General features: G+C 66.0%; 52 protein-coding genes and 4 tRNA genes. 34 read left to right on the top strand and 22 right to left on the bottom strand.

All coding sequences use genetic code 11. The features are described 5' to 3' along the window. Positions 1-36 precede the first annotated feature (36 nt). From ON20_RS38435 to ON20_RS00665, 5 genes are all read right to left on the bottom strand, one after another. Positions 37-699, bottom strand: a complete 663-nt coding sequence (locus tag ON20_RS38435; protein WP_040832854.1) for a hypothetical protein — start codon at positions 697-699, stop codon at positions 37-39. 141 nt (positions 700-840) lie between these two features. Continuing rightward, positions 841-1,752: a galactofuranosyltransferase GlfT1 gene (gene glfT1 / locus ON20_RS00650; protein WP_040832885.1), complete on the bottom strand. Its 912-nt coding sequence runs from the start codon at positions 1,750-1,752 to the stop codon at positions 841-843. Positions 1,753-2,207: 455 nt separating this feature from the next. Next, positions 2,208-3,089, bottom strand: coding sequence for a galactan export ABC transporter ATP-binding subunit Wzt/RfbE (gene wzt / locus ON20_RS00655; protein WP_051161317.1), 882 nt, complete (start codon positions 3,087-3,089; stop codon positions 2,208-2,210). A gap of 14 nt (positions 3,090-3,103) precedes the next feature. Further along, positions 3,104-4,003 (bottom strand): galactan export ABC transporter permease subunit Wzm/RfbD, encoded by a 900-nt coding sequence (gene wzm, locus ON20_RS00660; protein ID WP_040832856.1) that lies wholly within the window; start codon positions 4,001-4,003, stop codon positions 3,104-3,106. 222 nt (positions 4,004-4,225) lie between these two features. Next, positions 4,226-4,819 carry a bacterial proteasome activator family protein gene (locus ON20_RS00665; protein WP_040832887.1) on the bottom strand — a complete coding sequence of 198 codons (594 nt, stop codon included), beginning with the start codon at positions 4,817-4,819 and terminating at the stop codon, positions 4,226-4,228. Positions 4,820-4,944: 125 nt separating this feature from the next. Between ON20_RS00665 and ON20_RS00670 the strand changes: the two genes are divergently transcribed. Then, entirely contained in the window at positions 4,945-6,147 is a 1,203-nt protein-coding gene (locus ON20_RS00670) for a cysteine desulfurase-like protein (RefSeq protein ID WP_040832888.1), read from the top strand. 1 nt (position 6,148) lies between these two features. Here the strand turns inward: ON20_RS00670 and ON20_RS00675 are convergent, their stop codons facing one another. Continuing rightward, positions 6,149-7,153, bottom strand: coding sequence for an NAD(P)H-quinone oxidoreductase (locus ON20_RS00675; protein ID WP_040832858.1), 1,005 nt, complete (start codon positions 7,151-7,153; stop codon positions 6,149-6,151). A 310-nt stretch (positions 7,154-7,463) separates the two neighbouring features. On the opposite strand from ON20_RS00675, the gene ON20_RS00680 reads away from it, so the two are divergent. Together ON20_RS00680 and ON20_RS00685 are read left to right on the top strand one after the other, a co-directional pair. Continuing rightward, the gene (locus ON20_RS00680; protein ID WP_040832889.1) at positions 7,464-8,639 is read left to right on the top strand and encodes an alpha-hydroxy-acid oxidizing protein; all 1,176 of its coding nucleotides are present in this window, start codon (positions 7,464-7,466) and stop codon (positions 8,637-8,639) included. Positions 8,640-8,703: 64 nt separating this feature from the next. After that, positions 8,704-8,788: transfer RNA gene (locus ON20_RS00685), tRNA-Ser, on the top strand. A 6-nt stretch (positions 8,789-8,794) separates the two neighbouring features. On the opposite strand, the gene ON20_RS00690 is transcribed toward ON20_RS00685, so the two are convergent. Then, positions 8,795-9,289, bottom strand: coding sequence for a group II truncated hemoglobin (locus tag ON20_RS00690; protein ID WP_051161319.1), 495 nt, complete (start codon positions 9,287-9,289; stop codon positions 8,795-8,797). Positions 9,290-9,539: 250 nt separating this feature from the next. Here ON20_RS00690 and ON20_RS00695 point away from each other — a divergent pair, with 250 nt between their 5' ends. Both ON20_RS00695 and ON20_RS00700 read left to right on the top strand, forming a co-directional pair. Further along, positions 9,540-10,361, top strand: coding sequence for a class I SAM-dependent methyltransferase (locus ON20_RS00695; protein ID WP_040832860.1), 822 nt, complete (start codon positions 9,540-9,542; stop codon positions 10,359-10,361). Between the two features lie 62 nt (positions 10,362-10,423). After that, entirely contained in the window at positions 10,424-11,482 is a 1,059-nt protein-coding gene (locus ON20_RS00700) for an alpha/beta hydrolase (protein WP_040832862.1), read from the top strand. A 14-nt stretch (positions 11,483-11,496) separates the two neighbouring features. On the opposite strand, the gene hisC is transcribed toward ON20_RS00700, so the two are convergent. Then, positions 11,497-12,579 carry a histidinol-phosphate transaminase gene (gene hisC / locus ON20_RS00705; RefSeq protein WP_040832864.1) on the bottom strand — a complete coding sequence of 361 codons (1,083 nt, stop codon included), beginning with the start codon at positions 12,577-12,579 and terminating at the stop codon, positions 11,497-11,499. 95 nt (positions 12,580-12,674) lie between these two features. Between hisC and ON20_RS00710 the strand changes: the two genes are divergently transcribed. The 4 genes from ON20_RS00710 (at position 12,675) to ON20_RS32680 (ending at position 15,352) form a co-directional block, all read left to right on the top strand. After that, the gene (locus ON20_RS00710; protein ID WP_040832866.1) at positions 12,675-13,421 is read left to right on the top strand and encodes a dienelactone hydrolase family protein; all 747 of its coding nucleotides are present in this window, start codon (positions 12,675-12,677) and stop codon (positions 13,419-13,421) included. Between the two features lie 92 nt (positions 13,422-13,513). After that, positions 13,514-13,603, top strand: a tRNA-Ser gene (locus tag ON20_RS00715). Between the two features lie 35 nt (positions 13,604-13,638). Further along, a tRNA-Arg gene (locus tag ON20_RS00720) sits at positions 13,639-13,711 on the top strand. 843 nt (positions 13,712-14,554) lie between these two features. Continuing rightward, a complete protein-coding gene (locus tag ON20_RS32680; RefSeq protein ID WP_051161321.1) occupies positions 14,555-15,352 on the top strand; it encodes an SMI1/KNR4 family protein in 798 nt (265 codons plus the stop codon). A gap of 85 nt (positions 15,353-15,437) precedes the next feature. Here ON20_RS32680 and ON20_RS00735 read toward each other — a convergent pair whose 3' ends face one another. Both ON20_RS00735 and ON20_RS00740 read right to left on the bottom strand, forming a co-directional pair. Continuing rightward, positions 15,438-15,794 (bottom strand): hypothetical protein, encoded by a 357-nt coding sequence (locus tag ON20_RS00735; RefSeq protein WP_157228629.1) that lies wholly within the window; start codon positions 15,792-15,794, stop codon positions 15,438-15,440. Further along, entirely contained in the window at positions 15,791-15,985 is a 195-nt protein-coding gene (locus ON20_RS00740) for a hypothetical protein (RefSeq protein WP_040832868.1), read from the bottom strand. Before ON20_RS00740 ends, ON20_RS00735 begins: the two co-directional genes overlap by 4 nt. A 169-nt stretch (positions 15,986-16,154) precedes the next feature. On the opposite strand from ON20_RS00740, the gene ON20_RS00745 reads away from it, so the two are divergent. From ON20_RS00745 to ON20_RS32685, 6 genes are all read left to right on the top strand, one after another. Further along, positions 16,155-16,445 carry a helix-turn-helix domain-containing protein gene (locus ON20_RS00745; protein WP_040832869.1) on the top strand — a complete coding sequence of 97 codons (291 nt, stop codon included), beginning with the start codon at positions 16,155-16,157 and terminating at the stop codon, positions 16,443-16,445. Next, positions 16,408-17,355, top strand: coding sequence for a hypothetical protein (locus tag ON20_RS00750; RefSeq protein ID WP_157228630.1), 948 nt, complete (start codon positions 16,408-16,410; stop codon positions 17,353-17,355). Before ON20_RS00745 ends, ON20_RS00750 begins: the two co-directional genes overlap by 38 nt. Before the next feature lie 12 nt (positions 17,356-17,367). Next, positions 17,368-17,973, top strand: a complete 606-nt coding sequence (locus tag ON20_RS00755) for a flavoprotein (protein ID WP_051161323.1) — start codon at positions 17,368-17,370, stop codon at positions 17,971-17,973. Between the two features lie 612 nt (positions 17,974-18,585). Continuing rightward, complete coding sequence (locus ON20_RS33850) at positions 18,586-19,119, top strand: DUF4365 domain-containing protein (protein ID WP_083864424.1); 534 nt, start codon at positions 18,586-18,588, stop codon at positions 19,117-19,119. After that, positions 19,109-20,332 carry a hypothetical protein gene (locus ON20_RS35975; protein ID WP_157228631.1) on the top strand — a complete coding sequence of 408 codons (1,224 nt, stop codon included), beginning with the start codon at positions 19,109-19,111 and terminating at the stop codon, positions 20,330-20,332. Before ON20_RS33850 ends, ON20_RS35975 begins: the two co-directional genes overlap by 11 nt. 773 nt (positions 20,333-21,105) lie before the next feature. Beyond that, positions 21,106-21,318: a hypothetical protein gene (locus ON20_RS32685; RefSeq protein WP_157228632.1), complete on the top strand. Its 213-nt coding sequence runs from the start codon at positions 21,106-21,108 to the stop codon at positions 21,316-21,318. A 28-nt stretch (positions 21,319-21,346) separates the two neighbouring features. On the opposite strand, the gene ON20_RS00770 is transcribed toward ON20_RS32685, so the two are convergent. The 6 genes from ON20_RS00770 to ON20_RS00795 all read right to left on the bottom strand — a co-directional run bounded on the left by ON20_RS00770 (position 21,347) and on the right by ON20_RS00795 (position 25,951). Next, positions 21,347-21,733, bottom strand: coding sequence for a VOC family protein (locus tag ON20_RS00770; RefSeq protein WP_040832872.1), 387 nt, complete (start codon positions 21,731-21,733; stop codon positions 21,347-21,349). A gap of 10 nt (positions 21,734-21,743) precedes the next feature. Next, the gene (locus ON20_RS00775) at positions 21,744-22,421 is read right to left on the bottom strand and encodes a helix-turn-helix domain-containing protein (RefSeq protein ID WP_245546915.1); all 678 of its coding nucleotides are present in this window, start codon (positions 22,419-22,421) and stop codon (positions 21,744-21,746) included. Positions 22,422-22,648: 227 nt separating this feature from the next. After that, positions 22,649-23,254 (bottom strand): TetR/AcrR family transcriptional regulator, encoded by a 606-nt coding sequence (locus ON20_RS00780; RefSeq protein ID WP_051161343.1) that lies wholly within the window; start codon positions 23,252-23,254, stop codon positions 22,649-22,651. 87 nt (positions 23,255-23,341) lie between these two features. Then, positions 23,342-24,058 (bottom strand): maleylpyruvate isomerase family mycothiol-dependent enzyme, encoded by a 717-nt coding sequence (locus ON20_RS00785; RefSeq protein WP_051161326.1) that lies wholly within the window; start codon positions 24,056-24,058, stop codon positions 23,342-23,344. A 72-nt stretch (positions 24,059-24,130) separates the two neighbouring features. After that, entirely contained in the window at positions 24,131-24,499 is a 369-nt protein-coding gene (locus ON20_RS00790) for a very short patch repair endonuclease (RefSeq protein WP_040832896.1), read from the bottom strand. Positions 24,500-24,817: 318 nt separating this feature from the next. Further along, entirely contained in the window at positions 24,818-25,951 is a 1,134-nt protein-coding gene (locus tag ON20_RS00795; protein WP_040832897.1) for a DNA cytosine methyltransferase, read from the bottom strand. 280 nt (positions 25,952-26,231) lie between these two features. Between ON20_RS00795 and ON20_RS00800 the strand changes: the two genes are divergently transcribed. After that, positions 26,232-26,747 carry a putative glycolipid-binding domain-containing protein gene (locus ON20_RS00800; protein WP_051161345.1) on the top strand — a complete coding sequence of 172 codons (516 nt, stop codon included), beginning with the start codon at positions 26,232-26,234 and terminating at the stop codon, positions 26,745-26,747. Here the strand turns inward: ON20_RS00800 and ON20_RS00805 are convergent. Further along, complete coding sequence (locus ON20_RS00805; protein WP_040832873.1) at positions 26,720-27,700, bottom strand: prephenate dehydrogenase; 981 nt, start codon at positions 27,698-27,700, stop codon at positions 26,720-26,722. The two genes, ON20_RS00800 and ON20_RS00805, sit on opposite strands and share 28 nt — an antisense overlap. 58 nt (positions 27,701-27,758) lie before the next feature. Here ON20_RS00805 and ON20_RS00810 point away from each other — a divergent pair, with 58 nt between their 5' ends. The 3 genes from ON20_RS00810 (at position 27,759) to ON20_RS00820 (ending at position 28,888) form a co-directional block, all read left to right on the top strand. Continuing rightward, positions 27,759-28,298 carry a tRNA adenosine deaminase-associated protein gene (locus ON20_RS00810; protein ID WP_040832874.1) on the top strand — a complete coding sequence of 180 codons (540 nt, stop codon included), beginning with the start codon at positions 27,759-27,761 and terminating at the stop codon, positions 28,296-28,298. A 19-nt stretch (positions 28,299-28,317) separates the two neighbouring features. Then, positions 28,318-28,752, top strand: coding sequence for a nucleoside deaminase (locus ON20_RS00815; protein ID WP_040832899.1), 435 nt, complete (start codon positions 28,318-28,320; stop codon positions 28,750-28,752). A 45-nt stretch (positions 28,753-28,797) separates the two neighbouring features. Next, positions 28,798-28,888, top strand: a tRNA-Ser gene (locus tag ON20_RS00820). A gap of 87 nt (positions 28,889-28,975) precedes the next feature. On the opposite strand, the gene ON20_RS00825 is transcribed toward ON20_RS00820, so the two are convergent. The 3 genes from ON20_RS00825 to ON20_RS00835 form a co-directional block, all read right to left on the bottom strand. Continuing rightward, complete coding sequence (locus tag ON20_RS00825; protein ID WP_051161347.1) at positions 28,976-30,046, bottom strand: tyrosine-type recombinase/integrase; 1,071 nt, start codon at positions 30,044-30,046, stop codon at positions 28,976-28,978. Between the two features lie 70 nt (positions 30,047-30,116). After that, positions 30,117-30,719, bottom strand: a complete 603-nt coding sequence (locus ON20_RS32690) for a helix-turn-helix domain-containing protein (protein WP_306306809.1) — start codon at positions 30,717-30,719, stop codon at positions 30,117-30,119. Positions 30,720-31,056: 337 nt separating this feature from the next. Next, entirely contained in the window at positions 31,057-31,335 is a 279-nt protein-coding gene (locus tag ON20_RS00835; protein ID WP_040832875.1) for a hypothetical protein, read from the bottom strand. A gap of 16 nt (positions 31,336-31,351) precedes the next feature. Here ON20_RS00835 and ON20_RS00840 point away from each other — a divergent pair, with 16 nt between their 5' ends. The 9 genes from ON20_RS00840 (at position 31,352) to ON20_RS00880 (ending at position 36,254) form a co-directional block, all read left to right on the top strand. Further along, positions 31,352-31,540, top strand: coding sequence for a hypothetical protein (locus ON20_RS00840; protein ID WP_040832876.1), 189 nt, complete (start codon positions 31,352-31,354; stop codon positions 31,538-31,540). Further along, positions 31,537-31,860, top strand: coding sequence for a hypothetical protein (locus ON20_RS00845; RefSeq protein ID WP_040832877.1), 324 nt, complete (start codon positions 31,537-31,539; stop codon positions 31,858-31,860). Before ON20_RS00840 ends, ON20_RS00845 begins: the two co-directional genes overlap by 4 nt. Continuing rightward, positions 31,857-32,219: a hypothetical protein gene (locus tag ON20_RS00850; RefSeq protein WP_040832878.1), complete on the top strand. Its 363-nt coding sequence runs from the start codon at positions 31,857-31,859 to the stop codon at positions 32,217-32,219. The genes ON20_RS00845 and ON20_RS00850 overlap by 4 nt, the downstream gene beginning before the upstream one ends. Before the next feature lie 104 nt (positions 32,220-32,323). Beyond that, positions 32,324-32,557, top strand: a complete 234-nt coding sequence (locus ON20_RS00855) for a hypothetical protein (protein WP_051161330.1) — start codon at positions 32,324-32,326, stop codon at positions 32,555-32,557. After that, positions 32,554-34,200, top strand: a complete 1,647-nt coding sequence (locus ON20_RS32695) for an AAA family ATPase (protein WP_051161332.1) — start codon at positions 32,554-32,556, stop codon at positions 34,198-34,200. Before ON20_RS00855 ends, ON20_RS32695 begins: the two co-directional genes overlap by 4 nt. Next, entirely contained in the window at positions 34,197-34,508 is a 312-nt protein-coding gene (locus tag ON20_RS00865) for a WhiB family transcriptional regulator (protein ID WP_051161334.1), read from the top strand. Before ON20_RS32695 ends, ON20_RS00865 begins: the two co-directional genes overlap by 4 nt. A gap of 107 nt (positions 34,509-34,615) precedes the next feature. Then, entirely contained in the window at positions 34,616-34,831 is a 216-nt protein-coding gene (locus ON20_RS00870) for a hypothetical protein (RefSeq protein ID WP_040832879.1), read from the top strand. After that, positions 34,824-35,285 carry a hypothetical protein gene (locus ON20_RS00875; RefSeq protein WP_051161336.1) on the top strand — a complete coding sequence of 154 codons (462 nt, stop codon included), beginning with the start codon at positions 34,824-34,826 and terminating at the stop codon, positions 35,283-35,285. Before ON20_RS00870 ends, ON20_RS00875 begins: the two co-directional genes overlap by 8 nt. 126 nt (positions 35,286-35,411) lie before the next feature. Continuing rightward, positions 35,412-36,254: a phage major capsid protein gene (locus tag ON20_RS00880; RefSeq protein WP_040832880.1), complete on the top strand. Its 843-nt coding sequence runs from the start codon at positions 35,412-35,414 to the stop codon at positions 36,252-36,254. Between the two features lie 432 nt (positions 36,255-36,686). On the opposite strand, the gene ON20_RS00885 is transcribed toward ON20_RS00880, so the two are convergent. Beyond that, complete coding sequence (locus ON20_RS00885) at positions 36,687-37,886, bottom strand: helix-turn-helix domain-containing protein (protein WP_040832881.1); 1,200 nt, start codon at positions 37,884-37,886, stop codon at positions 36,687-36,689. Between the two features lie 168 nt (positions 37,887-38,054). Here ON20_RS00885 and ON20_RS35980 point away from each other — a divergent pair, with 168 nt between their 5' ends. The 5 genes from ON20_RS35980 to ON20_RS00900 all read left to right on the top strand — a co-directional run bounded on the left by ON20_RS35980 (position 38,055) and on the right by ON20_RS00900 (position 39,992). Then, a complete protein-coding gene (locus tag ON20_RS35980) occupies positions 38,055-38,225 on the top strand; it encodes a hypothetical protein (RefSeq protein WP_157228633.1) in 171 nt (56 codons plus the stop codon). A 24-nt stretch (positions 38,226-38,249) separates the two neighbouring features. Continuing rightward, a complete protein-coding gene (locus ON20_RS00890; RefSeq protein WP_040832882.1) occupies positions 38,250-38,588 on the top strand; it encodes a hypothetical protein in 339 nt (112 codons plus the stop codon). Positions 38,589-38,647: 59 nt separating this feature from the next. Then, complete coding sequence (locus ON20_RS35985; RefSeq protein ID WP_157228634.1) at positions 38,648-38,821, top strand: hypothetical protein; 174 nt, start codon at positions 38,648-38,650, stop codon at positions 38,819-38,821. Between the two features lie 513 nt (positions 38,822-39,334). After that, positions 39,335-39,586 carry a type II toxin-antitoxin system Phd/YefM family antitoxin gene (locus tag ON20_RS00895; RefSeq protein ID WP_040832883.1) on the top strand — a complete coding sequence of 84 codons (252 nt, stop codon included), beginning with the start codon at positions 39,335-39,337 and terminating at the stop codon, positions 39,584-39,586. Continuing rightward, positions 39,579-39,992 (top strand): type II toxin-antitoxin system VapC family toxin, encoded by a 414-nt coding sequence (locus ON20_RS00900; RefSeq protein ID WP_040832884.1) that lies wholly within the window; start codon positions 39,579-39,581, stop codon positions 39,990-39,992. Before ON20_RS00895 ends, ON20_RS00900 begins: the two co-directional genes overlap by 8 nt. 399 nt (positions 39,993-40,391) lie before the next feature. Here the strand turns inward: ON20_RS00900 and ON20_RS33860 are convergent, their stop codons facing one another. Beyond that, positions 40,392-41,168, bottom strand: coding sequence for an ADP-ribosyltransferase (locus ON20_RS33860; protein WP_083864429.1), 777 nt, complete (start codon positions 41,166-41,168; stop codon positions 40,392-40,394). Positions 41,169-41,397: 229 nt separating this feature from the next. Between ON20_RS33860 and ON20_RS40900 the strand changes: the two genes are divergently transcribed. Then, positions 41,398-42,231: IS5 family transposase (locus tag ON20_RS40900; RefSeq protein ID WP_438803360.1), on the top strand; the 834-nt coding region annotated here is incomplete at its 3' end.

Raw genomic sequence — 42,231 nt, forward strand, 5'->3', positions numbered from 1 at the left:
AGAGGGTAGGCATCGGTGGCGAGTTACGCGCGGGAATCACACGCCGCCGACGGCAGCGGCGCACATCGCGACGTTCAGCAGGATCAACAGGGCGGCAACCGCGTAGATCACGTAAACGGCAACCATGCCGGGAGTCTTCTGCGGCACCGGTCCGATGGCGCCGTCGATGAAGAAGATGGCGGGGGTCCGGTAGTAGACCTTGGTGCCCGGCCCCGGGTTGACCGGCACGGTGGTCTCGGCCGGCCCCATATCGAACAGCCACGGCGTCGAAACCCGTACGTGGTACTGGCCCGGCCCGACGGGGATATGGTTCGCGCCCCAGCGGGTGTTCGGCACCGGTTGGCCGTTGACCAGGATCTTCGGTTTCGTAATGGCCAGGATGAAGGCCAGCGGCATATACGACGCGTCGACGACCAGACTCGGAGGATCGGCCGGGTTCGGCTGTCCGAACTGCTGATCCGGCGGCGCGTAGGGAGCCCCGGGCCCACCGTACGGTGCGGGCTGACCACCGAACTGGGCCGGTTGGCCGTACGGTGCGGGTGGTGGACCACCCGGATACATACCACCGGGTGCGCCCGGGAACGGCGGCTGCCTGCCCTGGGGCGCACCGGGCGGAGCGAACCGGCCCGGTTGCCCCTGCGGCTGTCCGGGGAACGGCGCGGGCTGACCCTGAGGCGGGACGCCGCCGGGGTAACTCATGAAACTCCTCTCGAGACTGCTACTGTGCGCAAAATGTACCCGTCGCGGGCGGATCCCTCGCGTCGAGGAATGGCGGACGGTTCGCCCGAGAGCGCCGATATCGGCGAGACCGGGGCGGGCTCGCGACCCGGACGGGCCGCCCTACTCCGGCTTCTGGAACTGCTCGTTGCGGCCCAGACTGCGTAGATGGAACCATTCGCGCAGGCCCGCAGGATCGCGACGGGTAACCAGGAAGAACCAGGAGAACCGGATCCACTCCTGTGGTAGCAGTTTGCGCATGCCCGGCTGCGACATCAGATACCCGCGGTTGCGGTAGGTGAAATAGCGCTTGACGGGGTCGTCCGGATACTGCGTGTGCATCCGTCCCCCGAGGATGGGTTTGAACTCGGCCGAACCGTTGGGGTGCAGGTACGCGGTCTGCAGACAGGTGCCGAAGGGCAGACCCGAGCGCACCAGACGGCGATGCACCTCCACCTCGTCCCCGCGGACGAACAGGCGCAGATCCGGAACACCGATAACGTCCACGGCCTGGGCGGAGATGAGCGCGCCGTTGAACAGCGAGGCGATCCCGGGCAGGAAATCGTCGCCGCCGAGTTCGGAGCGCAGCCGACGCCACACCACCCCGCGACGCAGCGGGAACGCCAGCCGGTCGGGGTCATCGATATCGCAGACCACCGGCGAGACCTCCACCAGCCGGTGCCGGCGTGCGCAGGAGAACAGGGTGGCCAGCACCTCCGGCCCCTCCGGGCGGCCGTCGTCGTCGGCCAGCCACACCCAGTCGGCGCCGAGCGTCAAAGCATGCAGGATGCCGAGCGCGAAACCGCCCGCGCCGCCGAGATTGTGAGCGGAACCGAGGTAGGTGGTCTCCACCGACTGCTCACGCACCAGATCGGCCACCTCGGGCTCGTTTCCGTTGTCCACCACGATCAGGTGGTCGACCGGGCGGGTCTGGACGGCAATGGCTTTCAGCGATTCGGTGAGCAGTTCACGCCGCTTGTGCGTGACGACGACGGCGACGATCTTCGCGGTCTCCCCGAATTCGACCTCCGGCAGTACGGCTCCGGGCTCGGGCGGCACCCTCTCCGACGCCCGGAGGTCGGGGGTGGCCGCCACGGTCCCCGAGTCGGACGAATCGGCCTCGGGCTTCGACGCGGTGCTCTCGCTCTCCTCGGCGGTCGAGTCGGACGCGTGCCCGACGGACGCCGCGACCTCGCTCTCTCCGGTGGTCGAGTCGGTCGCTGGTTCGGCGGATGCCGCTGCGCCGTCGTCCTTCCCGGTGGTCGAGCCCGATGCGGGTTCGGCGGATGCCGTGTCCTCGCTCTCCCCAGCGGTCGGGCCGGACCCGGGTCCTACGGACACCGCCTCGGGCACGGCCGACCCGGAACGCGATTCGGGATCCCCGCTCCCCGGCCCAGGTGACGCGGCCCCCGCCGCCGGTCGCACCGCCCCCGCCTCGGCATCTGCCCGCGAATCCGCGGACGCCGCGGTGTTCTGGCCGGTCGGCTCACTCATACCTGGTTTTTCTCCAATTCTTTTTCCGTCGTCTCGGCCGTCTCGGCCTCCTGGACGGTCTCCGGCGCGCTCGCCCCGGCGCGTTCGGCCTCCAGTTCGCGCAGCACCGCGGCGACGTGGTTGCCGGCTTCCGGCCCCTCGTAGGCGCGCACGACTTCCTCGATCCCGCCACGCAGCCGGATCTGCCCGTGGTCGATCCACAGCGCGGTATCGCAGAGTTGGGCGAGGAATTCGTTGGAATGGCTGGCGAATACCAGGATGCCCGAGCGGGCGACCAGTTCCTGCAGCCGCAGCCGGGCCTTCTTCATGAACTCGGCGTCGACCGCGCCGATACCCTCGTCCAGCAGCAGGATCTCCGGGTCGATGGAGGTGACCACACCCATCGCCAACCGCACCCGCATACCGGTCGAATAGGTGCGCAGCGGCATCGACAGATACTCGCCGAGCTCGGTGAACTCCGCGATCTCGTCGATTTTCGACAGCATCTGCCTGCGGGTCTGGCCGAGGAACAGGCCGCGGATGATGATGTTCTCGTAGCCGGAGATCTCCGGGTCCATGCCGACGCCGAGGTCGAAGACCGGCGCCACCCGCCCTCGGATGCGGGCGCTGCCACGGGACGGCTCGTAGATCCCGGACAGCAGCCGCAGCAGCGTGGACTTACCCGCGCCGTTGTGCCCGACCAACCCGACACGGTCGCCTTCCTTCAGCGACAGGGTGATATCGCGCAATGCCTCCACGACCACCACATCGGACTGGTTGCGTCCGATCGCGCCGCCCGCCTTGCCGAGGAACGCCTTCTTCAGCGAACGTGACTTCGCGTCGAAGATCGGAAACTCCACCCACGCGCTGCGGGTTTCGATACTTACCTGATCGGTCATGATCCGCCTGCCTCCTACACCCAGTACGGCACGCGCGACCGGTACTGCTTCAAGGCGAAGACAGCGACGATCCAGCCCACCGCGGTAATGGCTCCGACGATTCCCCAGTGATACAGCTGCTGATCGTCCCCGAGCAGCGGCGCCCGGACGATTTCCAGGTAGTGGTAGGTGGGGACGATCTCGGCGAGTCGAGCCCGGTTGGCGATCTCACCACCCTGCTCGTACAGGCTCTTGGTGCTCCACATGACGGGGGTCAACACGAACAGCATCAGCGTCATACTGCCCAGGATCGGGGCGATATCGCGATAGCGGGTGCTGAAGATGCCGAACACGATCGACACCCACATGGCGTTCAGGAAGACCAGCGCCAGCGCCGGTATCGCCATGATCGCTGTCGGGTGCAGATCCCGCCATACGCCGAACACCACCAGGATGACCAGGTAGATCAGCATGTTGTGGGCGAAGAACAGCATCTGCCGCCAGACCAGCCGGTAGATGTGCACGCTCAGCGCCGACGGCAGCTGTTTGATCAGCCCCTCATTGGCGATGAACACCTCGGCGCCCTCGAGGATGCCTGCCTGGATGACGTTCCACACGATCAGGCCGACCGCGACGTAGGGCAGGTAATCGGCCAACGGCTGGCCGAGCAGCGCCGCGTACAGGATGCCGATGGCCGTGGCCTGCACCGCGGTGGCGATGGTGATCCAGAACGGGCCGATCACCGACCGTCGATAGCGCTGTTTGATGTCCTGCCAGCCCAACGACAGCCATAGCTCTCGTTGGGCGAACCCGTCGCGGACATCCCGCCAGGCGCGGGCGAAGGACTGCGAGTCGTTGACGAGCGGGACCGGTTCGTCGACCGTCTCGGGGTCGGCGGTGTCGTTCGCGGATACCGGGGTTGTTTCGGAACTCACAGGCTTCTCATCTGCAACTGGGGAGTCGTCAGGGCGCGCCGAGCTCTCGGCGGGGCGCTCTGGGTTCTCGTCGGTTACCTGGTCGGAGCGAGCGGCAGCTGCGGGCACGGTGCACGACACTACCTCGGTGTGGCCGAGGCGCACACAGATGTCGTGCTCACAGACACTTCTGTGTACTTTCCGGGTCCACGGATACCGCTGTGCTCGCCTATCCCGCGGAGCTCACAGATACTGTCCGGTGCCACCGATCGACTGGCCGTGCTGCGCGCCGCGCCCCTCGGCGGCGTGGAGACCCGGCGGCAGTGCCCCCTGGCGCATCTGTTCCAGCTGGGCCCGGGCCGCCATCTGCTGGGCGAACAGCGCGGTCTGGATACCGTGGAACAGCCCCTCCAACCAGCCCACCAACTGGGCCTGGGCCACCCGCAGTTCGGCATCCGAGGGCACGGCCTCCTCGCTGAACGGCAGCGCCAGCCGCTCCAGCTCCTCGCGCAGTTCCGGGGCCAGGCCCTGTTCCAGCTCCCGGATCGACGATTTGTGGATCTCGGCCAGGCGGGTTCGGCTGGCATCGTCGAGCGGAGCGGCGCGCACCTCCTCCAGCAGCTGTTTGATCATGGTGCCGATCCGCATGACCTTGGCCGGCTGCTCGACCATGTCCGTCAACGATTCACCCGAATCCGCGCGCTCGTCGGAATCCTCCGCGGATTTCTCGCGCTCGAGGTACGCCGCGTCCGGCTCGGGGCTCGCGGGCAGCACCAGTCGACGGCCTTCCGGTCCGATCACCACAACGGGTTCCGAGGGATCATCCGATTGCGTCATGGTCCCCATCATTCCGTGTTCGTCGCGAAGACGCTAAAGCCGGTGGTGTCGGCCCGGATTATTCGGGCGTATCCGCCGCCGACCAGGGTTACCGGGTCATGGCCGCTGGCCTTAAAGTGGCCAGCATGACTTACGACGTCGCGCGGGTTCGGGGCCTGATACCGTCCCTGGGCGACGGGTGGACCCATCTGGCCCCGCAAACGGGCATGCTGGTCCCGGAGTCGGTCTCGCGAGCGGTCTCGACCGGCTTCCGCACCACGTCCTTCTCCCACAGCGGGACGCACCCGGTGAACCGGCACAGCGCCGAGATCCTGCAGTCGGCGCGCGAGGCCGTCGCGGATCTGGTGGGCGGCGATCCGACGGGGGTGGTGCTCGGAGCGGATCGGGCGGTCCTGCTGGCCTGTCTGGCCGAGTCACTGAGCTCCCGGCTGGGGCTGGGCACCGGGATCGTGCTGTCCCGGCTGGACGACGAGGCCAATGTCGCCCCCTGGTTGCGGATCGCCAACCGCTACGGCGCCCACGTGCGCTGGGCGGAGGTGGAGATCGAAACCTGTGAGATGCCGTCCTGGCAGTTCGAGGAGTTGATCGGCCCGACCGCGCGACTGGTCGCCCTGACCGCGGCCTCCCCGATCGTCGGGTCCGCGCCCGCCGTGCGGGTCGCGGCGGACCGGGTGCACCAGGTGGGCGGGCTGCTGGTCGCGGACGCGCTCGGCGCGGCGCCGTACGCGCTGGTCGATATCGAGGAACTCAACGCCGACGTGGTGGCGTTGAGCGCGGCCGCCTGGGGCGGGCCGGCGGTGGGCGCGCTGGTCTTCCGCGATCCGGCGTTTCTGGACCGGATCCCGTCCATGTCGCTGAGCCCCTACGCCAAGGGTGCGGAGCGGCTCGAAATGGGGGTGCACCAGTACGGGCTGCTGGCCGGGTTGACCGCCTCCATCGACTATCTGGCCGCTCTGGACGAACGCGCCGCCGGTTCCCGCCGCGAACGGCTCGAGGTCTCCATCACCTCGCTGCAGGACTACCACGAGCAGCTGTTCGAATATCTGCTGGGCCTGCTGGACAAGGTCCCGGGTTTGCATGTGATCGGCCGGGCCGCCACCCGCATCCCGACCGTCAGCTTCACCATCGATGGGATGCGGGCGGAGAAGATCGCCGCCGAACTGGCCCGCGACCGGATCCTCGTACTGGCCGGCACCCACGGTGGCAGCCGGTTGCTGGACGCGCTGGGTGTCAACGACGAGGGGGGAGCGGTCACCCTCGGACTGGCCCCCTACACCACGAAGTTCGAGATCGACCAGTTCGGCAGCGCGCTCACCGCGCTCACCTGAGCTACCGGTCCGCGCCGACCCGGAGGACGACCTTGCCGAAGGTATCGGCCTCGTCGAGCATGCGATGGGCGGCGGCGGCCTCGGTGATCGGCACCTCGGCGTGTATCACCGGCACGACGGCGCCCTCCGCGAGCAGCGGCCATACATGTGTGCGGAGTTCGGCGACGATATCGGCCTTGCTGCCCCGCCCGGTGGCCGGGCGGCCGCGCAGGTTCGTGGCCCGTACCGTACCGCGTTTGCGCAAGAGAGCGCCCAGGTCCAGTTCGGCGCGGGTGCCGCCCTGCATGCCGATGACGACCAGCTGCCCGTCGAGGGCCAGCGCTTCGACGTTGCGGGGCAGATAGGCGGCGCCCATATTGTCGAGAATGATGTCGGCACCCGGTCCGCCGAGCCCCTGTTCGCCGCGGACGACGGCCACGAAGTCCTCGTCCCGGTAGTTGATCGGCACACTCGCGCCGAGTTCCCGGCAGCGTTCCAGTTTCGCCGCCGAACCCGCCGTCACCGCGACCCGGGCCCCCAGCCGGACCCCGATCTGGATCGCATGGGTACCGATACCGCTGCCGCCACCGTGGACGAGCAGCAACTGGCCGGAACGCAGCCCGGCCGTCATCACCAGGTTCGACCACACTGTGGCCGCGACCTCGGGCAGGCCGGCCGCCGCCGCCGGATCCAGCCCCTCCGGAACCGGTAGCACCTGTCCGGCGGGCACCACCACCTTCTCGGCGTATCCGCCACCGGACAGCAGGGCACACACTCGATCGCCGACCGCCCATTCGTCCACCCCCGCGCCGACCGCGGCGATCACCCCCGAACACTCCAGTCCGGGGATCTCGCTCGCACCCGGCGGCGGCCGGTAGTACCCGCGCCGTTGCAGCAGATCTGCGCGGTTCACCCCTGCCGCGGCAACGTCGATCAGCACCTCGCCCGCCGCGGGGACGGGGTCGGGCGCCTCGCCCCACTGCATCACTTCGGGCTCTCCGAACTCGGTCACGTTGATCGCGCGCATCGCCCCATAGTGCCGCAACAGGCGGGAAATACCGACAGCCTGCGTAGGAGCGTGGCGCGTGGGCAATGCGCGGCGGCCCCGGTCGCGGTTGTCGTTTGCTCGCGTGTGGCGGGAGCGGGGAGCGGAATGGACGCCGCCGCGTATCGGACCGTCGGTCGACCATGCGGCATACGAGCGGAGGGTACGGTGTGTCCGATGGTGTTTCGATCGAATTCGGCAGGTCACCACCCCCGCGCCGCGCACCGCGGTCCGGCAGGAGATTCCGTGGAGCGCCGATGCGGAGCCCGGACAGGGACTAGCGTTGCCGGATGTGAGCGGCTTCATCAATTTTCAGAACGAGATCTACCTGCGCGGGATGGGCGGGCTGGTGCCCGAACTGCCGATGACGGCCGATGGGCTGGAGGAACGGGCGCGGGAGCTGCTCGACGCGCGGGCCTACGCCTATGTCGCCGGCAGCGCGTCCGGTGAACGGACCGCCGCGGCCAACCGGGTGGCCTTCGAGCGGTACCGGATCGTACCGCGCATGCTGCGCGCGGCCAGTGGACCGGATGCCCGCGACCTGAACGTCGAGGTATTGGGCACCCGGCTCGCCGCCCCGGTGCTGACCGCGCCCGTCGGGGTACTGGAACTGCTGCATGAGCGCGGCGAGGTGGTGGTCGCCGAGGTCGCTGCGGAGCTGGGGCTCGGTACCGTGCTGTCCACGGCGTCGTCCTCGACCATCGAGGAGGTGGGGGCGGCGGCCGGTGACTGGTGGTTCCAGCTGTACTGGCCCGCCGACGACGAACTGGCCCGGTCCTTCGTGCGGCGGGCCGAAACGGCGGGCGCCAAGGCGATCATGGTCACCGTGGACACGCCCTCGCTGGGGTGGCGGCCGCGCGACCTCGAATTGGCGCATCTGCCGTTCCTGCTCGGCAAGGGCATCGCCAACTACCTCGCCGATCCGGTGTTCCGGGCGAAGCTGTCCACCCCGCCGGAGGAGAGCGAGGACGCCATGCGGCTCGCCATCCTGACCTGGGTGGGCCTGTTCGGCAATCACACACTGCGTCCGGCCGATGTGGCGCGGCTGCGGGAATGGACCGATCTGCCGATCGCGGTGAAGGGAGTGCTGCATCCCGACGACGCTCGACTGGTCGTGGACGCGGGAGCCGATGCCGTGGTGGTCAGCAATCACGGTGGCCGCCAGGTGGACAATGCGATCGCCGCGCTGGACGCGCTGCCGGCCGTGGTCGCGGCCGTCGGGGACCGTGCCGATGTGCTGTTCGATTCCGGTGTCCGCACCGGATCGGATGTGCTGGTGGCGCTGGCGCTCGGCGCCAAGGCGGTCCTCTACGGGCGCCCCTGGGCCTATGCGCTCGGGATGGCCGGTCGCGAGGGTGTGCGGCATGCCCTGCGCCTGTTGCTCGCCGATTTCGATTCGGCCATGGGCCTTTCCGGCTGCGTCGATCTCGCGGGGGTCGACCGCAATCTGCTCGCGATACAGCGGTGAGCGGGTCGGGTGGTAACCGAGTACCGCTCGAACGGCTCGGTGGATCGGTTACCATCAGGGGCCTGGAGACGTGGCAGAGCGGCCGAATGCACTCGCCTTGAAAGCGAGAGTCGTGAGAGCGACCGGGGGTTCAAATCCCTCCGTCTCCGCAGATTTCAGACGAGCCCGTCCCACCCCCAACGCGGGGTCGGGCCCGGCTCGCCGAGGTCGGTATCGGCCGGGTCGGCCGATACCTCGCGTGCGATGGCGGTGCCCCAGTCGAAGTACGCGATGACCGTGCGGCGCAGGGCGGGGTCGTCGGGAAGCTCCCGCTCCACGGCGTCGACCATCAGCTCCATCCAGCGCAGGCGCTGTTCCTCGGTGATGGCGAGACCGAGATGGACGCGAAGCAGCGCCTGGTGTCCACCGAGTTCGTCGGTGAAGCGGGTGGGGCCGCCGAAGACCTCCGCGAGCCAGACCGCGATATGTTCGATATGGGTGCGGGTGAAGTTGGCGAACACGGGGGCCAGCAGAGGGTCGGCCAGGACCGTGTCGTAGAAGGTGTCGCTGAGCCTGCGCAGGCCGTCGAGCCCGCCGACGGCCTCGTAGAGGGAAGCGGGGCGCTCGGTCGTTTCGTGGCTCGTCGGATCGGGGGTGGCAGTGGGCCCCATACGGTGCTCATTCCCTCGGCGTCGCCGTGATCGGGCCGACGTTCGTCTGCGGCTCAGGGCCGGCAATGTCCGGTGACGGTTGCGCTGAACACGTTAGCCGTAATGGCCGCGGTGTTCGTAACATGCTGCCGGAGAAAGGCTACCGGACGCTGTCACCGCTGCCGGGGAGGCTGTGCCGGCTCGGACCCTATACGCCTGGGCGCCGAAATATTCCCTGCCCGATTAGGCACGCCTAACTTACTATGGGCCGATGGGCGAAACGATATCCCTCGGCCAGGTGCAAGAGACGCTGTTGATCCCGCTGTATGGGCGCGCGTTGGACGCGCGCCGCGGACACAGCGCACTCGGCGATACCAAGGCCGTCGAGCTCGTCGACGCGATCGACTACGACTTCGGGAAGTTCCGTGGACCGTCCCTGGCGGGTTCCGTGTTGCGGGCGTCGATCTTCGACGGATATGTGCGTGCCTTCCTCGCCGACCATCCCGAGGCGACGGTGGTGGATATCGGATGCGGTCTGTCCACCCGGTTCCACCGCTTGGACAACGGTCGACTGCGCTGGTTCGACCTCGACATGCCCGACACCATCGCGCTGCGGCGCAGATTCTTCGACGACGGCGAACGCTATACCATGATCGCCGGCTCGATCTTCGAGTCGGACTGGTTCGCCCGAATCGCCGAGCACCCCGGCCCCTACTTCCTGCTCAGCGAGGCCGTACTGCTGTACTTCCCGGTCGAAGAGGTGCACGCCGCCGTGCGGCAGTTGGCCTCGGCGTTCGGAGGCGGCAGGTTCGCCGTCGATACCGGCGGCGCGGCGATGATGCGGACCCAGGACCGCAACCCGGTCTTCCAGGCGGTACAGGCCCGGATGCAGTGGACCTGCGATGACCCGCGCAGCCTCGAACAGTGCGGATTGCGTCTGCTCGAGTCTCGGGACTTCGCCTCACCGCAGCAGGCGGTCGCCCGCACCTGGCCGATGCGCTATCGCCTGGGCCCGAAGATTCTGCGCCTCCTCGTCCCGCCGCCGATCACGACCTACAAGGTGAACCTCTTCGAAATCGCCCCGGCGCGCTGATCAGGCCCTATCCGCATCGGCGGCGCGGATTTCCCGGTCGTGCGCTCTGGCAGGATAGGCGCATGCTGACTCGGCACCGCCTCCTGCCCGGTCTGGCCACCACGTTACTGAGTGCCATGTTGCTGGCCGGTGCGACCGTGGCCGCACCGCCGGTCCCCGCCGCTCCGGACAAGCCCAACACCGGTTCGTCCGACGGTCCAGGCCCCGCCGAGCAGACCCGGCCGATGACGCCCGGTGCGAAGGTCGCCCGCATCACCCAGGTCAACGATCGCCTGCTCCGGGTGCACGTCGACTCCCCCGCCATGAGCCGGACGGTCGAGGTGCTGGTGCTGTTGCCGCGCGACCGGAGCGCGCCGCGGCCCACCGTCTATATGCTCGACGGCCGCGCCACCCTGCCCTACGGCAACAACTGGCTCGACCGTGGCCGGGCCGCGGAGTTCTACGCCGACAAGAACGTCAACGTCGTGTTCACCGTCGGCGGCCCGGCCAGCTTCTACACCGACTGGCAGAGACCCGACCCCGTACTCGGCACCAATATGTGGGAAACCTTTCTCACCGAGGAACTGCCGCCCCTGATCGACGCCGAGTTCCAGGGCAACGGCCGTAACGCCGTCATGGGCGTCTCCATGGGCGCGGAAGCCGCCATGATGCTGGCCGCCCGCAAACCGCACCTGTACTCGGCCGTCGCGGCGCACAGCGGCTGCTTCTCCACCGGTACCGATCTCGGTCAGGTACAGGCCCGCGCCGTCGTCGCCACCTATGACGGCGATCCCGACAATATGTTCGGCCCGCCCGACGATCCCGCCTGGCTGGACCACGATGTCACCCTGTACGCCGAAGCCCTACGCGGCAAGGCGATCTACCTTTCGGTCGGCAGCGGACTCCCCGGTGAGCACGATGTGCTCGGCGCCCCCGAATTTCCCACGGCCGTCGGTTTCGGTGGCCCGCTGGAGGCCGCCACTGCCATCTGCACCCGTCGTATCGCCGCGCGCCTGGACACTGTCGGCATCCCCTATACGGCTCATTTCCGTCCCACCGGCACGCACGCGTGGCCGTACTGGGCGGACGAGTTGGTCCGTTCCTGGCCCACCGTCGCGGCCGGGCTGGGGATCACCGCCTGAGCAGCGGGCGGACCTCATTCCCCGGCGAACCGCTCGGCCGTTTTCGGGTCGCTCGCGAACCGCAGGAAGAGGTCGTTCTCGTGCGGATCACCGGCAGTGACCCGAACACCATCCCCGGCGAAGCCCCGCACCAACACCCCCGCTTCCGCGCTCGCCTCGGTGAACGCCGCGGCCCCGGCGCCGAGGTCGAGCCAGACGAAGTTGGCCTCACTGGGCGGCACCCGGTACCCAGCGGCGAGCAGCGCGTCGCGCATCCGCTCGCGTTCGGCGATAACGTGCTCGGTGCGGTCGAGCAGTTCGTGCCGGGCCTGCAGGGACGCGATGGCCGCCGCCTGCGCCACCCGGCTCACACTGAATGGAATATGCACCTTGAGCAGGGCGGTGATCACCTCGGGCGCGCCCACCGCGTATCCCACTCGCAGTCCGGCCAGTCCGTACGCCTTGGAGAAGGTACGCAGCACAACCACATTGGGTCGGGTGCGGGCCAGCTCGACACCGTCGAGGCGGTCCTCGGGGTCCGGTCGCAGATATTCGAAATACGCCTCGTCCAGCGCCACCAGCACATGCGCCGGCACCGAGTCGAGGAACCGGGTCAGCGCTGCTTGGCCGACCGCGGTACCGGTGGGATTGTTCGGATTGCAGACGAAGATCAGCCGGGTCCGTTCGGTCACCGCGGCGGCGAGCGCATCCAGATCGTGCACCGACCCCGATATGAGCGGCACACCGACGGCGGTGGCGTTTCCGACCTGAGCGATGATCGGGTACGCCTCGAACGAACGCCAGGAGAACAGCACCTCGTCGGTGGGCGCCGAACAGGTGATCTGCACCAGCTCCTGGCACAGCGCGACACTGCCACAACCCACCGCGACATTCGCTGTCGCGACGCCGAGGAAATCGGCGAGGGCGGCCCGCAACTCCCCGGCCTGGTTGTCCGGGTATCGGTTGATCTCCTCGACCGCCTCGGCGATGGCCTTCGCGGTACTGGGCAACGGACCCAGCGTGGTCTCGTTGCTGGCCAGCTTGATCGCGCCGGGATGGCTGCGCCCCGGAATGTACGCCGGAATGGAATCGAGGTCTCCTCGAATGTACGCGGTCACGCTTAAACCATAGTTCCGGTTCGAATTGCGTTACGTTTGGGCTGCTCACCGGGCAATTTATTCACGTCACCGTGTTCTCGCCCTAGGCTGGATCCATGTCGGGTACTTATAACGATGTGGCGGTGTTGCGTCGCGCCGAGGAGGAGGCGAACGGAACCCAACAGGAACCGACGGGGGTGCAGCACACGCCGGGGACCGGCGAGCAGATACCCATCACCGTGATCGAACCGGAGCACCACGCACGCGGTGGGATCGTACTGCTGCACGAGGCCCCCGAGTTCACCGGTTCGTTGCTCGAGCTCATGCAGGCCTTGGCCGCCGAGGGTTGGATAATCGTGGCGCCCAACCTGTTCCACCGGGCCACCGCCGAATCGGCCGGCGTCTTCGGCGACGAACTGTTCGAGGATTTCGATGCCTGTTTCGACTGGCTGACCCGCCACGGAGTGTTTCCGGACTGTATCGGCGTACTCGGTTTCGATACCGCCGGCACGGCCGCCTTCATGGTCGCCACCAACCGCCCGATCGGCGCGGCGGTGAGCGTCGCCGCCGCCGGCATCAAGGAACCGCTGACCAAGGACGTCGAGGCCCTGGTGACCGCCGCCCCGCACCTGAAGGCGCCCTGGCTGGGACTGTTCGGAGCCGAGGAGGCCACCCCGGCGGACGAGGTGGAGGAACTGCGCGAGGCGAGCGCGCGGGCGGCGGTGGCGAACCTGGTCGTCAACTATCCCGGCCTGCTGCACCGCGCCGACAAGTCCACCGAGGAGGAGAACGAGGAAGGAGTCGACGAACAGGTCGACTCCCAGACCCGTATCTTCGACTGGTTCGACAGCAATTTACGCTGAACAACCAGCCGTTTTGCGATTCGGGGACACCGTCGGGTAGCCTTTCTGCTCGGCGGTTCGAAAGGACCGGTGCCCTCGAAGAGAAGGCTCCAGGAGGCGTGCCAGAGCGGCCGAATGGGACTCACTGCTAATGAGTTGTCCCTTCACGGGGACCGGAGGTTCAAATCCTCTCGCCTCCGCCATGCCCGGGTCACCGGGTAATAATTGGATAGGTTCCGCGCCCGTAGCTCAACGGATAGAGCATCTGACTACGGATCAGAAGGTTAGGGGTTCGAATCCCTTCGGGCGCACATCAGAACGTCCTTGACCGGTGCAAACGGGTCAGGGACGTTCTCATGAGAACGGCCGCTACGACCGAATCCGTTACTTCCTTTGGCGTACCGGTCGAGCGTGCTGCGAACGTCGAGGCCGTGCGTCCGACGCTGCGAGTAGTGCTGCTCGGTGGTCGACAGCTTCGCGTGCGATAACTGCGCCTGCGCTTGCGCCGGACCGAGGTCGCCACGAACCATTGTTGCCACCGTCCGCCGGAATGGGTACGGAGTCACCCACCGCAGCTCCTCGGGCAGAGCGGCACGCAGCGAACGCCGCAGGTTCGCCGGACTCGTCCATCCGCCGTCCCGGTTCGTGAACACCGGGCCATCAGGATCGGTCGTATCCCCGAACAAGACCGGCAACGCTTCTACAGCCAACCTGGGCAGTACGACCGTATGAGCAGGAGCCTCACCCTCACGGCATGCCGGCGATGCATGCCGTCGCAGCCACCTTCCCGTGATCGACGACCGTACCGGTAACCGTTATCGTCGCCGGATCGGCCAACAAACCGACATCGGACCACCGCAACGACAGCACCTCGTTCGGCCGGCACCCTGCCGACGCCGGCACGTCGACGAACTCCGCAGCAACCGGCCGGCCCGGGAACCGGACACGTGAGGTCGATCACGGTAGGCGCGCACCGCCGAACGAACCGCCGCGCACTCCTCGGGCGCCGATGCCCGAGCCGGGGCCGCGAGCAATCGTGCCATCTCTCCTATTCCTTCACCCTTGCTGTATCGAGAGCCGCCGGCCGGACCAGGACGGTTCGGTTTCCCAGTTCTGAAGGCAGGAGTCGCATGCTCTGTCGGTAGGTTTGCGGCATGCACCCGCTCCTGGCGCGACTTGACCAGTGGCTCGTGGCGAACCGACCCGCCTACTATGCCGGGCTTATGCCCGGCGCTTCGGGAGCCGACATCGACGAGGTCGCGCGTCGTGTCGGTGGCGAGCTCCCCCCGCTGCTTCGGGAGCTGCTCACCTGGCGTAACGGACAGAACGAGGACTACGACGGAGTCCTGGAGTCCCTCTGGTCTCTGATGTCGACCAAGGACATCGCCTCCACCATGGATGATATGGTGTGGGTCAAAGAGACCCAAGGTTTCGAGGATCTGTGGTGGGGCACCGATTGGGTCCCGTTCCTGGCGAACATATTCGGTGACCATATGTGCATCGATCTACAGGGCGCCTTCGGCGGCGAACCTGGACAGCTCATCGAGTTCCGCTGCAAGGACGAGTCCCGGGATATCACCTACCCCTCCCTCGAGGCATGGCTCGAAACGTTTGTCGTCGCACTCGAAGCAGGCATGTTCGAAGAGAGCGAACAGAACCAGGTCGACTGCCTGGACCCTGTAGATCGGGAAGCGTATGAGGCGTTCGTCACCGAACGCCACCCCGGTTACCCCATCGAAGCATGCATACCCGATTCCTCCCACGACATCCGGGACGAGTCCTTTTCCGATTTCGTCGAGAAATTCCACAAAAAAGAACCCGTCCATGCCGTCGACCTGGACAGGCTGCGTGCTGCCCTGCGAGACACCGGCCTGGGTGGCAAGGTTGTCGAGGGCGCATTCGACCGGTTGGCCGAGATACACACCCACGGCGAAAACACCGGAGAAAAATGACCCCGGGCGCCCCAACTTTGCCCGCGCAAATATCCCCGTACAGAGCTGGGCCAGGACACACGCCGAGACTCGGCGTCAGTGGTAATCAACTGCCCTCGGCACGGTGATGGATGCCGGTCGCGTCGCCGGCCATCTCGGCGATGGAGGACCAACGTGCGTAGCAGCCGCCGTGCAGGTCGATCACGTCCGCCGTACGCACGATCCGGTCCAGTTGCCCCTCCAAATGTTCGATGGTGGGCACGAACACGGCTTCGGCCTTGTGGAAGCCGATGGCCTCGGCAAGGCGCGCGAGACCGCCGACTCGCCCCTTGGCAATCCTGATCGCCTGCACTATGTCGTATCCGAGACGTGCCGCCTGCCGATGCATCCGATCCTCGTCCGACTCGACACTCTCGGACAGGACAGCATTCACATAGACGATCGCAGGAGCGCGTTCCATCATGCGCTCACCCCTTCGGGGCGGGTTGTGTCGAGGTTGCGCAGACCCGCGACGACGTTCTCCATAAGCACGCGGTCACGACACCCATCGATCTCCACACAAGTACCGACCGCCGCCCACAGTGTCATCGCCGTCTGTACCGCCTGCGAGCGCATCGGCACTCTGATCGGCAGCCCCGTCAGGGCATGGTTCATTGTGTCTCCCCTGTCAGTTGTCTGGTTGACACCCGGCGCCGGGGAACTTCCTCATCCCGGTGCCGGGGCCAAGTAGAGGGTGCGTCCGAATTGGTTTGTGAGCTGTCACACAATCGCCACATCCTTGGTATCAGTTGCATTGCGCGGCAGCCGATATCACGCTTGGTATATGGGCGACGAACAGCGGGCGGGTATTGGCGATCGAGTCGCGGAACTGCGAAAGATTCGTGGCATCACACAGCATGGTCTCGCGCGGCAGGCGAGCGTCTCGTATTCGCTGCTGCGCAAGGTTGAACGCGGGGAACGGCCCGCGAGCCCAACGTTCGTTGCGGCGGTAGCGCGGGCTCTGTCGGTGAGTGTCACCGATATCACCGAGCAACCGTACAAATCACGCAATGCCACGCCGGAGTCCGAGCAGGCCGGTGTCCCCGCCCTGCGCCTGGCTTTTGGTCGAAGGTGACGATCCGGAGCTGGACACCGACACTCGCAGCATCGCCGAGCTGCGCACGGATGTGGCGCGGATCAAGGAGTACGACCGGCGAACCAAGCACGCCGAAGCCGTGCGGGCTCTTCCCGATGCCCTCCGACACCTGCACCGGGCGTGCCGCGATCTTCCTGTTTCGGAACAACCAGCGGTGAGGGAGTTATTGTCGGCCGCGTATTCATATGCGGTGGTATCGCTGTACCGGCTCGGGCACCTCGACTTGGCGCACCTGGCCGATGAACGCGCCCGTGCGGCCGCCGCACTGGGAGACGATCCGCTGCGAGCAGCTGTCGCCGAGTGGAACCACGCCCTGATGTTGCTGTTCGACGGTTCCTACCGGGTTGGCCTGCGCGCAATCGACCGGGCCGCAGCCTGTACCGATCTTGCCCCCACCGATGGCGCCGCAGCGGCGGTGCGTGGCGCGTTACATCTGCGGGCGTCGATTCTGGCCGCCCGCACCGGCGACAGCGACCTCGCCGACGCCCACCTTGTCACCGCCACAGCGCATACAGCGCCCGGCCAGGAACGTGCGAACTTCTACGGCACCAAGTTCAGCGCGACCAATGTCGATATTCATCGGGTCGCGGTCCCGGTCGAAGGGTCCGACGGTACGGCTGCGGTTACCCGTGCGGCCACGATCCGGCTTCCACCAGGTACCGCACCCAGCAGAAGCGGGCATTACTGGATCGATCTGTCTCGGGCCTGGCTGCTGCACGGCGACCGGCGCCGTGCTCTCGAGGCGCTTCAACAGGCGCGCCGGATCGCACCCCAGTTGACCCGCTATCACCCGCAGGTACACGAGACGATCCACGCGCTCGCGGTCAGTGACGCCCGTTCGACGCACAGCCTGGCGAACTTCGCCGCGTGGTGTGGAGTGCGGAGCTGACACCATGGGTGTATGAACGATCAGGGAAGCCCCATCCTCTACGCCATCGTGACCGGTTCTCCCGCTGCACGTGATATCGGCAAACTGGTCGATCTGGCCCAAGCCGACGGGTGGGATGTGTGCGTAATCGCCTCTCCCGACGGGTGCAGATTCATCGATGTCGATGCGCTCACGGCCAAGACCGGTCATGTCGTGCGCAGCCAATACAAGGAACCCGACGCCCCGGATGTGCTCCCGCCCGCCGACGGGATGATCGTTGCCCCGATCACCTGCAACTCTCTGGCGAAATGGGCGGCCGGCGTCTCCGATACCTTGCCGCTCGGTCTATTGGTCGAAGCGGTCGGGAAGGGGTTGCCGGTGGTGGCTATGCCGTTCTCCAACTGGGCGCAGATCAGCTTCCCTGCCATTCAGGAAGCCATGCGGAAGCTCTCCGAGTGGGGCGTGACCATGCTTGTCGGAGACGAGGTCTACAAACAGCACGAACCCGGTACCGGGGAAAACTACATTCACCGCTTTCCGTGGAGGATGGCATGGAACGCTCTACTCGAGCACCCCTCACTCTCAGTGCCGGGCCAAGCACCAGCGCAGTCCCACCCAGAGGGACAACGACACATGTAATTGCCGGTATAGAAACGGGAGCAGATTGCTTCCCATCGGCATTCGCCGTAGTTGTGTTCAGAGTTGGTTTCAGCGTGAAAACCGGTATGCAACCGATTCTCTAGGCGCACCGCATGGCCTTCAGGTGTCGGACTGTGGGTGTCGAGCTGCGGGTTGTTGCCGAATTCCGCCGTACAGGATCAAGAGGCGCCGGTGCTGCGCACCGGCGCGCAACGGCCTTGCTCGTACCTCGCTGCCCGGCGCGCCGGTGCGTCGGCCGCACGCTGCGCCAGCACCCCTACGATCCACAATTGCCGAGTTTTCGATAACCGAGAAGTGTGGGCACGACGAGAGCCGTACCCGGCTTGCCTCCCGCAGTCGAGCGGCCCCGGCCGTCCACCTTCGGTCCACCGGCTGTGGTTCCGTCCGCCCGGTCAACGAGAACCTCTGGTCTCAGCCTACGCGACCGTCGGTGCCAGGTGACGCGGTACGGAACATTGCCGAAATCTGTTGAGGGCCGCACACATCCGAGCTGCGGCAACTACCCTAAACGCATGGCCGACCCAGCGACGCGCCAATGGCACGGTTCGGCGCGGCCATGATGGGGTCTGCGGCGCCGAGGAGTGGGGACGTATGGCTGTCGTTCCAGTAGTAAAACGCACCTTCACGGACTGCATGGAACAGCTCCAAGAGGGGTATGTTTCAGGCATTGCAGCTACAGCGGGTTGTACATGCCTTCATCAGCCGCGGGACATGAATGGGATAGATGCAATAATTACGCGCCAGCCTGATGAGCTTATCGAGGAGGTTAGCGTGCTTCTGCAATTAAAGAACACGACTCCAAGTAAGCCTGACTCCTCAAAAGGTGAATTCAGCTATCGCTTTAATTCGCGAAAAGATATGCAAAAGGCTGCACAGCTGAGGGGTACGCCGAAGAAGATTCTCGTGGTCATGTGCACCCCTCCGGAGCAGGCGGGTTGGACTATGGCCACTCATGACGGTCTCAATATGCGTTACTGCTGCTACTGGGTAAATCTGGAAGGGATGACCGTTCCTGAAGTGGCGCAGCCGGTAATTAGGATTCCCACATCCAATGTCTTTGATGCTGACGGCTTAACTCGGATCATGGATAAGCTCGAATCGGATGGAAACCTCCATGGACTCTGATCTGCAGGCCGATGAGGCCGCCGCCTTACGGAATCCCCAGAGGCTCACCGTCGCTCTGGAGGAGATCGGGTGGCAATATGCGGGCGGTCGGCGAGGTGAGTATGCCCGGCTGAGGGAGCCTGGAGAAGCTTCACGTCACTCGCAGATGGTCATAGTGCCCCTGGATACCAGTTCGCCATCTTATGTCGAGGACATGCTGGGCGTTGTTCGATTTCTAAGTCAAGGCCACTGGCTGCAAGCCTGGCGCCGCGGCGTATCGCCGAGGTTGTCAATGGGCGAGATGGACGTCCTGAAGCTGCGCAAGGAAACGGGTGCACCGCCGGGGTTAATCCCTTGGCGTGAAGGGGAAGAATTCGTAATGAGCGCCAGAAATATACTCCTCTCGGGTGCTAAAACTTTTCGTGAGAAGCGGCGCCATTACCGAAATCTATACGGTCAGTTCGCCAACCGATTCTTGGATGCCGTGATGATGGGGCAAACCGAACCTGGCAGCTACGTTATATCAGCCTATACGCCGATATCAGAGGCAATTCCACTGCAAGCTTTGAAGGCAGATACAATAGGTTTTCCAAACGTTGACTTCGTGTATACGAGAGATATCACCGAATCGGTTATTTCTTCGATTGAGGCGGTATCTGATGCGCTTTCTCATTTCCGATCTCACGCTAACCTAGATGGTTTTATAGAGGGGGTTTCTGGTGGGATTTCATATGAACTAACCAAAGCTTTGTCGATAGTCACTGCAAGCGCCACCGAAGCCAATATAAAGTTTGAGTTGGCTCGAACTGGCATAGACGTTACACGAGTCGAAAAGGAGTATGTCTTCGAGGCGGAGGATTCAACTATTCTTAGTCGTGTGTCCGCGCGATTTCTTGAAGACGAATCTGAGAGGGCACCCGAAACGATAGTTGGCAAGGTACGCTTACTTAGCCGAGCCGAATCGGATCAGCCGGGCACGGTTGGCATCGATATTTTTCACGGACATGAGGCAAACAAGGTGAGGGTAACGATCGATCAGGTTGACCAGTACCATGCTGCGCTTGTCGCACACGAAGACGGGACTTTCGTCGAGGTGACCGGAAACATGGAACGAGAGGGCAACCTCTGGCGGATGTACAACGCTGAGCTGCGGCCCTACGTCTCCCAGCAGCATGATGCTGCACCACCCGAGATTCCAGGGTTGCGTGGGTCGATCGCAGCGGAGGAAGGGTAAGTCTCTACTTCATAGGAAGTCTCGTGAGTGAAGTGCTTCCTTCAGCGCAGCCTCCGGCTGCGTGGCCCTGCTGACTGCTGGCCTGCATTGTGTTCCTGCGCCCCTCCACCGTCAAGGGCGCCTACGGCGTCAGCTTCGCTGACGGCTACGCCACCCTTGACCGCGGAGCCTCTACACGAGAAGGGCAGGCCCTATCGGGGCAGGCGGGTAGCCAGCCCCACCTATGCGCATGCCACCACTCAGCAGGGCCATCCCGTTGTCACCGAGTTGTCACAAGTTACCCAGATAACCCCGGACACGATGGAACTCCCATGGAGGCGTATCACCACCTCACACAGGAGTACGGGCACCGGCACGACCAGTGCGGATACGACGTATTCGACTCGTAATGAGCCGGTTGAGCGCGGGCGGCACCGCAGCGTGACGAAGGGCCAGGGCCGCGTGCCGGGGAGAGAGCCGACTTGAAGAGCCGTTACTTTGGCCATACAAACGCCCGCGCACACGCGCGGATTGCAGCGAACATCGCGCCATGGACTATCCCGTATTCCTCTCCTGCGCAACAACTTCAGTGAACAATCGCGGACACAGACGTACACACGGACGGATCAGAAGGTTAGGGGTTCGAATCCCTTCGGATGCACCCTTGATCAGAGGCCCTCTTTGATATCTCGAAAAGGGCCTCCAACTTTTCTCTGATACCGGTTCTCAACGATTCATCCACTCGGCTACCGCTTTGCGCTGTGCTCGAAGTCGGTTCCGGGTGCCCGGCAATCATGTCGCCCCTCGAGGACGAACTCGGCCCTACCGAGCATGGCCCGTGTGTCGACAGCCTGCGCCAGCAGATCAGCTTCCCCGCCACCCGGGACTCCATGCGCAGACTCACCGATTGGGGCGTGACCGTGCTCGTCGGAGACGAGGTTTACAGGCCGCACGAACCTGGCACCGGGGAGAACCGCATCCGCCGCTTTCCGTGGGGGACGGCATGAAAGCGTTCGCTTCGGCGAATTCCGTGACCTATCGAGATTCTCCGCTGATGACCCAGAGGTGGCCGAACGGGTCCTTCACCCTGCCCTGCCGTTTGCCATAGGGGCGGTTGCCGACCGGGATCACGAGCTCGGCCCCGTGCTTCACCATATGCTCCGCTGTCGCGTCGGGGTCCGACACGTTGAGCGTGAGCAGGACGGGCGACCCGCCTATTGATCCGGGATCGTTCCACCCCCACTCCTCGACACTCTGCGCCAGTGCGAAGACGACGGAGCCGAGGGTGAATTCGGCATGGTTCACCACACCGTGGTCATCGGCGACTCGGAGATTCAGCTCGGCTCCGAGGGCCTGGGTGTAGAAGTCGATCGCGGAGTCGGCGTCGGAAACCAGCAGCTTAGGGTACAGTTCGTTGCTCATGCCCCAATGATCACGGGGAGGGGCGACGCCGGCCTTGTAGATTTCGGCCCTCTTCGACGAGCCACGCGGTCGGCGTCGTGTCCATGAGGTCGCGGAACTCACGCACAAGGTGACTTTGGTCGTGGTAGCCGGATTCGGCTGCCACCTGCGCCCACGAAGCCGCGCCCGCGCCGGCACGGCTCACTGCGCACGCCAGACGCGCGACGCGGGAAGCGAATTTGGGGGTGATGCCCAGGGAGTGTCGCATCACGTCTCGCAATCGCCGGGGGCTCAGATGCGCGTCCCGCGCCAGTTCCTCAACCGATGTTGTCCCGCCACCGGCTTCGATCGTGACCAATGAGCGGAGGGCGTCTTCGGAGGCTCTGACGTCATCGGCCCGAGACAAGCGATCGAGGAGCCGAACACGTACAAGAGCCTCTTGGTGATCGACCGGGTGGTCCACCAACTCCTCACCCAGGGAGTTCACCCACGGTAGAACGGCATCGGCACTGACACCGCCCGCGTCCATCTCGCCCAGTGGCACTCCGGTGAGCCGCTGCAACGCCGAGGGCGACAACTCGACATAGACCGTCGGCTGCTGCGATCGCAGGGTCACGATCGGAGTCGCCACCCCGGGCCGCATCAACCCCGCCACAACCGCCTGGGCATTCCGGGCCTGCCCGTCGTAGTGAACCTCGATCGGGGGCACTCAGACCGATGACCAATCGAGTGGACAAAGCCGGGACGGCCCGATGCAAACGAGGCGGACCATCGTGGCCACTGACGGTCACCACGCCGATACCTGCGGTCCGACATGCCCGACGCAGTTCCATCCCGGCATTGTCACATCCCGGGGCGCGTCACACCGGAGCACAGCAACGTCCTGTGCGGCAACGGGGTCTGTGGAAGAGGTCTTCGTGTCTTTCGAGGTCGGCTTCAGCCGGACACGATGGGAACCAGATAGGTGCGGGCGAATTCGTCCAGGTCGGGGTCCGAGTCGAGGGGGACCACCCCGGACGGGCACAGGATCATCGAGTGCACCACCCGGCACAGCACCTCGGTTCGGTTCAGCAGGTCCGGCGGTTCGTCGAGCGCGCCGGCGTCGACGGCGCGGCACAGGGCCGAGTGGGTGGCCGCCACCGACATGGCGAACACCGGGCCGCCGTCGACGGTGAGTTTCTCCAACAGGCGGTCGGGTTCCTGTTCGAGCATCCGCTGCACGAGGGCGTGTTCCCGCCATCGGGTCATCACGGTGACGAAGATATCGGCGACCAGGTCCTCCAAGTTGTCGTGGCGGGTGGAGATGGCGTCCACCTCGGTGAGCACCGCCGCCACCTCGCGGCTGGCGACCGCCTGCACCACCTCGTCGCGGGAGCCGATCCGCCGGTACACCGTCGCCCGGTCGACACCGGCCTCGCGGGCGATGTCCTCGATGGTGGTTTTCCGCACGCCGAACTCACCGAATCTGATCAGGGCCGCGTCCAGGATGCGGGCCTCGATATTGTCGTGGAGCCCGTGTGGCGACGGAAACACTGCGGCCATGGTCACACACGCTAGCAAGGCTCACCACGTTGGGTTGCGGCCCAAGGAAAATGGCCTGGACGGATCTTGTCGGGGCGGTTGCGGGGCTCAGAGCCAGGCGGGTAGCGCGGGCAGCGGTTGGGGTAGGTCCTCGCCCTTGCCGCGGCCGGTGAGCCATGCCAGCAGCCGGGAGGCGGGGGCGGTGACGGTTCGGTCCGGTGTGCCGGAGCCCACGACCGTCTCGAAACCGGTGTCGGCGGCGTGGATTCCGAACGTTTCCTCCGCCGAAAGGCTCAGGCTCGCGGTGATTTCGGGTAGCAGCGTGTTCACGAAATCGGCGGGCCAGTCGGCCGGGGTGTATCCGGCGGCGAGGTCGACGTGGTGGATCTCGACCTCCAGCAGACGCATCCACGGCACCCGGGACGCGGGGATCGTCCGGCCCTGCCGGGTGCGGACCTCGGCGTTCCATTTCTCGATCGGCAGGGCCTTGGCCAGGCCGAGCAGGCGGTCGGCGGATTGCGCCAGGTCGGTGCGCTGTTCGGTGAGGGGACGCGGAGCGCCGGCCTCGATATCGGCGTCCCGCAGGGCGGCGTTGGCGTATTGCGGGGTCTCGATGCCGGTATGCGCCCACAGCAGAAGATTGACCAGGCTGTCGGCATTGCGGGACAGATGCGCCAACACGTGGCCGCGGGTCCAGCCCGGCAGCAGGGACGGCTCGGGGAGCGCGGCGTCGTCGAGGGTGTCGACGGTGGCCAGTAGGCGGGTGGTGGCGGCGGTCACCGCCGCCAGCCGGGTTTCGATGAACTCGGTGGTGTCGCTGGTCACGCTATGACAGTAGCGCCGTGGATACCGCGAACCGATGGGGCGCAGAGGAGGGTCGGGCGCGTGGGAATGTGGTCATCTGTCGAGAGCGGCTTGTACGCGGTCGGCGGCGAGTATCGCGTCCTCGTGTTCCCAGATGCGGATGACCTGCCAGCCGGCGGCGGCCAGGGCGGCATCGGTTTCGCGGTCCCTGGCAACGTTGCCGGCGAGTTTCTCGGCCCACCATTCGGCGTTGTTCTTCGGGTAGGTGGCGTGGTCGGGGCAGCAGTGCCAGAAACAGCCGTCCACGTAGACGGCGATGCGGCGGCGCGGGAACACCAGGTCTGCGCGTCGGCGCTGTCCGCGGATCGGGGCACGATCCACGAAATAGCGGATACCGCGGCGGTGCAGTTCGCGGCGCAGGACGAGTTCGGGTTTGGTGCCGGCGCGTCGCTGCCGGGACATACGGGCGCTGGTCACCGGGTCGGTGCCGGGCCGATAGCTTCGCGGACGGGGCTCCTGTCGGATCGGCGCCTCGTCCGAGTCGTGCGTGCCGTGTTCTTCCGTCATGATCCGGCGCTCTCCCAGGTCACGCGATGCCGCTGCTTCCGCCGGGGGCCGCTCGTACCGTGCTCGGCGGGCGCCTTCGTGGCGCCGCGCCGGCACCGGCCGCTCATCGGGCATACTCCGACTTTTCCATGGTTATGCGATACCCCGCTGCTTCCGCCGCGAGAAGCTCGCGCCGTGCCCGTCGGGCGACGTCACGCTGTCGGTACCGGCCGCTCATGCCGCCCACCCTCCCATGCGGACGAGGTGGGACTGCACATCGTCGAGGAATCCGTCGGGGAACCGTAGGGTGCCCATCCCGGTGCGGCGCAGGAAACCCGCGGTGGCGCGGGCGGAGAGCAGTCGGGCTTCGGTGAGGAAGTCGCTCAGGTTCTCGTAGGGTTCGTGCACGGGCCAGGTCGATACCGGCACGCCGTAAGCGTGGCCGGCGTGCCCCCATGCCGCGACCGGCCAGGGCTTGTCGGGGGGCAGCGGCCGGTCGTGGACGATCGGGTCGCCGGGTGCGCTCAGCCGGGCACCCACCCAGTCCGCCATCCGCACGCTCACCGCGTTGCCGACCAGTTTCCAGCGGTGGCCCTGCCGGAACCCGGGCACCTCCAGCGCCGGCGCTGTCCACCCGGGGTCGAATCCTTGTAACCGCTCACCGTCCGAAATCCCCGGGGTCACGATCTCACCGGAGGGCAGGCGCACCGCCGGTGGGCTGGCGATACCGAGACCGGAACCGCCCTTCAAGGTGGGGACCGCGTTCACCGCCCAGCCGAGCCCGCGCACCCCCTCCGTCCAGTAGAAACCGCACGGGTCGTGCTCCGGGGCGCCCACCGTGCGCGGCCCCGCGTCGTCGGCGAAGAGCACCGGGCGCGGGTCCTCGGTACGTGAGGCCAGCATGAGCACCCGGTTGCGGCGTTGCGGCAGTCCGAAGGAGCGGGCGTCGACCACACGGTAGGCCCAGGTGTAGCCGAGTTCCCCTAGTGCGTCGGTGATGTGGCGCATGGCCGCGCCGCGACCGAGTTGCAGCATGAACGGGACATTCTCGATCAGCAGCCAGCGCGGGCCGCGTTTGCGCCGGACCAGCCGGAACACCTCGTCCACCAGGCCCGAGCGGGAGCCGGTGATTCCCGCGGTACGCCCGGCCTGGGACAGATCCTGGCAGGGGAAACCGGCCGCGACCAGCTCGGTTCCTTCGGGTAGCGCACGCAGCCGGGTGATGTCCGGGTGCAGGGGTGTCTCGGGGAATCGGGCGGTGAGCACGGCCTGCGCGCCGGGTTCGATCTCGCACAGCAGTTCGGTCCGCCAGCCGTGCCGGGAAAGACCGAGCTCGAGTCCGCCGATCCCGGCGAACAGCCCCACCATCCGTGCGCCCGCCACGAGATCCTCTCCTCATCCGGCCCGACCACCGAAAGGCAGGTTACTCGAGCCGGGCACGGGCCCGATAATTCTCCGGCGTCGGGGGTGGCGCCGGGTCGACGGGTGCCGCCACGGCTCGTGGGCGAACATCGGCTACGGGCGCCCCCGTGTCGCTTACGGTATAGATGTGACAGATGTGAGCGACCAAGCCTTGGGCCCGCAGTACGGCTCGGCGCCGGCGCGCTGGCCGGCGATTCTCACCTGGCGCGCGCACGATGCCACCCGCATGGAGTCGGTCCGGGTGACACTCAGCGGCAACCGTATCCGGGCCACCGGCCGCATCATCGGCGGTGGATGCGCCGAACACCCGGCGTTCAGCGCGTCGTACGACCTGGTCACCGATGAGAACGGCGCCACCAAACGGCTATCGATGCGCAGTACCACGGCGGCGGGGGAGCGGCATGCCTCGATCGCGCGGGACGGGGAGAACTACTGGATGGTCGACGCCACCGAGACGCATATCCGGTCCACCTTCGGTGGAGCGTTGGATGTGGACGTGGTGCTGAGTCCGTTCTTCAACACGCTGCCGGTGCGCCGTTTCGATCTGCAGCACGCCGTGGAGGATGTGCAGGTCCCGGTGATCTATGTGCGGCTGCCGGAGCTGACCGTGCAGGAGGCGAGTCTCACCTACAGCAGCGGCAGCGACGGGATCAGCGTGCTGTCCCCGGTTTCCAGCGCGACCCTCACCGTCGATCCGGACGGTTTCGTCCTCGACTATCCGGGACTGGCCGAACGTATCTGATCCGCGGCCGACCGGGTGATCACACCGCCGCGGTGTCCGGCCTCCCGCAGCCGCTCCAGCCAATCGCCGCGGCCCGGATCGATATCGGTGATCGCCCACCGCCGCGCCGATTCGTAATTCGCCCGCGCGGTGTGGCCGGTCGCGGCCAGTTCCGCGAGCGAGGCGTCGGCGGCGAGCGTGTCACGGGCTGTTGACAGGACGGACAGGGTTTCGTCCAACACCTCCAGCAGGGCAGCGCTGTTCGGTTCGCAGATGGCGCGTACCAGTTCCGGGGCGGTCGCGGCGACGCGAGTGCCGTCGCGGAACGAGCCCGCCGCCAATCCGAGCGCGAGCTCGCCTCCACCGGCTCCCGCCAGTGCCAGCGCCTCGGCCAGGACATGTGGCAGGTGCGAGACGCGGGCGACCGCGCGGTCGTGTTCCTCGGCGACCACCGGCACCACCACGGACCCGCAGTCCAGGGCCAGGCGCACGACCCGGGTCCACGGCCCCGGCCGGGTTCCCTCGTCCACCCCGACGGCCCAGGCCGCGCCGCGGAACAGGTCGGGATCGGTTGCCGACCAGCCGGAACGTGCGGTACCGGCCATCGGGTGGCCACCCACATAGTTCTCGGCCAGGCCGTGTCGCCGTACGGCCGCCGCGACCGGGGCCTTCACGCTCACCACATCGGTCAGCGCACAGTTGGGCGCGGTGGCGGCCACGGTGGCCAGGATCGGGTCGACGGCGGGCATCGGCACTGCCACCGTAACCAGCGCGTCGGTCGCTGCGGCGCGTTCCAGGGCGGCGATGGGATCGACGGTGACGTCGAAACCGTCCGCGCGGGCGGCGTCCGCGCCGGCCGCCGAACGATTGAACCCCCACACCTCGTATCCCGCCGCGGCCGCCGCGCGCAGCAGCGAACCCCCGATCAGTCCCACCCCGAGGACACAGAGCGCCGTTCGGCCGTCACCAGTCACCGGAACAGATTCGCATACGACTTCAACAATCGGCCCCCGGCCGACTACCGTTGCGCCCATGGCAGCTCAGCGCTCCGGCACGAACAGGGTGGCGTCGGACAACTACGACGACGTGGACGGGTTCGCGGTAGCCGTTATCCGGGAAGACGGTACCTGGCGGTGCAGTCCATTGGGCCCGGAAACGCTCACCAACCTATCCGCCGCCGAGAACGAACTCAAAGCTCTCCGCAGTTCTGGTGCGGTTTTCGGTTTATTGAACATCGATGACGAGTTCTTCGTCGTGGTCCGACCGGCCCCCAGCGGCACCCGCTTGCTGGTGTCGGACGCGACCGCCGCGATCGACTATGACATCGCAGCCGACGTCCTGGAGGCCCTGAACATCGAAATCCCCGATATCGATCCGGACGAACTGGACGAGATCGAACCGTGGGAGGAAGGCGATCTCGGTGTGCTCGCCGATCTGGGTCTGCCCGAACCGGTGCTCAGTGTGATTCTCTCGCAAACCGACCTGTACGCGGACGAACAGCTGGCCGAGATCGCCGAACGGCTCGGTTTCGCGAACGAGCTCTCGGCGGTACTGGACAAACTCTCCCGCTGAGGTGCTGTCCGAGACCGAGATGGTGCGGGCGGCGCTGGCCGCCGCCGCATCTGCCGACCCCCGGGATGTTCCGGTGGGCGCGGTGGTATTCGACGCGGACGGTCGCGAACTGGCCCGCGCCGCGAACGCCCGGGAGGCATTCGGCGACCCCACGGCACATGCCGAGGTGCTCGCTCTGCGGCGGGCCGCGCAGGTCCACGGTGACGGCTGGCGGCTGGAAGGTGCCACCCTGGCCGTCACCCTGGAACCGTGCACCATGTGCGCGGGTGCCCTGGTGCTGGCCCGGGTGGAGCGGCTGCTGTTCGGCGCGTGGGAACCGAAGACCGGAGCCGTCGGCTCGCTGTGGGATGTGGTTCGCGACCGTCGGCTCAACCACCGCCCCCAGGTCCGTGGCGGAATCCTGGAGGACGAATGCGCCGCCCTCCTCGACGCGTTCTTCCACGGTCGACGTTGACCAGCGGATTTAGTGATATCCCGCGGTTCCGGTATGGTTGTCCGCGGTGGCGTGTCCGAGCGGCCTAAGGAGCACGCCTCGAAAGCGTGTGAGGGGTAACCCCCCTCCGAGGGTTCAAATCCCTCCGCCACCGCCACAGCCCTTGGTCTGCAACCGCAGGTCAGGGGCTTTTTTCGTGCCTCATCGGGTCAGCGAGACCCGATTTCCCAACATTTTCCCAACATCAGGCCGCGTATGCGTCATGCATGAGCGCGGCGGCCTTGTCGAGATCGGAGTCGAACAGGTCGGCGTACACACGCAGGGTCACCGCCGGATCGTTATGACCGAGCATTCGAGCCAGCGCCGGCACGTTCACGCCCGCCGACACCGCCAACGAGGCGCAGGTGTGCCGGAGATCGTGTGGTGTGACCTGCTGGACCTTTGCGCGCTTGACCGCGTTCGTGAACCATCCGTCATCCGACTTCGGTCGTGGCAGGAACTTCTCCGCGTCGTCCGGGTGTGGAAACACGAGAGCATCACGTCCCTTGCCCTTGCAGACCTCTGCCAGCTCATCGAGCACGAACTTCGGCACCGGCACCGATCGGACTCGCTTGCCCTTGGTCTCGCCCACGGCGTGATCCACGCCGAGCTGCACGGCGTTGTCCGCGACGGTCAGGCGCCGGCGCAGGAATTCGATATCGCGGACACGTAGGGCTATCGCCTCACCCCAGCGCAGGCCGCAATAGGCCAGCACCAGGACGAGAACACGGTGCCGATTGGATTCCTTCGCGATCTTCGATACGTCGGCGGCCGTCAGATAGACGTGACGCTTCCTGGTTTTCTTGGGCAGGTTCTCGACGCCGCGGACAGGGTTGGTTCGGAGTCGCTTCTCCTTCACCGCTGAATCGAGCACACCGGCGAGTACGCCGTAGGCGCGGATGACGACGGTCGCACTGCATCCCCGCTCCACCATTTCGGCTATCCAGGTCTCGACGGTGCCGACATTGAGCGCGGCCTGGTCCCCGATCTGCACTGTTCCCCAGCGAGGTTTCACATGCACCCGCCACGACGATTCGAGGGTGCGGTAGTTCGACGGCGCGGTGTCTGCCTTCTTCCGCCGCAGCCATCCCGCCGAGCTCGGATCGGTGTCGGGACCTGCCGCGAGCTCGGCGATCGTGATACGCCCCAACGCCGGGTTGATGTACTCGCCATTCGCCTTCTGGACCTCGAGGTTGTGCTGAAACGCTTTGGCGTCGCGGATGGTTGAGAACGGCTTGCTCGGCCCGGGGTTTTTCCTGCCGGGCGCTCGGTACATCACGACATACCGTTTGCCCTTGGTTTTCGTTGCGTACCAGAAGATCCCAGGATGCTTGGTCTTGTTGTACCTAACGGCCGCCACGTCCGGACTCCTCCTGGTCTCCTTCTTCTGGTGCAACCACCCGGAAGACGTTGGGTGCTCCCGCAATGCCTTGAAAGCTGGGATTGCTGTTCATCTCGTACTGATCTCGAGCGGCTTGTATCCGATCGGATTTTCCGAGATTCGGATATGCGCGCTCCAGGAGCTTCCCGACCAGCAACGGCCGCTCGCCCCTGCCCCAGTCCCATACCTCCCACCCTGGCCGCATTTCGGCCCCCGTGATCGACACGACGTGTTCGGCGCTGGTGGGTGGGAGTAGCAGGGCGAGTGGGGTGCAGTTCAATGCCACTGCCAGGGCTACGAGGTCGTCCACATCCACCCGGCGGGCTCCGCGCTCGATCTCACTGATGGTGTTGTGTGCCAGCGGTCTGTCAGTACCGGTGAGTCTGTCCGACACATCGCGAAGCGTGAGCCCCTGCGTCTTCCGTATGCGCGCCACGTTGTGGGCAACCGTTTGTCCGGTCGGGCCGAGCTCAACTCTCCTTGTTCCCATTTTGCAGACTATAGCGGACTTGCTGAATTTTGGGTGAGGGTGTATCACTATGAGTGTGGTCGGGTTTTTCCCAATCATCTGCAAGATACGAACAGAAGGCGGCTCTCATGACCGACCGATCTCATCGAATGCCACCGGGAATGCCACTGGCGACACCGCAGGAGGTAGCCGAGTACCGGCGTACAACCGTCGCCGCTTTGGCTCAGGAGCGCTACCGAGGCGAAGGCCCGCCCTACATCAAGGCGGGTCGTCGAATTCTCTACGACTGGAATGGACTCCGAGAGTGGCTGTCCGCCAACACCGTTGGTGCGGCATGACCTCTGAAATCCCCAGGAACCAAAACGGGCCGGGAGCGGGTGCCACCGCTTCCCGGACCCAAGAGACCACCACACAAATCGAGGACTCAATGTCTACCTTAAACCCCGACTCCCGATTCCGTCCCGGCGACCGGGTGCGTATCGCCGAAATCGACCGCATCGGCCAACGCAGCGGCACCTATCGCACCGGCGTTGTCATCCCGGCGCCGTTCGATGACGGGTACTACCGCGTCCAGGTCGACGGCATCGGCCGGCCGATCGTTTTCGACGGCTTCCGGCTCGAACCGATCGCCGAGCAGGACGGGCCCACGGAGCTGGATCTTGTCCTGGGGGGACGTGATCGCCGCCCGCCGCGCGGCTGCGGAACGACTGGTCAAGGACGTACACCGGCATATGCTCGCCGCCCTCGAAGCCGGTCCCGATCCGCTTGAGGTGGCGGAACAGACCGGCATCGGCGCCTACCGAATGGGCGAACTGATCGACGGCGCGGAAGCCACGGTTTCGGAAGTTCTCGTGATCGGAATGACGCTCGGCGTCCGCCCGTCCGAGTGGTTCCGCGAGCAGCAGGGGGCGGCCCTGTGATCGCGCATACCACCGTGGCGCGCGTTTTCGGCGTCGAGCTCGAATCGCCGTTCGGAACGCTCGAACACCGGGGCGACTGGGTGAAGGTCGGCAGCGTCATCGTCTGCGACAACGGCCGGGTGCGCGTCGTCCCGCGGCATGGCGTCGACGGGGAGGCCGTCACGCGCCTTTTGGCCGTCGCCGAGCACATCGCCATCAGTGGCCGGATGGACGGCCCGGAATGGCGGTATCACCCCGCTCTCGGGTGGGTCGTCGGCGTAGTGGTCCGGGCGCATCGCTGCAACCAGGAGGCCGCCGAGCGTCAGGGGGTGCGGTTGTGACCCACCCTCACCCCGCCCCCTCTATCGGCCGTGCGGTCCGCTGCCCCAGCGACGCCCGAGCCGTCTACGAGCATCACACCGGCCCCGGTGCCACACCGGCGGATTACTCCGCTCTGGAGTGGTCGCACTCCATCATCCGGTCCCGGTACCGGATGGAGATGGAGATGGCGCTGTCCCAGCTGATCCCCGTGGTTCTGCGGGAAGGCGGAGAGCTCGCGGTCCTGTCGGCGGTGGATTCCTTCGCCGCCTACGTGGCCCGCATGGACGCCGCCCTGCGCCGAGACCTGGCCGGCGATCGGTGGACCGACACCGGCCGCGCCGCCGGTACCGACAAGACGAAAGGAGGTGCCGCGGCATGAGCGCGACACCGGATCGATTCATGGTGATCGGCGACGACGGGGTGCCCCGCGGCATCGTCGAACTCGCCGACCTGCAAGCCAACGCCACCCGGCTCATGTATTAGATGGCCGCCGCGGGCAATGATGCGGAGCTGGACCGGATCGGCATGGAATGGACGGCACGGCTGGATCCCGACGATTTCGGATACACCGCCGCGGCTGCGTTGTCGTTGATGGTGCGGAACATCGTGGCGCCGTTGCTGGAAGTGGTCGACGAAGCGCTCCCGAATATCGGTATCCGGGCCAAGCTCGCCGAGTCCCGCGACCACGCCGAGGCCACCCTTGGCGGTGGTCGTTGACCATCGAACGCGAAGACACCCAGGGCGCGGCTACGGCTGCGCCCTCGGGCGCGTTGCCCGAACCGACCGCCCATTGCCCCCGGCATCCACGATTCGACCGTGACTGCCGTGCGTGCCACGACCACTACCGAGAGCAGGTCGACGCCGAACGGGTGGATCGGCCGAAGGTGCACGCGTTCAAGCAGCGCCTTATGCATGCCGGGCTCCTCGAGGCGGAGAAGGTGCAGCCGCTCCGTCCGGCAACCACCTTGCCTGCATCGAACCCCGGTGATCCCGCCGCCCTGCGCTATGCCCGGGCAGCCCTTCGCGACGAATGCGACAAGGTCGCCAACGCGGTGGAGGGCACGCGTAACGACACCCTCAACACCGCCGCGTTCTCCATCGGCCAACTGGTGTCGGCAGGCCACCTCGCTGAATCCGAAGCCCTGGACGCCCTCACCCAGGCCGCAAGGGTGTCGGGATTGCCGGAGCAGGAGATCGCCCGGACGGTACCGCGCGCCTTGCGTGAAGGAGGGCAGCACCCCCGGAGCGTGCAGCTCATGGCAGACGCACCCCGGGATGCATCCCATATAGGGGTACGGGTGCACCCCGAACAGGAAAACCCCAGTTCAGAGGGAAATGGTTCACAGCGTGCACCCCGAGTGCACCCCAAGTCGGAAAACGGTCACGGGTTCACCCCGGATGCACCCCGGGTGCACCCCGACTATTACGACATCGCCGCAATGCTGGACGGCACCCTGCCCGAACCGCCGTTTCCAAACGTCTGCCTTCGCGACGACGGGGTCGGCCTGTTCTACCTCAGCCAATTCAATGTGCTGTTCGGTGACCCCGAGTGCGGAAAGACATTGGTGTGCGATCACACCACCGCCGAGGTACTCCGCGCCGGCGGTAGCGTCCTGCGCTTGGACCTCGACCACAACGGCCCGCAATCCACCGTGGCCCGGTTGATCGCACTCGGCGCACCGATAGAAGCGCTGCGCGACCCCAGCCGGTTCCTGTACGTCGAGCCGGAGGATCGGGTGCACATGGATCTGATCGTGGCGCACATGAAGGAATGGCGGCCGGACCTGGTTGTCCTCGATAGCCTCGGCGAGCTCCTGCCGATGTACGGCAGCAACAGCAACAGCGCCGACGAATTCACTGCTTGCCACTCCCGAGTCATCAAGCCGCTGGTGATGGTCGGTGCCGCTGTGATCGGAATCGACCACCTGAGCAAGGGCTCCGACTCCCGCGCCTACGGCCCGACCGGGACCGCAGCGAAACGGCGCGTCCTCGGCGGTACCTCGATCCGGGTCAAGGTTGATGTGCCCTTCACCCCGGGCAAGGGCGGCAGCGCGTATCTGTCCTTGCACAAGGACCGGCACGGCGGACTCCGCAAGCACTGTCCGGTAGGTGACCGCGAGCCGCTGATCGGCAAGTTCGTGCTGACCGAAAACGACACCGGCCTGTCCGCGATCGTCCGCGCTGCCAAGGAGTTCGACCGCAACCCCGAAGAGTCCGCACCGGCCGAGGATCTGGCAGCCATGGCCGAACTCGACCCGCCCCCGAAATCGGCGCGTGAGGCCAAGGAGCGTCTGCACTGGCGTGACGAACGCGCACGCACGGCGTTCAAGGCGTGGAAGAAACAGCAGGGGGCAGCATGAGCCGCCGCACCACCGGAGGGTTCCCGGCCGTGGTCGAACTGGCCGCCACGCTCGCCGACGACCGGCTCATCGGTGCCAACTGCGTTGGCCTGGCGCAGATGTTCGACCCGCGCGCCCAAGGCGAAGCCGACGACGATTACGCCTATCGCCTGGCCGCCGCGGAGAAGGTGTGCAACCGATGCCCTGTCCGATCGGCGTGCGATGTGGTGGCCGGCGAACTGGCCGGGGCAGCCATCGGGGTATGGGCCGGACAGGTCCGCGGTGCCCACAAGCCGCGTGGACGGCCCAGGAAGACGGACGCGGCATGACCGGACCCTGGGGGGTGACCCCCGGAGGGCCCGTCCCGCCTCCTCCGGCATAGGCGAGTCCTCCCCCCGACCACCCCCCGGCCCCCCGACCCTCAGGAGATACCGACATGGGAGCAGAGCAGGACCCCGACCGGGACGGTTGGCCCGAGTACCACCGTGCCCCGCGCGACGTCGTACCCCGCCCACCGAAGCCGCCCGACGACATCCCCGAGGGCATGGCCGAAGTCGTCCACTACGAGATCACCGCTGACGGCATCGAGCGCGTCGCCGAACACGTCTACGTCACCGCCCCCTACACCGGAAGGAACACCGACCATGAGTGACCAGCCCACCACCGACCCGACCGACGCCGAGGTCCCCGCGGACGCGGCACCGGAGACACCCGACACCGACGCCGAGCAGCAGCCCGAAGGCCGGGAGGCAGCGAAGTACCGGCGCCGGCTCCGCGAGACCGAGACCGAGCGAGACAGCTTCCGCGAACGGGTGGCCGGCTACGAGCGTGCCGAAGTCGAGCGCCTGGCCGCCGAGATGATGGCCGACCCATCCGATTTGTGGGTGGCCGGAACCGAACTCGACAACCTCCGCGGCAAGGACGGCGCCATCGACGAGAAGAAGGTCCGCGACACCATCCAGGGCTTGCTCGAGCAGCGACCGCACTGGAAGCGGGCCCAGCGGACGCACACACCCGCCCGCGGCCTGAAATCCGGTGCGACGGGCCGTAGCGACACGCTCGGCACCGACTGGTCTCAGGCTTTCGCCCAGGCCCGCGGCGAGTAGCATACGAGGTGACACGGGTACGCCCGGCCCGGAGCCGCGGCCCGTGTCACGCTCGCCCCAGCGGGGCAACCGGAACGGCTGGTAGCCGCCCGGATCCCCTGTCCCGCTACCCCGAAGGCGAGCATCATGGCTCTCTACACCAGTGCATCCGGCATCGGTGGACTACTGCCCGAACAGATCCACCAGCTGATCGTCCAGCCCGTACAGCGCGATTCGATCGCGTTCCGCGTGACCACGGTGATATCCACCGACACCAACACCAGCAAGTTCCCCATCATCACCGCCGACCCGGCCGCCGAGTGGACGCCGGAAGGTCAGGAAATCACCCCGGACGACCAGGAATTCGACGAACTCGAGGTCACCCCGAAGAAGGTGGCCGGCCTCACCATCGTGTCCAACGAACTGGCCGCGGACTCGAATCCGGCCGCTCTCAACCTCGTTGGTGCCGGCCTGGTCCGCTCCATCGTCGCCAAGGTCGATAGCGCGTTCTTCGCCACCGCCACCGCCAACGGCCCCGACGGCATCGCCGGTACCGCGCACCAGACGGTAGACATCGGCGCCGGTGTCGCCAACACCGACGTGTTCGCCGAAGCCATCGCCAAGGCGGAGAACGTCGGCGCCACCCTCACCAGCTTCGTAACCCACCCGGACACCGCGCTGGAGTTGGCGACCCTCAAGGAGGCGACCGGCTCCAACAAGCCGCTGCTCGGCCCGGACCCGTCCGTGCCCGGCGCGCGGTCGATTCTCGGCGTGCCGCTGCTCACGTCCCCGTACGTCACCGGTGGCGATATCTGGGGCATCCCGCGGGCCGATTCGTTCACCGTGCTGCGCAACAACACCACGCTCGCCATCTCCGAGGACGCCTACTTCTCAAGCGACCGGGTAGGCGTGCGCGCCACGATGCGCGTGGCGTTCGCCTTCCCGCATGAGGCGGCCGTGGTCCGCATCGGCCAACCCGACGCCAGCTAACCCAACGGCACGCGACCCAGGGAGACACGGCAACCCCGTTCCCCTGGGTCGCGCCAACACATGAGAGGCGGCACACGGTCATGTTCTCCCGATGTGATCACCTGTTCTGGTCTGATCAGGACCGGCTCTACCTCGACAACAGCGACTACCTCGCAGCCGATGACGACCGGCGCCGACGCGACCGCTACAACGATGAGAGGCAGGTCCACCCGTTCTGCCGCGGCGGATAACGCTCTGACCTTGAAATAGGGGGCATGCCTCCCCGTGGCTCCGACGTGCCCCCTCCGGCGATGGCAAGGACCCCCCACGGGATTTTTCCAAACCGGGGGTGGGGCACACCCCCGACCACCCTCTGACCTGCCAGCCTTCGGCATTGCTGCTCCGGTCGGCTACGGGTCTGGGGAATCCGGGGTGTCGGCCGGATTGACACCCTCAGCTGATGCCGCACCAGGCAGCGAAGCCGCGCAAGGACTCCGTGCTCCGTGCCTCCTGCCGGGCCAGCACACGCACGGTCTCATGGACCATCGGGTGGTAGCGAGTCTGCGACGGCGCTATCTGCTTCGCTGTCTGCAAGGCATTCAGCGCGTTGGTCCGGTCGTTGTTCAGCAGGAACGCCCGCGCCAGGTCGATGTAGTGATGCCCGGCCCGGCCGCGTGGTGTGCCCGTGGGAATGACCAGCTTGCTCGCCCGGTTAATAGCCTCGGGCCCGTCGAGCATTTCCACGGCCAGCGCGGTCGACCAGATACCGACGTTCGTCGGACCGAACGTGATGATGGGGTCATTGTCGTGACCGATCCGCGCGGCAGCCTCCCGGGCCTCGGCGAGATGGGAGTCCGCGCCGTCACGGTTCCCGGATCTGGCCGCGGCCAAACCGGATTGCAGGTGCAGCCCACCCCACACCACAAGGTCACCCTCGGAGCCGTCGCCTACACGCGGTTCTACGGCCGCCCGGCAACGCTCGAGGAACGCCAGCGCGGTCGACCAGTCCCCCGAGGACGTGAGCACCAGGGCGCGGTGGAACTGGCTCGCACCGATCAGCACATCGTCACCGGATGCGGTGGCAGCCCACGTCATCCGCTCCACGGCCAGTGTCGCCAGGTCGGTGTATCCCAGCTTGTGTGCCAGACTCCGCGCCGACGAGTACAACTCGAACAGCAGCGAATACGCCCGTTCCTGCTCGCGGCCGTGAGTGCGGTGCACCAGGGCGCGGCCCTCGGTGAGCACGGCCGGCAGCTCCGCGGCGAGCCTGGTGAAGTTCGTTGCCCGCCGGTATTCCCGGATCCGATCCACATCGGCCGCTATCGCCTCGACGGGCCGGACCTCGAGGTCGACCGGATCGAGATCATAGGCGGCCAGTTCGGAGCGCAACACCGCGACGGCCGCGTGCACCTCGCCCTCAGCGGAATTCGTCACCGGGTACGGCTGTCCGAGCAGTGACGGCACGCTCACCTTCAACGCCCTGGCGCACGAACTGACAAACGAGGGCGACGCCGGCGCCCGACCCTGCTCCACCTTGCGCACCAGCGAGACGGACACATTCGCCTCGGTGGCAAGACGTTCCTGTGTCCATCCGGTGAGCTTGCGGGCCTCGGCCACCCGCTGCCCGATGCCGCGGTCGTGTTCCCTGCTCATAGTCCTCACATCCTGGCGTACCCCCTGACAACAGTGTGGCAAAACCTTTGACACCTCACAGCCTTTGCCGAGTTGAACCTGAAACCAGCACCCGGCGCCGGGTTGACTCCCCGACCGCCCCGGCGCCGAGTGCCTTCCAACAGCAGGGGACAACGACAGGGGCCACGCATGAGCCACGCCGAACCATCACCGTTGCCGGACCGGACGCCGATGCGCTCTCAGGCGATCGAAACCGCACTGACCATCTGGGAACTCACCGGCGCCCGCGTGGATGCCGACGCATGCGACGACGCGGAGTTACTCGAGCGCGTCGCCGAAGGCCTGAGGACCAGCGCATAACCGGGATGACAGGGGAACCGTAACGTGACGAAACCGAAGGCCCTCGGGTATCTCCGGAAAGACAAGTCCGGCATCCACCAGCAGTGGGACGAAGCCCAAATGCGCGCCCTGGCACAGCGGTTCGGCTACTCCTTGGCCAAGACGATCGTGTTCGGCGAGTTCACCGAGGATCCGGTAGGCGAACTGGTGTCGGCGGTGCAGCGCGCCGGAGCGGACGCCGTGTTTGTGCCCAGCCTCGAACATCTCGACGGCATCGCGCCGCGGTCGCTGGTCGCGGTCGCCGACGTGATCACCGTGAGCCCGCAGCACACCTACGCTCGATGGTCGACCGGTCAGCTACCCGCCGAGGTCGACGGGGCGTAGGGGTATCATCGGAAGCGGCATGGCGTGGCGCGGAATTCGATCCGCTGAAGGAGACCGTCATGCAGCCATTCACCGATTTCCGTATCCGCCGTCTGGCATTGCGCCACGGGTACCGTCTCACCGCCCATCGTGGACGCTACTTCCTGGTGGACCCGTCTACCAGTGCGGTGGTAGCGGGCCATCCGATCGGGTGGACGGCCGAGGAAGTCGCCGAGCACCTCGCGACATCCTGACCTGATCGGCCGTGGGGTACTCGCTCATAAGTACCCCCCGGCCGATCATCTTGCCGGCGCCGACAAAATCGCTGGTCGCTCCGCTTTCCGGCACCGGTCATGAGGTCCGAAATTCCCAACATTTTCCCAACAATCGACCTTGATCGAGCGTGATCGGGAGTGAATCACAGTGATGTAATTTCCCAGCTCAATCAGCATTTCCGGCCCTGACCTGCGGTGGCGGATAGGGTTCAAATCCCTCCGCCACCGCTTCCGCCCCTCATCTGTTCCGGCAGGTGAGGGGCTTTTTTCATCTCCGCGGAACGGCCGGAGGGTGCCGTGCCCACATTGTGTCCACACTCCGCTGGTGCGTACACCTTGCGCCTGGCCGGGGCGACCCTGCCCGAGTCGTCATCGAACGGGTCGGCGTAGGTGTAGCCCGGCCCTTCCGACTCGAAATGCCGGCCGCAGCCCGTTCCTGGAGCAGTCTGTAGCACTTTGTACATCAGGTAGCGGGATAGGTAGCCTGGGGTAATGAAAACGATCCGGCAACGCGACCTCCGCAACGACAGCGGCAAAGTCCTCGCCGCAGTCGAAGCCGGCGAAAGCTTCACTATCACCCGCAACGGCAAACCTGTCGCCGAACTCAAGCCTCTGACACGGCGAACCTTCGTGCCCATCGCCGAACTCGCCCGCACCAGCGCCCGCCTGCCGCGTATCGACTACAACGAGTGGCGTGCCGATATGGATGCGATGATCGACCAAGAGCTCCCTGATCGTGAGTGAACCCACCATCCCCCGGCACGTGCTGCTCGACACATCGGTCCTCATCGATTACCTCGAGGTGCAAACATCGTTGCCCGATGAAGCGGAAGCCGCCATCAGTGCGGTAAGCCTTGCCGAACTCGCCGCCGGACTGCACTCCACCAAAGACCCGCTGAAACAAGCCCAACGTCAGCTCCAGTTCCAGTGGGTCTCGAAATCGTTCAACCCCCTCGCGTTCGACGCCGAGACGGCCAACATATACGGGTCATTGGCTTTTCTCCTCGAACAGATCGGGCGTAAACCCCGAGGACGAGTGGCCGACCTCCAGATAGCGGCTACAGCAGTCCAGTACAGCTTGCCGCTGTACACCCGCAACCCAGATGACTTCAAAGGGCTCGGACCGCTGCTGAACATCGTCGCGGTGTAGAAACATTCGTCCGCCCGGTTCCGGCTCTCCCCGTACAAATCCCCTTACGTCCCCTCCGCTCGTCCCGGGGGCATAGCCGGAGCCCGGATGCGTGCGCGCTCTCTGGGATTTCCTCAGGCCACGGGCAGCTGGCCTGAGCCCGATCCGATAGGGTCCACTCACATATATGCGCTGGTCAAGCCGGGTAATTCGTAACATCGGCCGGCGTGGGGTTTACCGGCTTGTCCGGGCCGGTCGTCGGTGCTCGGCCGAATATGCCTATCGCGGTGGTGATAACGCCGGGGAAAGCAAGCGTCAGTTCGGCAAGGGCGGTGGTTCGGACTCGTGCTTGTTCGGCCCCGCAAGACGGATCCGTATCGTACCGTCACCGACATCGGCCCAGGTTGTGGCTTCTGTGATCTATATTTGAACCATATAGATCACTGTGCGGCCTTGTTGTGGATCAGACCTCCGGTCGATCACCTCGAATTGATCGCCGGGTCGAAACAGAACTTCATGCTCGCGGGGTGTATACGAATAAGGTGCGATATACTTTCCGGTTTTTGATATGATTCTGAACTCAACTTTTCCAGGAAAAGTCGCCTCTTCACCTGCGGTCGTGCTGGTGAATCTCTTCTCTGTAATGACCGCACCACGCTGGTAGCGGTCCAGCTCATCCGGTCGAAGATTGGTATCCCTGCGCACTATACCATGATAGTCGGGCAATTTGGAGAGAGCTCTTTGGAGTGCATCAACTCGATCTCTTTCTAAATCGGTTAGGGTTCCATTCTGCAGTGGTTTGTTCAACTCCATGTGGTGTGCGCCGGTGTACCGACTTATTATCCTGATGTCGGATTCGGTCAGACCGGGCGAATTTTGAACATTCCTTCGAATAGGGTCCACAAGCCGTAGTGCCTCGATTTCATCGTCGGTCAACAGTCGAGTGTTGTGCCGGCTGCGATCGGAGTCGATTCGGGCTGCGAATTCCTCGTCGCTGAAGCGAGGTTCCGTACCGATAGAGTCTCCGATATCGGAAACGCCGCTCTCGACATCGGTGATTTCATTGGCGGCGCCCTCGACTGTGTGACCGATAGACTTGGTGTCATGCGCAAGAAGCCCTGTCCATCTTGCAATGCCATCGCGCAGACGTTCGGTAAGTTCGGTCCATTTCCGCGCCAGCTCGCGTCCGATCAACAAGGTAACGCCGCTCTCGGCCCAATCTCGTAGGCTTCTTCTCGAAGCACCTTCGCCGCATCCGCTTGGTTATATAATCCTCGGCCGTAAGTCCCGCCAGAGGCGGGCCGAGGTGAGTTCGAAGCTTCCATCCGACGGTCTGTGTCCTTTTGTGTACTTGCGGTTAAGAGTTCCTAACAGAATTGTGGGGTAGGGCCGTCTACCCCGGTCGATGACCGGGTAGACGCGGTGTATGCGCAAGGGCGAGCGACCACCGTGGATCGTGCCGGATGACCTGTGGGAGCAGATCGAGCCGCTGCTGCCGCGTCCCGCGCCGCGGGTGAATCGGGCCGGCCGCAAGAGGTTGCCGGACCGGCAGGTGTTGTGCGGAATCTTGTTCGTGCTGCACACCGGGATCCAGTGGGAGTACCTGCCCCAACAGCTCGGGTTCGGTTCGGGGATGACGTGCTGGAGCCGCCTGGCCGAATGGAACGAGGCCGGAGTGTGGCGCAGGCTCCACGAGGTCCTGCTCGCCGAGTTGCACGCGGGCGACCGGCTCGACTGGGAGCGGGCGGTCATCTACTCCTCCCACGTGCGGGCGGCTCGACGCGGCCCAAAGCGGGCCGAGCCCGGTCGACCGCAGCCGGTCGGGCTCGAAACACCACGTCCTCGGGAGGGGCGGGGTATCCCCCTCGCGGCGTCGCTGACCGGGGGCAACCGCAATGATGTCACCGAACTGCTGCCGCTGATCGACACGGTGCCGGTGGTGCGCGGGCACCCCGCCGCCGACCCGTGCGGCTGTACGCCGACCGCGGCTACGACCACGACGTCTACCGTCGATTGCTGCGGGACAGGGGCATTCACCCGGTTATCGCCCGCCGCGGACAGCCTCACGGCTCCGGACTCGGTGGCATCCGCTGGACCGTGGAACGCACCATCGCCTGGTACCACGGCTTCAAAAGACTGCGCATCCGCTGGGAACGACGCGACGACATTCACGAGGCATTCCTCGGCCTGGCCACCTGCATCATCGTCCACCGACACGTTCACCGATTCTGTTAGGAACTCTTACACCGGCACAGCTCCT

It is taken from the genome of Nocardia brevicatena NBRC 12119 (assembly GCF_000308495.1).
Lineage (GTDB): Bacteria > Actinomycetota > Actinomycetes > Mycobacteriales > Mycobacteriaceae > Nocardia > Nocardia brevicatena.

What these genes read in the sequence shown, in the direction of transcription:
- wzt (WP_051161317.1), bottom strand. Translation starts at nt 3,089, where the DNA reads ATGACCGATCAGGTAAGTATCGAAACCCGCAGCGCGTGGGTGGAGTTT.
- ON20_RS00885 (WP_040832881.1), bottom strand. Translation starts at nt 37,886, where the DNA reads ATGAGCAGGGAACACGACCGCGGCATCGGGCAGCGGGTGGCCGAGGCC.
- ON20_RS00840 (WP_040832876.1), top strand. Translation starts at nt 31,352, where the DNA reads ATGCTCGCCGCCCTCGAAGCCGGTCCCGATCCGCTTGAGGTGGCGGAA.
- ON20_RS38435 (WP_040832854.1), bottom strand. Translation starts at nt 699, where the DNA reads ATGAGTTACCCCGGCGGCGTCCCGCCTCAGGGTCAGCCCGCGCCGTTC.
- ON20_RS00865 (WP_051161334.1), top strand. Translation starts at nt 34,197, where the DNA reads ATGAGCCGCCGCACCACCGGAGGGTTCCCGGCCGTGGTCGAACTGGCC.
- ON20_RS00800 (WP_051161345.1), top strand. Translation starts at nt 26,232, where the DNA reads ATGGAGTCGGTCCGGGTGACACTCAGCGGCAACCGTATCCGGGCCACC.
- ON20_RS33850 (WP_083864424.1), top strand. Translation starts at nt 18,586, where the DNA reads ATGGCTGTCGTTCCAGTAGTAAAACGCACCTTCACGGACTGCATGGAA.
- ON20_RS00875 (WP_051161336.1), top strand. Translation starts at nt 34,824, where the DNA reads ATGAGTGACCAGCCCACCACCGACCCGACCGACGCCGAGGTCCCCGCG.
- ON20_RS00795 (WP_040832897.1), bottom strand. Translation starts at nt 25,951, where the DNA reads ATGGTGGGGCTGTTCGCCGGGATCGGCGGACTCGAGCTCGGTCTTTCC.
- ON20_RS00895 (WP_040832883.1), top strand. Translation starts at nt 39,335, where the DNA reads ATGAAAACGATCCGGCAACGCGACCTCCGCAACGACAGCGGCAAAGTC.
- ON20_RS00770 (WP_040832872.1), bottom strand. Translation starts at nt 21,733, where the DNA reads ATGAGCAACGAACTGTACCCTAAGCTGCTGGTTTCCGACGCCGACTCC.
- ON20_RS00710 (WP_040832866.1), top strand. Translation starts at nt 12,675, where the DNA reads ATGTCGGGTACTTATAACGATGTGGCGGTGTTGCGTCGCGCCGAGGAG.
- ON20_RS00740 (WP_040832868.1), bottom strand. Translation starts at nt 15,985, where the DNA reads ATGAACCATGCCCTGACGGGGCTGCCGATCAGAGTGCCGATGCGCTCG.
- ON20_RS32690 (WP_306306809.1), bottom strand. Translation starts at nt 30,719, where the DNA reads ATGATTGGGAAAAACCCGACCACACTCATAGTGATACACCCTCACCCA.
- ON20_RS00790 (WP_040832896.1), bottom strand. Translation starts at nt 24,499, where the DNA reads ATGTCCCGGCAGCGACGCGCCGGCACCAAACCCGAACTCGTCCTGCGC.
- ON20_RS00670 (WP_040832888.1), top strand. Translation starts at nt 4,945, where the DNA reads ATGACTTACGACGTCGCGCGGGTTCGGGGCCTGATACCGTCCCTGGGC.
- ON20_RS00780 (WP_051161343.1), bottom strand. Translation starts at nt 23,254, where the DNA reads ATGGCCGCAGTGTTTCCGTCGCCACACGGGCTCCACGACAATATCGAG.
- ON20_RS32685 (WP_157228632.1), top strand. Translation starts at nt 21,106, where the DNA reads ATGTCGCCCCTCGAGGACGAACTCGGCCCTACCGAGCATGGCCCGTGT.
- ON20_RS00755 (WP_051161323.1), top strand. Translation starts at nt 17,368, where the DNA reads ATGAACGATCAGGGAAGCCCCATCCTCTACGCCATCGTGACCGGTTCT.
- ON20_RS32680 (WP_051161321.1), top strand. Translation starts at nt 14,555, where the DNA reads ATGCACCCGCTCCTGGCGCGACTTGACCAGTGGCTCGTGGCGAACCGA.
- ON20_RS00735 (WP_157228629.1), bottom strand. Translation starts at nt 15,794, where the DNA reads ATGATGGAACGCGCTCCTGCGATCGTCTATGTGAATGCTGTCCTGTCC.
- ON20_RS00690 (WP_051161319.1), bottom strand. Translation starts at nt 9,289, where the DNA reads ATGGGGCCCACTGCCACCCCCGATCCGACGAGCCACGAAACGACCGAG.
- ON20_RS00745 (WP_040832869.1), top strand. Translation starts at nt 16,155, where the DNA reads ATGGGCGACGAACAGCGGGCGGGTATTGGCGATCGAGTCGCGGAACTG.
- ON20_RS00855 (WP_051161330.1), top strand. Translation starts at nt 32,324, where the DNA reads ATGGCCGCCGCGGGCAATGATGCGGAGCTGGACCGGATCGGCATGGAA.
- ON20_RS00815 (WP_040832899.1), top strand. Translation starts at nt 28,318, where the DNA reads ATGGTGCGGGCGGCGCTGGCCGCCGCCGCATCTGCCGACCCCCGGGAT.
- ON20_RS00870 (WP_040832879.1), top strand. Translation starts at nt 34,616, where the DNA reads ATGGGAGCAGAGCAGGACCCCGACCGGGACGGTTGGCCCGAGTACCAC.
- ON20_RS00825 (WP_051161347.1), bottom strand. Translation starts at nt 30,046, where the DNA reads ATGTACCGAGCGCCCGGCAGGAAAAACCCCGGGCCGAGCAAGCCGTTC.
- ON20_RS00675 (WP_040832858.1), bottom strand. Translation starts at nt 7,153, where the DNA reads ATGCGCGCGATCAACGTGACCGAGTTCGGAGAGCCCGAAGTGATGCAG.
- ON20_RS00665 (WP_040832887.1), bottom strand. Translation starts at nt 4,819, where the DNA reads ATGACGCAATCGGATGATCCCTCGGAACCCGTTGTGGTGATCGGACCG.
- ON20_RS35975 (WP_157228631.1), top strand. Translation starts at nt 19,109, where the DNA reads ATGGACTCTGATCTGCAGGCCGATGAGGCCGCCGCCTTACGGAATCCC.
- ON20_RS35985 (WP_157228634.1), top strand. Translation starts at nt 38,648, where the DNA reads ATGCAGCCATTCACCGATTTCCGTATCCGCCGTCTGGCATTGCGCCAC.
- ON20_RS00695 (WP_040832860.1), top strand. Translation starts at nt 9,540, where the DNA reads ATGGGCGAAACGATATCCCTCGGCCAGGTGCAAGAGACGCTGTTGATC.
- ON20_RS35980 (WP_157228633.1), top strand. Translation starts at nt 38,055, where the DNA reads ATGAGCCACGCCGAACCATCACCGTTGCCGGACCGGACGCCGATGCGC.
- ON20_RS00700 (WP_040832862.1), top strand. Translation starts at nt 10,424, where the DNA reads ATGCTGACTCGGCACCGCCTCCTGCCCGGTCTGGCCACCACGTTACTG.
- ON20_RS00810 (WP_040832874.1), top strand. Translation starts at nt 27,759, where the DNA reads ATGGCAGCTCAGCGCTCCGGCACGAACAGGGTGGCGTCGGACAACTAC.
- ON20_RS00880 (WP_040832880.1), top strand. Translation starts at nt 35,412, where the DNA reads ATGGCTCTCTACACCAGTGCATCCGGCATCGGTGGACTACTGCCCGAA.